At 33.3% G+C, this 57,671-nt stretch carries 50 protein-coding genes and 1 pseudogene (1 of these 51 running past the window's edge); 9 read left to right on the top strand and 42 right to left on the bottom strand.

Translation table 11 applies throughout. The annotated features are described in order from the left end of the window. Window positions 1–292: 292 nt before the first annotated feature. The 5 genes from J5Y03_RS13200 to J5Y03_RS13220 all read right to left on the bottom strand — a co-directional run bounded on the left by J5Y03_RS13200 (window position 293) and on the right by J5Y03_RS13220 (window position 2,374). Window positions 293–451, bottom strand: coding sequence for a hypothetical protein (locus J5Y03_RS13200; protein WP_209406442.1), 159 nt, complete (start codon window positions 449–451; stop codon window positions 293–295). A 152-nt stretch (window positions 452–603) separates the two neighbouring features. After that, entirely contained in the window at window positions 604–897 is a 294-nt protein-coding gene (locus tag J5Y03_RS13205) for a 3-isopropylmalate dehydrogenase (RefSeq protein ID WP_209406444.1), read from the bottom strand. A gap of 210 nt (window positions 898–1,107) precedes the next feature. Continuing rightward, window positions 1,108–1,440, bottom strand: coding sequence for a hypothetical protein (locus tag J5Y03_RS13210; RefSeq protein ID WP_209406446.1), 333 nt, complete (start codon window positions 1,438–1,440; stop codon window positions 1,108–1,110). Between the two features lie 58 nt (window positions 1,441–1,498). Next, window positions 1,499–1,939, bottom strand: a complete 441-nt coding sequence (locus tag J5Y03_RS13215) for a DMP19 family protein (protein WP_209406449.1) — start codon at window positions 1,937–1,939, stop codon at window positions 1,499–1,501. A 186-nt stretch (window positions 1,940–2,125) separates the two neighbouring features. Next, window positions 2,126–2,374, bottom strand: coding sequence for a hypothetical protein (locus tag J5Y03_RS13220; protein ID WP_209406451.1), 249 nt, complete (start codon window positions 2,372–2,374; stop codon window positions 2,126–2,128). 554 nt (window positions 2,375–2,928) lie between these two features. On the opposite strand from J5Y03_RS13220, the gene J5Y03_RS13225 reads away from it, so the two are divergent. The 3 genes from J5Y03_RS13225 to J5Y03_RS13235 all read left to right on the top strand — a co-directional run bounded on the left by J5Y03_RS13225 (window position 2,929) and on the right by J5Y03_RS13235 (window position 5,856). Further along, window positions 2,929–3,759, top strand: coding sequence for an alpha/beta hydrolase (locus J5Y03_RS13225; RefSeq protein ID WP_209406453.1), 831 nt, complete (start codon window positions 2,929–2,931; stop codon window positions 3,757–3,759). Window positions 3,760–3,914: 155 nt separating this feature from the next. After that, a complete protein-coding gene (locus tag J5Y03_RS13230; protein WP_209406455.1) occupies window positions 3,915–5,102 on the top strand; it encodes an ATP-grasp domain-containing protein in 1,188 nt (395 codons plus the stop codon). A gap of 16 nt (window positions 5,103–5,118) precedes the next feature. Continuing rightward, window positions 5,119–5,856, top strand: coding sequence for an esterase family protein (locus J5Y03_RS13235; RefSeq protein ID WP_209406457.1), 738 nt, complete (start codon window positions 5,119–5,121; stop codon window positions 5,854–5,856). Between the two features lie 555 nt (window positions 5,857–6,411). Here J5Y03_RS13235 and J5Y03_RS13240 read toward each other — a convergent pair. Together J5Y03_RS13240 and J5Y03_RS13245 are read right to left on the bottom strand one after the other, a co-directional pair. After that, window positions 6,412–7,011, bottom strand: a complete 600-nt coding sequence (locus tag J5Y03_RS13240; protein WP_209406459.1) for a histidine phosphatase family protein — start codon at window positions 7,009–7,011, stop codon at window positions 6,412–6,414. Between the two features lie 261 nt (window positions 7,012–7,272). Continuing rightward, the gene (locus tag J5Y03_RS13245; RefSeq protein WP_209406461.1) at window positions 7,273–8,124 is read right to left on the bottom strand and encodes an aldo/keto reductase; all 852 of its coding nucleotides are present in this window, start codon (window positions 8,122–8,124) and stop codon (window positions 7,273–7,275) included. Window positions 8,125–8,370: 246 nt separating this feature from the next. On the opposite strand from J5Y03_RS13245, the gene J5Y03_RS13250 reads away from it, so the two are divergent. Then, a complete protein-coding gene (locus J5Y03_RS13250; protein ID WP_209406463.1) occupies window positions 8,371–9,273 on the top strand; it encodes an AraC family transcriptional regulator in 903 nt (300 codons plus the stop codon). Between the two features lie 235 nt (window positions 9,274–9,508). Here J5Y03_RS13250 and J5Y03_RS13255 read toward each other — a convergent pair whose 3' ends face one another. Beyond that, window positions 9,509–11,296, bottom strand: a complete 1,788-nt coding sequence (locus tag J5Y03_RS13255; RefSeq protein WP_209406465.1) for an ABC transporter ATP-binding protein — start codon at window positions 11,294–11,296, stop codon at window positions 9,509–9,511. Next, a complete protein-coding gene (locus J5Y03_RS13260) occupies window positions 11,296–13,032 on the bottom strand; it encodes an ABC transporter ATP-binding protein (protein WP_209406467.1) in 1,737 nt (578 codons plus the stop codon). Before J5Y03_RS13260 ends, J5Y03_RS13255 begins: the two co-directional genes overlap by 1 nt. Before the next feature lie 490 nt (window positions 13,033–13,522). Between J5Y03_RS13260 and J5Y03_RS13265 the strand changes: the two genes are divergently transcribed. Continuing rightward, complete coding sequence (locus J5Y03_RS13265; protein WP_209406469.1) at window positions 13,523–14,194, top strand: TIGR00266 family protein; 672 nt, start codon at window positions 13,523–13,525, stop codon at window positions 14,192–14,194. Window positions 14,195–14,615: 421 nt separating this feature from the next. Here the strand turns inward: J5Y03_RS13265 and J5Y03_RS13270 are convergent, their stop codons facing one another. From J5Y03_RS13270 to J5Y03_RS13290, 5 genes are all read right to left on the bottom strand, one after another. Next, complete coding sequence (locus tag J5Y03_RS13270; protein WP_209406471.1) at window positions 14,616–17,642, bottom strand: efflux RND transporter permease subunit; 3,027 nt, start codon at window positions 17,640–17,642, stop codon at window positions 14,616–14,618. Between the two features lie 426 nt (window positions 17,643–18,068). Beyond that, the gene (locus J5Y03_RS13275) at window positions 18,069–19,106 is read right to left on the bottom strand and encodes a M42 family metallopeptidase (RefSeq protein WP_209406473.1); all 1,038 of its coding nucleotides are present in this window, start codon (window positions 19,104–19,106) and stop codon (window positions 18,069–18,071) included. Between the two features lie 353 nt (window positions 19,107–19,459). Next, on the bottom strand, window positions 19,460–20,395 hold the full coding sequence (locus J5Y03_RS13280; protein WP_209406475.1) for a DMT family transporter: 936 nt from the start codon (window positions 20,393–20,395) through the stop codon (window positions 19,460–19,462). Between the two features lie 138 nt (window positions 20,396–20,533). Further along, window positions 20,534–21,718, bottom strand: coding sequence for an aminotransferase (locus tag J5Y03_RS13285; RefSeq protein ID WP_209406477.1), 1,185 nt, complete (start codon window positions 21,716–21,718; stop codon window positions 20,534–20,536). Continuing rightward, window positions 21,715–22,209 carry an Lrp/AsnC family transcriptional regulator gene (locus J5Y03_RS13290; protein ID WP_209406479.1) on the bottom strand — a complete coding sequence of 165 codons (495 nt, stop codon included), beginning with the start codon at window positions 22,207–22,209 and terminating at the stop codon, window positions 21,715–21,717. The genes J5Y03_RS13285 and J5Y03_RS13290 overlap by 4 nt, the downstream gene beginning before the upstream one ends. Before the next feature lie 544 nt (window positions 22,210–22,753). Here J5Y03_RS13290 and J5Y03_RS13295 point away from each other — a divergent pair. From J5Y03_RS13295 to J5Y03_RS13305, 3 genes are read left to right on the top strand one after another with little or no spacing between them, the layout of a single operon-like run. After that, window positions 22,754–23,224 carry a hypothetical protein gene (locus tag J5Y03_RS13295; protein ID WP_209406481.1) on the top strand — a complete coding sequence of 157 codons (471 nt, stop codon included), beginning with the start codon at window positions 22,754–22,756 and terminating at the stop codon, window positions 23,222–23,224. A 19-nt stretch (window positions 23,225–23,243) separates the two neighbouring features. Next, a complete protein-coding gene (locus J5Y03_RS13300; protein ID WP_209406483.1) occupies window positions 23,244–23,435 on the top strand; it encodes a hypothetical protein in 192 nt (63 codons plus the stop codon). Between the two features lie 2 nt (window positions 23,436–23,437). Beyond that, window positions 23,438–23,632 carry a YwbE family protein gene (locus J5Y03_RS13305; protein ID WP_209406486.1) on the top strand — a complete coding sequence of 65 codons (195 nt, stop codon included), beginning with the start codon at window positions 23,438–23,440 and terminating at the stop codon, window positions 23,630–23,632. A 47-nt stretch (window positions 23,633–23,679) separates the two neighbouring features. Here J5Y03_RS13305 and J5Y03_RS13310 read toward each other — a convergent pair whose 3' ends face one another. Further along, window positions 23,680–23,829, bottom strand: a complete 150-nt coding sequence (locus J5Y03_RS13310; protein WP_209406488.1) for an imidazoleglycerol-phosphate dehydratase — start codon at window positions 23,827–23,829, stop codon at window positions 23,680–23,682. Window positions 23,830–23,944: 115 nt separating this feature from the next. Between J5Y03_RS13310 and J5Y03_RS20015 the strand changes: the two genes are divergently transcribed. Further along, window positions 23,945–24,070 carry a hypothetical protein gene (locus tag J5Y03_RS20015; protein WP_280850221.1) on the top strand — a complete coding sequence of 42 codons (126 nt, stop codon included), beginning with the start codon at window positions 23,945–23,947 and terminating at the stop codon, window positions 24,068–24,070. 49 nt (window positions 24,071–24,119) lie between these two features. Here J5Y03_RS20015 and hisC read toward each other — a convergent pair whose 3' ends face one another. From hisC to J5Y03_RS13445, 27 genes and pseudogenes are all read right to left on the bottom strand, one after another. After that, a complete protein-coding gene (gene hisC, locus J5Y03_RS13315; protein ID WP_209406490.1) occupies window positions 24,120–25,202 on the bottom strand; it encodes a histidinol-phosphate transaminase in 1,083 nt (360 codons plus the stop codon). A gap of 157 nt (window positions 25,203–25,359) precedes the next feature. Then, window positions 25,360–25,809 (bottom strand): DUF2306 domain-containing protein, encoded by a 450-nt coding sequence (locus J5Y03_RS13320; RefSeq protein ID WP_209406492.1) that lies wholly within the window; start codon window positions 25,807–25,809, stop codon window positions 25,360–25,362. A 460-nt stretch (window positions 25,810–26,269) separates the two neighbouring features. After that, window positions 26,270–28,198: a DNA mismatch repair endonuclease MutL gene (gene mutL / locus J5Y03_RS13325; protein WP_209406494.1), complete on the bottom strand. Its 1,929-nt coding sequence runs from the start codon at window positions 28,196–28,198 to the stop codon at window positions 26,270–26,272. A gap of 360 nt (window positions 28,199–28,558) precedes the next feature. Further along, complete coding sequence (gene mutS / locus J5Y03_RS13330) at window positions 28,559–31,231, bottom strand: DNA mismatch repair protein MutS (protein ID WP_209406496.1); 2,673 nt, start codon at window positions 31,229–31,231, stop codon at window positions 28,559–28,561. Window positions 31,232–31,368: 137 nt separating this feature from the next. After that, the gene (gene cotE / locus J5Y03_RS13335; protein ID WP_209406499.1) at window positions 31,369–31,905 is read right to left on the bottom strand and encodes an outer spore coat protein CotE; all 537 of its coding nucleotides are present in this window, start codon (window positions 31,903–31,905) and stop codon (window positions 31,369–31,371) included. 418 nt (window positions 31,906–32,323) lie between these two features. Further along, window positions 32,324–32,767: a RicAFT regulatory complex protein RicA family protein gene (locus J5Y03_RS13340; RefSeq protein WP_209406501.1), complete on the bottom strand. Its 444-nt coding sequence runs from the start codon at window positions 32,765–32,767 to the stop codon at window positions 32,324–32,326. Then, the gene (gene miaB / locus J5Y03_RS13345; protein ID WP_209406503.1) at window positions 32,768–34,297 is read right to left on the bottom strand and encodes a tRNA (N6-isopentenyl adenosine(37)-C2)-methylthiotransferase MiaB; all 1,530 of its coding nucleotides are present in this window, start codon (window positions 34,295–34,297) and stop codon (window positions 32,768–32,770) included. A gap of 105 nt (window positions 34,298–34,402) precedes the next feature. Further along, a pseudogene (locus tag J5Y03_RS13350) lies at window positions 34,403–34,864 on the bottom strand (aminotransferase class I/II-fold pyridoxal phosphate-dependent enzyme); the annotation flags it as partial. 590 nt (window positions 34,865–35,454) lie between these two features. Continuing rightward, complete coding sequence (locus J5Y03_RS13355; protein ID WP_209406505.1) at window positions 35,455–35,889, bottom strand: hypothetical protein; 435 nt, start codon at window positions 35,887–35,889, stop codon at window positions 35,455–35,457. A gap of 342 nt (window positions 35,890–36,231) precedes the next feature. Then, complete coding sequence (locus J5Y03_RS13360) at window positions 36,232–37,098, bottom strand: 2-oxoacid:ferredoxin oxidoreductase subunit beta (protein WP_209406508.1); 867 nt, start codon at window positions 37,096–37,098, stop codon at window positions 36,232–36,234. Then, on the bottom strand, window positions 37,085–38,842 hold the full coding sequence (locus J5Y03_RS13365) for a 2-oxoacid:acceptor oxidoreductase subunit alpha (protein WP_209406510.1): 1,758 nt from the start codon (window positions 38,840–38,842) through the stop codon (window positions 37,085–37,087). The genes J5Y03_RS13360 and J5Y03_RS13365 overlap by 14 nt, the downstream gene beginning before the upstream one ends. A gap of 215 nt (window positions 38,843–39,057) precedes the next feature. Continuing rightward, entirely contained in the window at window positions 39,058–39,984 is a 927-nt protein-coding gene (locus J5Y03_RS13370) for a dipeptidase (protein WP_209406512.1), read from the bottom strand. A 288-nt stretch (window positions 39,985–40,272) separates the two neighbouring features. Continuing rightward, window positions 40,273–40,533, bottom strand: a complete 261-nt coding sequence (gene spoVS / locus J5Y03_RS13375; RefSeq protein WP_044893696.1) for a stage V sporulation protein SpoVS — start codon at window positions 40,531–40,533, stop codon at window positions 40,273–40,275. A gap of 124 nt (window positions 40,534–40,657) precedes the next feature. Continuing rightward, a complete protein-coding gene (locus J5Y03_RS13380) occupies window positions 40,658–41,455 on the bottom strand; it encodes a TIGR00282 family metallophosphoesterase (RefSeq protein WP_209406513.1) in 798 nt (265 codons plus the stop codon). A 185-nt stretch (window positions 41,456–41,640) separates the two neighbouring features. Beyond that, on the bottom strand, window positions 41,641–43,206 hold the full coding sequence (rny, locus tag J5Y03_RS13385) for a ribonuclease Y (protein WP_209406514.1): 1,566 nt from the start codon (window positions 43,204–43,206) through the stop codon (window positions 41,641–41,643). 693 nt (window positions 43,207–43,899) lie between these two features. Then, window positions 43,900–44,940 carry a recombinase RecA gene (gene recA, locus J5Y03_RS13390; RefSeq protein ID WP_209406515.1) on the bottom strand — a complete coding sequence of 347 codons (1,041 nt, stop codon included), beginning with the start codon at window positions 44,938–44,940 and terminating at the stop codon, window positions 43,900–43,902. 255 nt (window positions 44,941–45,195) lie between these two features. Continuing rightward, window positions 45,196–46,446, bottom strand: a complete 1,251-nt coding sequence (locus J5Y03_RS13395) for a competence/damage-inducible protein A (protein WP_209406516.1) — start codon at window positions 46,444–46,446, stop codon at window positions 45,196–45,198. A 22-nt stretch (window positions 46,447–46,468) separates the two neighbouring features. Next, the gene (gene pgsA, locus J5Y03_RS13400; protein ID WP_209406517.1) at window positions 46,469–47,047 is read right to left on the bottom strand and encodes a CDP-diacylglycerol--glycerol-3-phosphate 3-phosphatidyltransferase; all 579 of its coding nucleotides are present in this window, start codon (window positions 47,045–47,047) and stop codon (window positions 46,469–46,471) included. A gap of 81 nt (window positions 47,048–47,128) precedes the next feature. Further along, window positions 47,129–48,037 (bottom strand): helix-turn-helix domain-containing protein, encoded by a 909-nt coding sequence (locus tag J5Y03_RS13405; RefSeq protein ID WP_209406518.1) that lies wholly within the window; start codon window positions 48,035–48,037, stop codon window positions 47,129–47,131. A gap of 21 nt (window positions 48,038–48,058) precedes the next feature. After that, a complete protein-coding gene (locus J5Y03_RS13410) occupies window positions 48,059–48,847 on the bottom strand; it encodes a DUF3388 domain-containing protein (RefSeq protein ID WP_209406519.1) in 789 nt (262 codons plus the stop codon). A 116-nt stretch (window positions 48,848–48,963) separates the two neighbouring features. After that, window positions 48,964–49,695, bottom strand: coding sequence for an elongation factor P 5-aminopentanone reductase (ymfI, locus tag J5Y03_RS13415; RefSeq protein ID WP_209406520.1), 732 nt, complete (start codon window positions 49,693–49,695; stop codon window positions 48,964–48,966). 248 nt (window positions 49,696–49,943) lie between these two features. Then, on the bottom strand, window positions 49,944–51,227 hold the full coding sequence (gene yfmH / locus J5Y03_RS13420; protein ID WP_209406521.1) for an EF-P 5-aminopentanol modification-associated protein YfmH: 1,284 nt from the start codon (window positions 51,225–51,227) through the stop codon (window positions 49,944–49,946). Beyond that, window positions 51,224–52,504 (bottom strand): EF-P 5-aminopentanol modification-associated protein YfmF, encoded by a 1,281-nt coding sequence (gene yfmF / locus J5Y03_RS13425; protein WP_209406522.1) that lies wholly within the window; start codon window positions 52,502–52,504, stop codon window positions 51,224–51,226. The genes yfmH and yfmF overlap by 4 nt, the downstream gene beginning before the upstream one ends. 509 nt (window positions 52,505–53,013) lie before the next feature. Then, window positions 53,014–53,973, bottom strand: a complete 960-nt coding sequence (locus tag J5Y03_RS13430; RefSeq protein ID WP_209406523.1) for an ABC transporter permease — start codon at window positions 53,971–53,973, stop codon at window positions 53,014–53,016. 4 nt (window positions 53,974–53,977) lie between these two features. Beyond that, a complete protein-coding gene (locus J5Y03_RS13435) occupies window positions 53,978–55,063 on the bottom strand; it encodes an ABC transporter permease (protein WP_209406524.1) in 1,086 nt (361 codons plus the stop codon). Continuing rightward, the gene (locus J5Y03_RS13440; protein ID WP_209406525.1) at window positions 55,060–56,583 is read right to left on the bottom strand and encodes an ABC transporter ATP-binding protein; all 1,524 of its coding nucleotides are present in this window, start codon (window positions 56,581–56,583) and stop codon (window positions 55,060–55,062) included. Before J5Y03_RS13440 ends, J5Y03_RS13435 begins: the two co-directional genes overlap by 4 nt. A gap of 250 nt (window positions 56,584–56,833) precedes the next feature. Continuing rightward, on the bottom strand, window positions 56,834–57,671 hold the 3' portion of the coding sequence (locus tag J5Y03_RS13445) for a BMP family lipoprotein (protein WP_209406608.1). It continues 272 nt past the right edge of the window; only the last 838 of its 1,110 coding nucleotides appear in the window; its start codon lies beyond the right edge, outside the window — the gene reads right to left on this strand; its stop codon occupies window positions 56,834–56,836.

Below are 57,671 nucleotides of genomic sequence, written 5' to 3' on the forward strand. Positions count from 1 at the left end.
CATCAACCACTAATATATTTTTTTACTGTTAGACGCTTTTAAAAAATAAAATAAAGACGTCTTCTTCAGCTATGCACTTTTTCAGATGAATACCGTAAGGTTTTTTCATGGTAGTTGAATAAGGAGGGATTCAAAACTATAAAGTTATGACACTATTGAAGTAAAAAAATAAGCCGATCTATAATCGACTTACGTTTTTATTAAAGCCCCGTTAGTTCAACAAGAAACTATTTTCTCTCTTTTCACGCTTCTCGCTTTATTAACTTATATCAATTATTGTGAATATGTAGTGTTACTGTCTCTTTTCAACAAATAACAAAATTAGTGTTGCCAATGGACCGAATACCAGAGAAAGTAAAAACCAATTTAACCCCGTTCTATTCTTCCCTTGTGCAAGTGCAGCATTTATTAATGCTAATGTACCCCAACCTACGAAATATTGGTTATCCATCATCTGCCCCCCTATTCACCTAACTTATCTGATAAAACTAAAAAAGTCGCAATGGTGATTTATGATCTACTTCGACTAACGCATGCGTTAGTTAAATTAGATAGTATCTTAAAACTCTGAAATAAATTTTATCTCTAGTTAACCCTTCTTATTTAGCCCTTTTTGAAAAATTTTATAATACTTACTACTATGGCGATCAGAAATACAATAATACTATTAATTAATAAAGAGGGCCCAACAAGATTTAATCCGAAAAAGAATCCAAAACCATCATTAAGAATTTTCATAGCAATGAATCCTTCAACAATCGCTAAAACTCCTGCAGAAATAAGTATGATAAATGCAGAGAAGTATATGTTTTTAGTTATTCGGTAGTAAAAAAATGCAATTAAATTTACTAATACTATTGAAAATATCAGTAATAGCATAAGAAGTTGTTTAGTCATGGACCCTCCTTGTGAACATAATTTTTATAACATAAGTCCTAATTGATAAATATTAAATAATAAAGATGATTAATCCTTTTTTATGCAATAAATTAATTTCATCCTTGTTCAACTAAACTGCCAATATGTTGAATAAAAAAAGCGATCTTCTATTGAAGAATCGCATGCGTTAGTTGTATAAGGAATTGATAATACAATAATAAAATTTTTTTATTCTATTACTTCAGGATTATTTGCTGAAAAATCCACTAAATTAGGAAATTCAATCGACTCAAATTTGAAATAAATCTGAGAACTATCCCAATCTTCCCATCCATATGCCTCATGTTGTGGAATAATTGACACGAAATATCTTAGATTACTATTAATTATGATCTTTTTAAGTTGGTGAGATATTCCTTCATACTGGCTCTTATCAATAATGTATTTTTTGTACCGTACTGAATTAAATAACTTTTCTCTCCATATTTTAGATACACTAACACTATACACTAAATCAATTAAATGATTCTTATGTAATTTCTTTCTATGTCTCTTTTTCATAAATGAACCTCTATTAACTAGTAATATAAAATTGATACTCTTCAACTATCGCATGCGTTTAGTTCAATAAACGTTTTACCACTTCGTCTAATTTCGTTTCAAGTTCATCTTCAATGTCTTCTTCAAATTTTTCATTCAACTCGTTTAAAAACTCATCAAATTCCTCTGACTGTTCGTCCATGTTAGCAAAAACATCACTAATTTCATCGGGATCTCTGAGAAGAATTCCTTTAGGTAATAGTTCATTAACTTGATTTAGCATCTCAATAGCATTATTTGCTTCTAATTTTTTTAAATCATCAAGTGTATCATTCATATTTTCAAACCATTTATCTATATAAAAACTTCCTATTCCTCCACTATTAATTGCATCAATAAAACCTCTAACGTTGTACCATAGTCTTTCGTCAGAGCTTAAATTAATATAGCCCTCTTTTTCTAATTTTTCGAATAGTTCTTTCCATCTTTGTTCCCAATCTTCAAATTCCAATCTTCCCATAATAAGTCCCCTTTGATTATAAATTTCTTAAATTCCAAAATATTCTATTTAAAAAAATTATATTCAATGAAAATTATATAAACTCCTTCTTCTATAACCTGTTTTTTTACTAATAAAAAAAGAGTCCTATAAGTGACTCATGAACTCCAACTATTGCATGCCTTAGTTGCATAATTTCTTTCTTTTTTACCTTTCACCAATCCCCATTGCCAACAATAAAAAGAAGAAGAAAACAAATGAAGCAATATTTAATGCACTTCTAAGAATGATATTTGACCATTTTTTCGATAGGAAGGCAAAAATAACTCCTGTTATTGTTAAGACACTAAAAACTAAAAGAAAGATGCCTGGATATTTATTATTTTCATTAATAAAAAAAGATAAAACTATACAGATTCCAACCATCATTAAAGAAAGCCAATCATATTTATTCACTAAAACTCTTCCATCCTAAAGTAATATAAATGCATAGACACTACCTCTCGATGCAATTTTTTTCAGAATTTAACTCATTTATTTATTCTATGTATTATTAAAGGAATCCTTTCCTTATTCAACTAAATTGCCATTATGTTGAAGAAGGAATCTAATTTATTTACGTTGAATTAATTACAAATTGCATTTACAGACCGAGGTGGTAACTGGTGAGTAAGAACAAATATGTAGGCACTTGGTCAGAATCAAAGTTTATTGAGATTGACTTAGAGTTAAATAAAGAAATTTTGTTGAATTATTGTTGGGTGTAGTAAATAGCAGTAACAAATTTTTACATCAACAAATTTGTAATTGGTGTGATAAATATAATATGAAATGTATGGATGATTATAATTTTTATAACAGCGAGGTATATAAAGTTATTGAAGATATATCTACCCAGCGAGATCTATATTTATCAAACATTTATTCATTAGAAGAACTTCAGTAGTTGGATTTTCCTAAAGTAGAACTTCCAATATTTAAGGTAATATCAAAGGAGCGAGGAAGGATAAATGAATCAATCCTATTTTTATTTAAAACTAGAAACACATCAATTAAATATGTCTTATAAAAATGAAAAACGTCGCGTGCGTGTTTTATTGCCGAAAAATTATGATAAAGATGAGGCTAAAAATTATCCAGTTGTCTATATGCATGATGGACAAAATGTTTTCTACAGTAGTGAAGCCTATAGCGGGTATTCATGGAAAGTTATTTCGGCAATTAAACTAAACCCCGATTTACCGAAGATGATTGTTGTTGGGATAGATAACGCTGAACAAGATCGAATTAACGAATATACGCCTTGGAAAATTACTGAAAGTCCACTTCCTGAAGAAATTGAACTAGGGGGAAGAGGTGTGGAGTTTGCTAAGTTTGTCATGACAGTCGTGAAGCCGTTTATCGATAAGCATTACCGAACTAAATCGGATAAATATCATACAGCGATGATTGGCAGTTCACTTGGAGGAAATATTTCGGCATTTATGGGTATTGAATATAAAAATCAAATTGGTGGTTTAGGCATTTTCTCTTTAGCCAATTGGATTACAAATAAAGCATTTGACAGTTATATTGTTAGTGAAGAGTTGGATCCTGAACAACGCGTGTACATTCAAGTTGGGACTCAGGAAGGCGATGATGCCGATCGACAATTGATGTACGGTAATATGAAGCAGGCATATATCAATTGCTCGCTTAAGTATTATAAACAACTTATAAAAGGCTCTGTTCCAATTGATAGCATTCTTTTAAATATTTTTGCGGATGAAGAACATGATGAAAAAGCTTGGGCAAAACACCTGCCAGAATGTTTACGTTTCTTAAGTGAGAAGTGGTCTTGAATGAACTGCATAATTATATTTGACTGAATTAGATTATGGGATAAATCTATCACTTTTTTTGAATATTTTTGGAATCTAAGAATAATTTTAAATTGAAACAATTATACCTTTATTGTGAAAATATTGAATTTCCATATTGTGAAAGGAGCTTTTTTATGAATTATATTTTGATATCACCTTATTATCCAGTTAATTTTCAGTCATTTGCTCATCGTTTAAAAGACGCAGGTGTCAATGTTTTTGGAATTGGCGAAGAGTTATATGATCAATTAGGTTCCGAATTACAAAACGCTTTAACAGAATATTATCGTGTGAATAATTTAGAAGATGTAGATGAAGTGAAACGTGCTGTTGCATTTTTATTTTATAAACATGGTCCAATTGAGCGCATTGAATCCAATAACGAATACTGGTTAGAACTTGATGCACAGTTGCGTGAGCAATTTAACGTGTACGGCAATAAAACGAATGACTTGAAAAAAGTTAAATATAAATCTGAAATGAAGAAGTTGTTTAAAAAAGCAAATGTGCCTGTTGTAGATGGAAGAATCGTTAAAACTAGAAAGGAGTTATCTAAAGCCATTGATGAATTAGGACTGCCAGTTATCGCTAAACCGGATAATGGAGTTGGATCAGCTGCAACCTTTAAATTAAGTTCAGAAGAGGCTGTACGTCATTTTGAAGAAGAATGGGGAGAAGCACAAGTGTACTTCTTAGAACCATATGTCGAAGGAGGCGTGCTTTGTACATTTGATGGTTTAGTGGATCAGAATGGGAACATTGTTTTCCAAACAAGCTTTACATATAATGTGCCAACTTTGGAACTCGTTAAGGATCAGTTGGATTTAGCTTATGTGATTCAAAAAGAAATTGATCCAAAGCTCGAAACTTATGGAAAGGCGATTGTGAAAGCTTTTGGCATGAAAGAACGCTTTTTCCATATTGAGTTTTTTAAATTAGAAGATGGGGATTATGTTGCACTTGAATATAATAACCGCTTGGCTGGCGGCTACACGATTGATATGTACAATTTCGCGTACTCCATTGATTTATTTGCTCAGTATGCTTCTCTTGTGACAGGAGGAGAATTTAAGGAGTCCGATGCAGAAAACCAGTTTTGTGTCGGTGTAACACAGCGTGATGCGTATGAGTATAAACATGATGCGAATGCTATTTATGAACGATTTGGCGACCGTGTGAAGTTTGAACAGCGCATACCAGATGCGTTTGCGGAACTCCAAGGAAATCAATTTTATGCGATTAATGCAGATTCGCATGAAGAAGTCGATGACATTATCCGTTTCGTACATGAACGAAAAAATTGCAGCATTGTAAACGTATAGGGATTGGAGATTTTTTATGCATATAGAACATTTAAACCATTGGAGTGGCGAATTAGGACGAGAAATGCTGTTGAACAGATATGGACACAGTGGCATGCCAATCTTAGTTTTTCCATCATCCGGAGGGACGCATTGTGAATACTATGACTTTGGAATGATTGATGTGTGTCATGACTTTATTGAATCCGGAAAAGTTCAGTTTTTTACATTGGCTAGTATAGATAGCGAAAGTTGGATGCACGACTCAAAACCGGTGCATGACCGTGCATTAGCTCATGAAGCATATGACCGTTATGTGATTTCAGAAGCTATTCCATTTATTAAACATAAAACAGGTTGGTTTGATCCAATGATGACAACCGGGTGTAGTATGGGGGCATATCATGCGTTGAACTTTTTATTGAGACATCCGGATGTCTTCCAAACAACAGTTGCACTTAGCGGTGTTTACGATGTGCGTTTCTTTTTTGGGGATTACGGAAATGATCCTCTTGTATACGAAAATTCACCGAGTGATTACATATGGAATCAAAATGACGGCTGGTTTATTGATCGATATCGTTCGGCAGATATCATTATTTGTACCGGGCTGGGTGATTGGGAACAGGATGGGCTGCCTTCATACTTTACATTAAAAGAAGCCTTTGAAGAAAAACAAATTCCAGCATGGTTTGATGAGTGGGGCGAAGATGTTTCGCATGATTGGGTTTGGTGGCGATGCCAAATGCCGTATTATTTAGGGAAATTACTTTAATAAAATGTCAAAAAAACATCAGTACGGTTGAGCCGCTGGTGTTTTTTTGCAGGGGATTATTTGATTTTTAGGTAATAAATAATTGATGCCGTATTAAGAGTAGCAATAAACATCACTCATAGAAATATATTGCCCTTATTAATTCTCAATTATGATTGGGGATCTTTATAACCAGACAATACATACTCTGAAACGGTGATGGTTAGAACATATCAATCGACTTATCGTATCGATAATAAGATAAAGTTTATAAGTTTGCTATTCGAACGCATGCGTTATTTTAATAAGATAATCAATTATTTCCTATTTAAATTATGAGAAATAATTTATTCTAAGCTCCTACAAAAGCACCAGCAAAATGAGAAATCCTCTAAGTATGATTTAAAACATATGATCACTAAAGAAACAAATACAAACGAAAAACTTAGTAAAATGTTTGTTAATATATTTATCACCAATTAAAAAAGAGCCGACCGATCGACTCCATAGAACTGATATTCTCTTAACTCTCCCTTGAACTTTTCAGTCTTATTCGTCCATTCTTGAAACTTGATTTTAAGAAACCACTGTAAACCCACCACTTAAATTACTAAGATTATGATTAATGATTTCAATTAGTTTAAATTCTTTGTTCTCGTATTCAAATTTTAATATACAACAATTTCCAATTCTTTCTTGTTGGGTTATCGGACTAGTATGTTCCCAATACCTCATGAAATTTCTACAAGCTGCTCCATGTGATACTGCTAAAACGACTTCATTATCTTCTTCCATTATTATTTGACAAGTAGTAGCAATTCTTTGTTGCAGTTCAATTTGATTTTCACCTCCAAACTTAACAAAGAAATCATTATAAGGCAGAGGTGGATTTAAGTCTTCACTTTCACCCTCAAACGTTCCAAAATTCCACTCCTTTAAACCTTTTAATCTGGTATATGGAATAACAGTGACAATTTCTAACGTGTCACTTGCTCTTTCGGATGTAGAACAATAGGCATGGTCAAAAATAATATTGTTATCTTTAAAATATTTTGCTGCAATCTCTGCTTGTTTTATTCCTAATTCTGTAAGTGGTGAATAAGACCAACCTTGAACTTTCCTTCTTTTATTAAATAAAGTTTGTCCATGTCTCATTAGATATAAAGTTTTTTTCATTTCCCCCCCCTTATTGAATCCAAAAAGATCATATAAATACTTTTTATATGCACCTCTCCAACAAAATGAAAACTACATTTTCTTCAAAATCTCTTAATTTTTTGCCTATTTAATTACTTACCAATATATTTATTGCGAAGAAACCTAAAAATGTCATTTTCCTACAGCCTTATCCTTAAAGTATTAATAAAAAAAGCCGATGTTTCTCTGTGGAAATCGGCTAATTCTTATCACTCATCTCGGAAGAGAGTGCTAGTGTGTTTAAATATCAAGTTTTCGGTTACCAATCCATTTCACCATTTCAGGATCCCTGTGAGAAAAGAACAAGCTTTCCTTTGTATCTAATGCAGCAATTTTATCCAAATCTTCTTGGCTTAATTCAAAGTCAAATATGTTGAAGTTTTCGCTAATTCTTTCCTTACGCACTGACTTTGGAATTACAACAACTCCTCTTTGTGTCAACCATCGTAAGATAACCTGCGCTACTGATTTATTGTGATTTTCAGCAATTGCAGCTAAAACTTCATTTTTAAATATGTTATTTTTTCCTTCAGCGAATGGTCCCCATGACTCTATTTGAACATTGTTTTCTTTCATAAGGTTATGACTTTCATTTTGCTGACAGAAAGGATGCGTTTCAACTTGGTTTACAGCTGGCACAACATCATTATGAATAATAAAATCAGTCAGACGGTCTGGATAAAAGTTACTAACTCCAATCGCCCTAATTTTACCTTCACGGTACAATTCCTCCATGGCGCGCCAAGAACCAAATACATCACCAAATGGTTGATGGATTAAATATAAATCTAGATAATCCAGTTGCAATCTTTCAAGCGATTTTTCAAATGCTTGCTTTGTTCGTTCATATCCTGTATCTTGAACCCAAAGTTTTGTGGTAATAAATAATTCTTCTCTTGGTACACCACTGCGCTTTATTGCTCTGCCTACTGCTTCTTCATTTAAATAGGAAGCAGCAGTATCAATCAGTCGGTATCCTGCCAAAAGTGCATCGTAGACAACTTGTTCACATTCACTTTCATCTTGAATTTGAAAAACACCAAAACCTAAAATAGGCATCTCTACACCATTGTTTAAAACGACTTTTTGCATATAAATCCCTCCAGTTCTACACCTTTTCTGTATTACATTTTATCCAAGAAATAATATGTTTAAATTTTTTAAGATTAATATTTGTTCAACGATTACATTATTTCGTATTCTTATTATGCAATAAACGAAAAAGCTACCGTTATCAAATTCTTATCAAATTATTGCCTAATTCTCTCAAGTCACTTATATTCATGAAAAATGTATATTAAAATAGACTACAAATGATTTAGAATCTAGGAGGTTTTTATGTCTTATCAAATATATAAATTCCAAGCTGAACTCATTCAACTAATAGAGAGTCACACGGGCATAGATGGGTCTCATACGACTGCTATTCCTTCTTTATTTTTCTCTCGTTATTCTAATGTTACAGGACCAAATTATGGAGTTTACAAGCCTTCCTTATGCATTATCGTTCAAGGTAAGAAGGAGGTTATGTTAGCAAAAGAGCATTATGTGTACAGTCCAACCAATTACCTAATTGCCTCTGTTAACTTGCCAATTACTGGAATAGTAAAAGAAGCCTCTTTTGAAAATCCATATTTAGCACTCAAACTCGAATTTACACCTAATCAAATACTAGAAGTATTAAAAGATTCAGATATTTCTTCTCATCAAAAAGAAAATGCTAAAAGAGGCATGTATGTAAGTCAAATAGAATTGTCTTTATTAGACGCGGTAAATAGATTAGTACGCTTACTTGAGAGCCCTAAAGATATACCAGTCCTTGCACCTCTCATAATTAAGGAAATTATTTATAGAATTTTACAAGGGCAGCAGGGAGTAACTCTCGGGCAACTGGCTATAGAAGGAAGTTCCACTAATCAAATCAGTGACGTTGTCGATCATATAATGAATCACTATAACCAGCCTTTTCGAATTGAAGACCTTGCAGAAATTGCAAATATGAGCGTTTCTTCACTTCATAGACACTTTAAAGAAGTAACAGCAATGAGCCCTATTCAATTCCAAAAACAACTTAGGCTACAGGAAGCTCGTCGTATATTACTAGCTGAATCAACAGATGCCATTGAAGCAGCATTTCGTGTTGGTTACGAGAGTGTATCTCAATTCAGCCGTGAATATTCTCGTTTATTTGGTTTACCACCGAAAGAAGATATTAACCGCTTTAAAGCAACATATTTATAAATAGTGCATTACTCCGATTATGGAATAATGCACTTCTTTTTTTGTATTTTACTCATAGTTTTATTAGGACATAAACTTTAGTTTTTGAATATTTTCACTTTAACTATCCTGCCATTATGTTGAATAAGAAAATCAACAATATGCTCTAACAGAGCCAAAAAAATAAAAAGGTATGAGTCCGGTTCATCACCGAATTCATACCTAATAAACTATTAAATTCATCTATTTTTATTGATTAAGCTCCATCATTCATAAATCCATATTGAGCCATATAAAGCTTATAATATCTTCCTCGACGTTTAATCAACTCGTCATGTGATCCACTCTCTTTCACAACTCCATCACCAATTACCATAATCTTATCGCAATCACGAATCGTAGAAAGTCGATGCGCTATTACGAAAGACGTTCTTCCTTCTAGTAACTTTTCGATTCCATCCTGAACAAGTCGTTCTGTTTGCGTGTCAATGTTTGATGTCGCTTCATCTAAGATTAATATTCGGGGATTTGCCAGTAATGCCCTTGCGAAAGAGATTAATTGTCTTTGACCTAAAGACAATCTTGATCCCCTTTCATTTACATCCGTATCATAACCTTTTTCCATTTTCATGATAAATTCATGTGCATTAACTGCTTTTGCAGCTGCAATGACTTCTTCATCCGTTGCATCAAGCTTTCCATAACGAATATTTTCTTTTATTGATGTTGAAAAAAGGAATGTATCCTGAAGCATAATTCCCATTTGTCTTCTTAATGATTCAAGATCAACATTTTTTATATTTTTTCCGTCAACTAGAATTTCTCCGCTCGTCGGATCGTAAAAACGACTTAAAAGTGAGACAATCGTAGTTTTTCCGGCTCCTGTAGCCCCTACTAAAGCAATTTTTTCGCCAGGATTAATTGTAAAATTAATATTATTTAATACCTTTGTATGTTCATCATATGCAAATGTCACATCTTTAAATGTAACTTCTCCATTAATTTTACCGATCTCTGGAGCATTTTCTGCACTAATAATTTCCGGATCAATTTCCATAATATCAAAGATACGATCTGCTGCTGAAAAGTTTGAAATTAACGTATTATAGAAGTTTGAAAGGTTCATAATCGGTCTCCAGAACATTCCGATATACAATGAAAATGCTACTAGTGTTCCTACCTGGATATCCCCAGACTCCACTAGTGAGTAGCCTACATAAAACACAACGACAGTTCCAATACCCCATGATAATTCTACTAATGGCCAGAAAAAGTCGTTTAATTTAACTGCCTTCATAAAAGAACCCATTAATTCTGAAACAAAATTTTTAAAACTCTTTTCAGTATCATCCTCTTTTGCAAATGCTTGAACAACCTTTATTCCTGAAAAATCTTCATGTGTAAATCCATTTAAGTTAGAACGTTTCTTACGATAATCATCCCAGCGTTTTCTGGCACGAGTTTCAATATATAACATTGCGATTGCTAGTAATGGCAAAATGAGAATTGAAGCAAAAGCTAATTTTACATTTAACACAAACATCACAATTGCCACACAAACTAAGCTTAATAATTCTGGAATTAGGTTTTGAATACTCTGGTTAAATAAATTTTGCAGAGCATTTACATCCCCCATAACCCTTGCTAAAATTTTTCCAACTGGTCGATTATCAAAAAATGTAAATGATAACTTTTGAATATGAACATATAATTCGTGACGGATATTGACTAAAATATTATTTGTAACCGAACTGATCATTGTCCATCTAATTTTAGAAGCCCACATTGCAAATAAATTCAAGACAACTAGAATAATTCCTATATACACTAATCCATTTACATCTTTATTTTGAATATAATTATCGATCGCAATTTTTAATAAGTAAGGATTTGCTATTCCACAAATCATGACAAAGAGCATTAACATAATGACGATAAACGTTTTAAATTTGTAGGGATTTAAATAGGCCAATAGTCTTCCAACTATTTCTGTTTTACTTCTGTTTAGTTGATCCTCGTCATTTTTAATTGTATTCTTCGCCATTAAATCACCCCACTTTCAACAGTCTCAAAATCTTTAAATTGTTCTTGATACACATCAAAATATTTGCCTTTAAGCTGAAGTAGTTGCTGGTGAGTACCTTGTTCTACAATTTCACCATCTTCAACATACAAAATCATATCAGCATTTTTAACAGCAGAAATACGATGAGCAATGATAAACATTGTGCTATCTGAAAAACGATTGTTTAGATTTTTTAATAGTTCATACTCTGTTTCCATATCAAGAGCAGAGGTTGCATCATCTAATATTAGAATTGGCGCTTTTCGTAAAAGTGCTCTTGCAATTGAAATCCTTTGCTTTTGACCACCAGATAAGCCAATTCCACGCTCACCTATTTCTGTTTTGAATCCATCTTCTAAATTCTCGATAAAATCTAAGCAGCAAGCAATTCGGCATGCTTCTCTAACCTCATCCATTGTTGCCTCTGTATTTCCAAACTTAATATTATTTTCAATCGTGTCTGAAAATAAGAATGTATCTTGTGATACGAGGGACATATTTTGTCTAAGCTTTTTAAGATGAAAATCTTTTACATTTACTCCATCAACCTTTACTTCTCCCTCTTTCACATCATAATAACGACCAATCATGTGTAATAAAGAAGATTTACCCGCTCCAGTCGTCCCCATTAATGCTACCTTACTGCCGCTCGGAATAGTAAGATTAATATTCCTTAGAACAACCTCATCATTATACGAAAATGTCACATTCTTATACTCTATATCTCCTTCGATACCATCTGGAGAATATGCATCACTTTTTGAAAAGATTTCAGTTTTACGATCTAAGATGTCAAAAATCTTTTTAGACGAAGCTTGATTTCTAGATAATAGATCAGTTAACCAACCTAAATTTCTCATTGGCCAAATTAGATTCCAAATGTACCCACTGAACGCAACTAAAGTTCCTAATGATATTTCATTTTTTAAGACAAAGTAGCCACCCACAATAATCATTGCCACAAGTGAAATATTTGTTAACAATTCAATCTGTGGAAAGTACGTACGTATTGTTTTAGCTTGAGCCATATTTAGATCATAATAAGCACGGTTCATTTTTAAAAATTTTAACGTTTCATGCTTTTCTCTTGCAAAAGCTTTTACTAACCTGACACCTGCGATATTCTGCTGTGCTGCAGAATTTATTTCAGCCGTTTGATCACTTATATTTCCGTATCCTTTACCTAATTGTCTATTCATTCGAACTGCCATAAATCCGATCGGAATCATAATTGCTAAGCAAATTGAAGCTAATTTCCAGTCTAAGAAGAAAAGAATAATCGTACTTACGACGAAATAGATGATGTTTTCTACGAATAAACGTAATCCAAATCCAATCGTTTGCCATATATTCTCAATGTCTTCACCGATCCGAGACATTAATTCTCCCGTATTCATTCCATCAAAATATTTAAATTCAAATTTTTGAATGTGATGAAAAAGTTCATTTTTCAAATCTTGATGCACCTTCGCACCAATGTAGTCATAAAGATACTCTTTTACGTATCCAAGAACTGCTTTTAATAGTGTAATTCCTAAAATTCCAATAATAATTGGAACAATAATAGAGCTATTTCCATTTTTAATTCCATCATCAACAATAAGCTTCTGTAAATAAGGAATTAGGTGATCTACTCCAATTACAATTAACATTGAAATTGAGCCGATTAATAACATTGACTTATGTTTAAAAACATACTTTAAAATTCGTACCATTTATTTACCCCCTTGTTCAAACATATTCCTGATCTCTATACATGCTGTTCACGTGTAAAAATTGATAATTTTGACAACAAAAAAAGACCATGGTATGCCATGCCCTCTTAAATGAACACAAAAAGGCCATGGATACAATAACCCATGGCCTGTCGTCTACAATCATTCTAAAAATGAAAAATTAACGTGGACAATCCTGCATAGAGATAGGGTTATCGTTCATTATTCGATTGTTTGTAGTTTTGATTCCAATCATGTTAATTAACATCGTTCCTACCTCCTTTTATTTGATACTGTAATCATATTACAAATCTTAATAAAATGTCAAACTATTTTTAATATTATTTTCATTTTAATTATTTTGATTATTTGAAGATAATAATATAAAATATGATTTTTTAACTTTATTTAATCTTTGAAGTTTAAAAGGTTTTTTTATGTTTTTGTAGAAATAGCTTTTTAACAGCGAATAACATTAGGAGGATTTTTGATGGACTACCAAATTAAAGGAACAACTATGCAATCACTTCACATTACACTTAATCAAAATGAAAGTATTTACAGTGAAACAGGTGCCCTTCTATATATGACACCAGCCATTGAAATGGAAACTAACTTCTCAGGTGGACTTGGGGGGATGTTCAAACGTGCAATTACTGGTAATAGTCTAGCATTAAACAATTTTAAGGCTACTCATGGAACAGGAGAAGTCTCCTTCAGCACACGAATGCCTGGTCATATCTTACCGATTCAATTAGATGACGATATATTCGTCCAACGTCATAGTTTTCTTTGTGCAGAAAACAGCGTTAATCTAACAGTTGTTGGTAACCTTGGCATGACTGGTTTTTTTGGTGGAAATGGTTTGATTTATAATAAACTCACTGGTCATGGTACTGCCTTTATTTCAGTTGATGGAGAAGCAATCGAGACTACACTAAGACCAAACGAAACATACCTTGTTCACCCAGGTCATTTAGCAGCTTATGATTCCAATGTAGACTTCGAACTCCATCGATTAAAAGGATTTAAAAATATGGTATTTGGTGGAGACGGAATATTTCTTGCTAAATTAACAGGGCCAGGAAAAATTTGGTTACATACGCTTAGTCTTCACGGTTTAGCAGAAGTACTCATTCCGTTTGTTGATAGAGGTAAGTAATAATCTATCATTTAGCAGTTCCTCAATTACCATATTTACTTAGTTTTACAAAAAGTACCCTTTAGGTAGACTTTATTAAGCTCTACACTAAAAGGGTACTTTTTTAATAATCTCTTGAACTATTTTTCTTTTGTTCACAACACATAAAGTTCAACTAATAAAAGCCCTACTCTAACTAAAGATATATAACTTAGAGTACATTTGTTTTGAACTACAAAAGGAAAATCTAACCCCGTCCAGCGAGTTGCTATGCAATGTAGCTTAATACCATTTCTTTTTCGTAGTTGGTGAAACAGTTATTCATCAAATGGTTGTATTCATTCTAAATTGCTTTTATATTCCTTTTTTAAAAAGAAATAATGGAAATCATTTTCGTCGACAAATAGCAAAACCAGCCCTATTAAAGAGCTGGTTCAAAAAATTATACTGTAGCTGATTTATTTGAATCTTTTTTCATACGTTGTTTTTTCGATTTTCTAAAGTAGAACAATTCATATACGACTGGAATAACAATTAATGTTAATAAAGTTGATACAGTAAGTCCACCCACAACAACAACAGCTAAACTTTGAGATACAAGACTTCCTGTTTCTGCTTTTTTAAATAATAGAGGAAGCATCGCACAGATTGTAGCAACAGCTGTCATAAGAATTGGTCTAATACGTGTAACTGCAGCATCTATGATCGCATCTCTTAAAATCATATTTTCTTCTTTTTGTTTTACTCGATCTAACAATACAATCGCATTTGTCACAACAATACCAATTAGCATTAATGCCCCTAAAAGTGCAGTCGGTTCAACAGCGATTCCAGTGATGATTAATGCTAGCACTGCTCCAATTGCAGCTAATGGTAATGAACATAAAATTGCAATCGGTGCACGGAATGATTTAAATGTAATGATCATGATTAGGAATACTAATCCAATTGACACAAGCATGATCATATATAAATCTGAAAAATCCTGAGTTTGCTGAGCAAGTGCTCCACCAACATATACTTTCACACCATCATCAAGCTTCATACCTTTATCTTTTTTGTCTCCAAAAATGATTTTGTTGATATTGCTACTAATATCTGACAGTTTGTCAGCCTTAACATCTGCTGTAACCCTTAAATAAGTGTCTCCATCTTTATGGAAAACATTTGATGATTTTTGTTCTTCACTTAAAGTTGCCACTGCTGACACTGGAACCATTCCTGTTTTTGTCATTAATGGTATTTTCTTAATGTCATCTGGTGTCTTAGGTGTTAATAACGGTTCAAGATAGACAGTAGTTTGTTGATTCTCAATTGTAACTGTACCTAGAGGCATTCGATTTAACAATCCATACAATTGTTGAGAGATTTGCTCAGTATTTCCTTTTGACGGATCAACATTTAATGAATAAACTGTCTTTTTATCTTCTTCGTTTGTTGTTACTTTTTCAACACCTTTAATATCTTTAATCTTATCCTTAATTGCACTTGCTGTATTTTCCAAATCATTTACGTTATTTCCAACAACATCAATTGAAATTTGAGTTCCTCCACCACCCATCATGGATGATGCAGAGGCACTCATTTCTGCGTCAGGATAGTTTTGCTTTTGACTGTTAATTTTTTTAATGACTTTATCAGAAAGTTTTTTATCCTTTAATGTAATAAGAATTTTTGATTCTGTCGGAGAACTAGCATTTCCATATTTCACGGCATCTTCATTTACTCCTAGCTGAGTAAATACACCTTTAATTCCATTTTGTTTTAAAATAAAGCTTTCTAATTCTAATGTTTTTTCTTTTACTGTTTCAACTGGCGTATCACTTGGATAAGTTAATGTTGCCTGTATAAAATCTGAAGATGAATTATCTGTAGCACCTTTTGGCATTGCAAAATATGTACCAATAGATCCTACAAATAATACTAATGCTACTAATATAACAACCCATTTATGATTTAGTGACCATGTGAGCATCTTTTTATATCGAACTGAAGGTTTATGTTTAGCTAACTTTGCATTTTTTAGGAAGAATGCACTTAGTAATGGTACAACTGTTAATGCTACAAATAATGACGCTAACAATGAATAAGTAACCGTCAATGCAAAAGGTAACATGAAATCTCTCAGCCCTGCGCTAACAATACCAATTGGTAAAAACACTGCAACTGTTGTCAATGTTGAAGCTGTAATTGCTGAAGCCACTTCTTTAACGGCTTCAATAATTAGCTGTATCGAAAACTTTTCATTCTGCATTTTTCTAAAAACATTTTCAATAACAACGATACTATCATCAACTAAACGCCCTACGGCTACAGCTACCCCGCCTAAAGTTAAAATGTTTAATGTAATTCCTGATTCGGAAAGTAAAAACAATGTTAAGCATAAAGATAATGGGATTGATACAATTGTAATAAGCGTTGAACGGATGTTTCGGAGGAATAACATGATTACAATTGTAGCAAATAAAGCACCTAATAAGACTTCTTTCATCATGGATTGAACAGATGACTTAACCATATCAGCAGTTGCAATTGGGACGTCAACATGACTATTTTTATATTTTTTATTCAATTCTTTAGCAGTATCTCTGACATCTTTCGTAATCGTTACTGCATTTGAACTACTGTCTTTTGTAACAATTAATAGTAATCCATCTTTCCCGTTAATTCTATTTACATTATTTTCAGGTTTTTTAACTTCTACATTTGCAATATCACTTAATTTAACAGTATCACTAACTGAAAGATTTTTTAACTTGTCGATATTATCAATATTACCAACAACTTTAATATTACTTGTTTTATTATTAATAGTTTCTTCACCAACAGCAATTGATGAATTTTGACCACGAAGAATACCCATAACATTTTCTAAAGATACTTTCTTTTGAGCCATTTTTGTATTATCAATTTTTACAGAGACAAATGCTTTTTCTAAACCATATGTTTGTACATTTGCTACCCCTTTAACATCTTTAATAGCTGGAATAATTTTTTTGTTTGCTAGATCAAGATTACTCGGCGTTACACCTTCATCAAAAGTTACTGATACATCAGCAATAGGGATCATAGAAGTATTAAGTTGAATAATAGTTGGTTTGCTTACATTCTGAGGGAGATTGATATTATTTAAAGATTCCTGAACTTCTTGTTTTGCTTCCTTCATGTCTGTACCAGATGCAAAGTATACATCAACCTTTGTTAAACCAGTACTCGTAGTTGAATAAATATGGTCTTTCTTTTTCACACCTGCTACTGCATTCTCTATTGGAGATGTTACTTGATCCTCCATTGTTTTCGAGTCAGTGCCTTGCCCCATTACAATAACTGAAACGACTGGATTATCAGCAGATGGTAAGAATTCCATTGGAAGTTTGTTATAGCTTACAAGTCCAATTACAAGAATTAGGACAGATAAAAACGTTATAGCTGCCTTATTACTAAATGCCCATTTTGTAAACCAAGACATAAATTTTTTCTCCTTTCATGGTAAAAATATCCTTTTATGCACAATGTGAATACTAACATTTCCACAATAAAAAGAAAACACTTTTTATTTAAATTTTTCGTAATTTACAAAACATTTACCGGCCTATTTCGACAAATTTGAAAACTTTAAGAAATTTATTGTTCAATCTTTCTTTTAAATAATGTAAAAGTGAATTGCACATTTTGTAGAATTTCTTTCTTGTTATATATTTGACATGCAACTAAAAAAACCAACAATTTTATCTCTAATAAAATTGTTGGTTTTTTATGATTGATATTTTTATTAAGGCTTATTTCGTATACATTGTTGCTATTTTGAATGCGTTAGTTGATTACAACTTTTGTCTTTCAAGTTACAAATCTCAAAAGCAACAATCTTTTAGAAAAGAGCCTTTTTTAAAACGAATTAAGCTGTTACGTATAAATACAATAATTTCATTGTATTTTCTAAACCTTGGTAATGTGTTCTTTCCATTCCATGAGAAGCGTGTACGCCCGGTCCGATTAATGCACCTCTAATATTATGACCACCTCTTAAGGCAGCACCTGTATCCGATCCATACATAGGATATATATCAACTGCATAATTTAGCTCGTTATTTTTTGCTAATTCAACTAAGCGAGTTACCATATTGTAATCATATGGACCACCAGAATCCTTTGCACAAATTGATACATCGTATTCTGTACAACTTAGGTCATCACCAATACAGCCCATATCGACAGAAAGTAATTCTGTAATATCTTCCGGTATGTAGGAAGATCCATGTCCTACTTCTTCATATGTAGAAATAAATAGCTTTGTCGTATATTTTGGTGTTATATTTTCTCTTTTAAATAACTCTAATAAACCAATTAAACAAGCTACGCTAGCTTTATCATCTATAAATCTAGATTTGATAAATCCGCTTTCAGTAATTATCGTTTTTGGATCAAAAAATACAAAATCACCAGCGCAAATACCTAATTTTTCTACGTCTTCTTTTGATTTTACTACTTCATCGATACGAATCTCCATGTTTTCTGGATCGCGTTTTTTTGTTTTACTATCTTCAAACACATGGATTGCAGGACTTGTTGATAAAAATGTACCAGTATATAATCTTCCATCTCTTGTTCTTATATAGCAATATTCTGCATCTAAAGTAGGAACGATTGGACCACCGATAACTGTAAATTTCAATGTTCCTTTGCTTGTTATTGAACGAACCATTGCACCTAAAGTATCAACATGCGCAGATAATCCAATTACTTCCTCATTGCTATGACCAGGTATTGTGATAACTCCGCACCCTTTTCTAGTTGTTTCAAACTCATAACCAAATTGAGAAGCATATGAACTGATTTTTTCCATAATGTCAAAACAAAAGCCACTTGGACTATGAAATTCAAGTAATTCTTTAGCTGTTTTTAATACAAATTCTTTGTTAATTGAACTATTCATTTTTCCACCTACATTCATTTTTTATCTTGGCTGTTTTCTAAACTTTGTTGCTAAAAAAGAAGATGATAAGTTAATCTCCACTCCAGGATGCTCGCTTTCCGTGGCGCGGGCGGTGAGCCTCCTCGTCGCTATCGCTCCTGCGGGGTCTCACCTGTCCCGCTGCTCCCACAGGAGTCTCGCACCTTCTGTTCCCAATAACTTTTGTATCAAAAAACAACAATCTCTAGAAAAGAGCCTAAATTAATAAGTATTTTTTTGTTTTTATAATATTCCATCTATTATTATATCAAAGAATCATCCTTGAAATAGTAATATTATTACAAACTTTTATTAAGTAGCATTATGAATAAACCTTAGTCAATTTTCGTAATTAGCGTTTCAGTATTACTTTTCGTCTCTTTTTTATTTTGTTTACTATTTTTTGAAAATAAGATCACTGCGATTCCCGTATAACTAAGAATGATTCCTATTATTTGTAATAAACTTGGATGAAATTTGTTAAAAATGATATCAAGAATAATTGCGACAGCTGGATCTAAAAAAGTTAAAGCTGCGATTGTTTTAGTTGATAAATGACGAATACTTCCAAAAAATAGCATGTATACAAATCCTGTATGAACAAATCCAATTATCATTAATGCGATCCAATTTGAACTTTGTAAATGATGAAAGGAAGAAAAATTGACAAATGGAAGTAAGAGCAATGCGCCAACACTTGTTTGAATCATCGTAACAGAATAAGCGCTTAACTTTTGTATCCCTTTACCAATAATCATCAGCATTGCATAAAAACAGGCGGCTAAGAAAGCCCATATTAAGCCAGAAGAGAGAATTTCTTGGAAAGATCCATTTGTTCCAACCCCAGAAACTAGCATTGTTCCTGAAAAACAAAGTAAGATACAAAAAAGAGAGAGTAGATTAACTTTTTCTTTATAAATAATACTTCCGACAATAAAGACAATAACTGGTGCTAAATAGTAAATCGAAATAGCAATTGTAATATGCATCATTTCAAAAGATTTAAATAAACTTACCCAATTTAGCATTAGAAATAAACCGCAGCATATGACTTTTATGATTTCTGGTTTATTCCATTTTTCAGTTTTAAAGGTTCCGGATAATACCCACAAAGTACCTAATAGAATAGCAGCTGCTGTACAACGAATAAAAACAAGCTCAATTGCTTTTACTCCGGTTTTTGCAGACAAGAAACCAACTGATCCAAAAATCGCCATAGCAAGCACCATTCCTAAAGTTGCTTTTTTCCCTTTTGAGTCCACATTTTTCATCTATAGATTTCCCCCTTTCAAATAAAGTTTTTCTATATTCACTTTCCTCTTTATAAAAACAGTTTCAATGAAATAGCCTAAATATGGAAAAGAAGCTCTTTGGTCCTGAAATATCTTACCAAAGAGCTAGAAAATAGCTTATATATTACCAACAGGTTCAACCACTGGAATTGTTTGTATAAATCGTTGAATACGTTTTGATGCTTCAATTAATTTTTCTAAAGAAGTTGCATATGAACAGCGAATATACCCTTCTCCACATTCACCGAACACGTTACCTGGAACAACTGCAACACGTTCTTTAATTAATAATTCCTGTGCAAATTCTTCAGAGGTAAGTCCAGTGTTTTCGATTGATGGGAATACATAAAACGCTCCACCCGGCATATGACAAGGTAACCCAATTTCTTGGAACGATTTTACTAGGAAATTACGACGTTGCATATAGCTACGTCTCATCGCTTGCACATCAGCTTCTCCATTACGCAGTGCTTCTACCGCAGCATGTTGAGACATCGTTGGTGCACACATAATTGCATATTGGTGAACCTTCAGCATATGCGAAATAATTTCAGTCGGTGCCGCTACAATCCCTAAACGCCATCCTGTCATAGCAAAAGTTTTTGAAAATCCAGAAATTAGAATCGTATGATCACGCATTCCTTCAATATTTGCAAAACTAGTATATTCTTCATCGTATACAAGCTCTGCATAAATCTCATCTGAGATAACGAGTAAATTATGTTTCTTAACTAGGTCAGCAAGCTGCTCTAACAACTCTTTTTCTAATAATGTTCCCGTTGGATTATTAGGATTACATAAAAGAATAGCCTTTGTTTTTGATGTGATCGTATTTGCAAGAGCTTCAATATTTAGTTTAAATTCATCTTTACCTGAAGTTGAAAAATGAACCGGAATCCCACCTGCTAACGAAACTAGAGGAGCATATGCCACAAAACATGGGTCTATGACAATAACTTCGTCTCCTGGATTTAGAATCGTACGTAAGGCAATATCAATTCCTTGACTTGCACCAACAGTAATAATGATTTCTTCTTCATGATATGTAACTTGAAACTTTCGATTTAAGTAACGACTTACTTCTTCACGCAATTCTAGTAAACCCGCATTTGATGTATAAGCTGTATGACCAGTTTCTAATGAATAAATACTAGCTTCACGAACATTCCAAGGCGTTACAAAGTCAGGCTCTCCAACTCCTAATGAAATAACATTATCCATGCTTGAAGCTAAATCAAAGAACTTACGAATCCCTGATGGCTGAATTGCTGTAACAGTATTTGATAATAAAAACTTACTCATAATGTTACCACCATTCGTTTATCGTCTTCTTTTTGGTCATACATAATACTGTCATGTTTATATCTTTTTAAAATGAAGTGCGTCGTCGTTGATAAAATTGAATCTAGTGTTGATAGTTTTTGAGAAACAAAGGATGCTATTGAAGTCATCGTTTTCCCTTCGACTACAACTGATAAATCATATGTACCAGACATTAAGTAAACAGACTTCACTTCTGGATAACGATATATTTTCTCAGCAATCTCATCAAATCCTACACCTCTTTTTGGTGTAACTTTGACATCGATCATTGCTGTAACAGTTTCTTGAATTGGAACCTTACCCCAGTCAATCAACGTGATATATTGTAATATCACTCGATCATTTTCGAATTTATTTAACATTCCGACAATTTCTTCTTCAGACACATCGATCATTTTTGCCAAAACATCATTTGCTAAACGACCATTTTGTTCAATACATTGCAATAATTGTATTTCTTTCTCATTCATTTGCCTTACCCCTTCAAGTTAGTAAATTATCTGTTGTCACTTCCTATTGTATCAAGAAGTAGAGATTGAACTCAAACCTTTTTCGAAATTAAATGAATTTTTTAATATAGTATTAATTAATAGAATTCAAGACAAGAAAAAATAGTACAATCGTGGCTATATTAGAATGCGTTAGTTGATTACAACTCCAGGTTGCTCCCTTTCCGTGGGGCGTGAGCTGAGCCTCCTCGTCGCATTCGCTCCTGCGGGGTCTCAGCCTTCCCGCTATTCCCACAGGAGTCTCGCACCTTCCGTTGTAATCAACTTCTGTCTTTAAAGTTCAAATCTTAAAAGCAACAATCTTTCAGAAAAGTGCCTTTTTAAAAATCAAATTAGACATATATTCGATTCATTTCAATCTATTTCCATCCTAAATCAGTACAAATTATGTATTACATAGATATTATTATTCTTTTCAATGTTTCCAAGTACTTCATTAACGATTTTGATTCATCAAATTCTATGATATACTAAACAGACTAAATTTTATCATAACGGAGGCAATATGCTTACATACGAAGAAAAAATTGCAATTATTGAAACGTTTCCTGAGTTAACGAGAAAAGATGTATCACTTGGTCGAACTAATTACCAGTTTGAGGAAAGTGTAACTGATAAAAAAAATGTGGTGTATCATTTACATCCAAATGGAAACGGATTTGTTTATGCTGAACATGTAAAAGGTATTCGTACAAACGACAAAGGTATGATTAACATTCGTGACTTTTCAGCTGATGAATTAAAAGAACTTATTGAAAAATCGATCCAATCCCTTTCAACTAAAGTAGTTGAAGAAAACACATCAGAAGAAATTGATGAAGAAACATGGGTAAATAAAGATGGACAAACATTGATACTTATCTTTGAGGATGATATGTGGAATATTTATGCCGGTATCAGTCTAGACGGGACTTTTAATTCATATGGTGAAGCCGCTGAATATTTAGATGAAGAAGGATTTTCTTTCAAAGAATAATAAACAATAAAAGGAGAAAATGATGAGTAATTCAGAAAATCAACCAACAACTAAAAAGGTAAGTTTACAAGATTTAATGCGTCAAAAGCTTGAAGCTAAAAAACAAGGTCAAGGTACTTCAAAAAACAGCATGAATGCTGTAAAAGACACAACAAAAAAGAGCCAATTAAATAAAAAGCCAAATAACCAACGTAAACGTATGGGTGTTTAATTGTGAATGGTCAAATCCGTTCAAATATCGTCCCTGGTAAACAAGTAAATATTGTACTTAAACAAGATCAGCGTACAGGGAAGCTAACTCATGGGATTGTCAAAGATATCCTGACAAAATCCCCTTCCCATCCACATGGAATTAAAGTTCGACTTGAAGACGGACAAGTTGGTCGTGTTAAAGAAGTTATTAGCTAAAAAAAGAGGTTATTCCATTTGTCATATTGGAATAACCTCTTTTTTATCTACTTATTATGATGTATAACCTTAGATTTACTTCCTTTTTTAGAACGATAATCAGTTCCCTTGTTATTATCACCACTTGCTGGTTTTGCACCACCAAGAGATGGAGAATTTTGATTACTGCTTCCACGACTTCCATTACGATTCGTCATACGTACACCTCCTATTCACAAATAGGATGCCTAAGATTTGGATGGTTATTCGTATCCTCTTTTCTACCTACATAATGAATGTTCCCCTTTTAATGGAACCTAAGAAGAGAATAATGTGTGTGCAATGATGTTAGATTGGGATGATGCTGGTATCCATTACAGTTTAGCATTCTACTCTAAGCAATCTGGAAAGAAGATTAGCAAAAATGCCTTATTTAGTACTGCAAAATCATTTGAATAAAGATTAATAAAAGAGATTGGCAATTTGCCAATCCCTTCTTAAGTGAAATTTAATTTTGGATAATTTTATGATTTAATACTTCTTTTAAGTGGTAAATTAGTTCTTCATTCTCTTCTTTTGAACCAATTGTAATTCGAATCCCCTGTGGGAATGCTCTAATAATGTAGCCTTTGGATTGTAGTTTTTCAAAAACTTCCCCACTATTTTCAACTTCCATAAAAATAAAATTTGTTTGTGAAGGAAAATATGGAATGTCTTGTTCTTTACAAAACTTGATATATTGTTCTAAACCTTTCGTATTTTCGATTACACAATGCTCGATAAACTGTTGGTCATCTAATGCTACCATTGCAACTACTTGTGCAATCATAGATGTATTAAATGGTAATCGAACAATATTTAATTCTGCCATTAATTCGGCATTTCCAATTCCATATCCAATTCGGAATGAAGCAAGACCGTATGCCTTTGAAAACGTGCGTAAAATGATGACATTCTTGTATTTCTGAAGTAATTTGATTGTATTTGGAAAATCAGTAGCAGTTGCATATTCAACATAAGCTTCATCTACAACAACATAAGTTGACTCAGGTACAGCACGAATAAAGTTTTCTAATTCCACTTCGTTAACATATGTACCAGTCGGGTTATTTGGATTACAAATCCAAACAATTTTTGTTTGATCATCTATTTGTTCTAACATTTTAGTTAGATTATGAACTCCCTCCACTAAAGGTACACTACGTACTTCAGCACCTTCAACTACGGCATGATGGGCATATTGTGGAAATGTAGGAGTAGCACATACAATATTATTTTCTGATTTTAATAAGCCACGAGTTATGATTTGAATCACTTCGTCAGCACCACTACCAAACAGCAGTTCCTCTGGAGTAACATTTAAAAAGGCAGCAACTTTTTTACTTAATGCTTCAGATGCTCCATCAGGGTATATTGCAAATTGATCAGCAACTGTTTTTATTGCTTCAAAAACTTTTGAAGAACAACCGAAAGGATTTTCATTTGAAGCTAACTTAACTACTTTATCAAGCCCGTATTCTCTTTTAACTATTTCACTCGGCTTTCCAGGTTTATACGCTTGTAAAGTTAATATTTGTGGTTTTACATGCATCCTTAATCTCTCCCTTTTCTAAATTTATTTTTATTGATTCAATTGGTTAAAAGCCAAATGTTATTAGAAAGGTCTATTATCTATTGGATCTATGTTGTACAAATTATAAATGATTTCTACTTAAGAAAACCTTCTAAGTCTATGTAAAAATACAATTTCATCGATTGTATTTTCTCCCAACCTTAATAATAATCGGTGTTCCAATAATTGTTGGTAAAAACCATACTAATAAGATCGGTAAATTGTTTATTAACGGAATGCTTTTGGCATTTACAACAAGTGTTGCAGTCACGATTCCAATATATGAACCTAACATTCCACCGATATGACTACCTAACCAGTTTTTCCATCTTTTCTTGGCAGCTATATACCCAAGAAGGGCCAATGAATATGAAAAAATAGCTATATAAAAAAGATAAGCACTTTCATTCCAATGTAATATCGACATGACAACCGCTGTTATGAATACTAAAAAATATGATCCATGATAAATTTCACCATAAAAAGAATGCTTACCCCTTCTTTTTTTCGAAAACCCAGCTAGTAATCCTGTAATTAAACAAATAATGCCAGTGATAATATGTAATACTAAAAATAATTTAAACAAGTTTTTTCACCTCTAAAATACTTTTGTGACATTCTACAATCTTATTTGATAGATTAAGAAACACAACTTGCTGATTAAAACATTTTATCGAGTTCATAAAATACCTCTTCATTAAATAATATCAGAAATTTCTATAAATTGAAGATTTTTTTTATTTTCAACTACTTTCGTTCAATAAGAAAAGGCCCATTTTTAATGATTGGTTTTAAAAGAATTTGATACAATAAAATATTAATAACAAAGTTGATTGGAACGGAAGGTGCGAGACTCCTGTGGGAGCAACGGGACAGATGAGAGCCCCCGCAGGAGCGATAGTGACGAGGAGGCTCAGCGCCCGACCCACGGAAAGCGAAGTATCCCTACGTCCCAATCAACAACGCTCTTTGTAAATAGCAACAAAGCTTACAAAAACAGCCAAAAGAAAAAAGCGTAAAATCAATAAATGATTTTACGCTTTTTATCACATCACCCGCTTAAACATTTTCTCTAACTCATACGAAGAAAAATGAATTACGATTGGTCTACCGTGCGGACAAGTATATGGGTTAGTTGTTTTTCTTAACGTTTCTAATAAATTAAAGATTTCATCATTCGTAATATAATGATTTGCTTTTATGGATGCTTTACAGCTCATCATAATTGCTTTTTCTTCACGAATCTTTTTAATGTCAATTGTCCCTTTTTTCAAAAGGTCTTGGATCATTTCATCAATCAATGCTTCTTCTTCTCCATTCGGAAACCATTGAGGATGTTCACGAATAATAAAACTATTACTTCCAAAAGGTTCAATAAATAACCCTACTCTTCTAAGTTCATCCGTGTATTGTTCTAATAAAATTGCTTGTTCAGGAGACACATCAAATGTAATTGGAATTAATAATGTCTGCAACTCAGTCGAGACTTCGCTTATCTTATCTTTAAAATACTCATAATAAATTCTTTCTTGTGCTGCATGTTGATCAACAAGATATAACCCTTTTTCATTTTGAGCAATAATGTATGTTCCATGCATTTGCCCAATTGGATATAGAGGTGGTAATTCATTTAGAGAAACTTCTTCTATTTGTTCAATCTTTTCAACAGAAATTGGCTCTTGAGAGATTAAACTACTAAAGTCTTCTTCTGTTTCCTCATTAGGTTCCTCTACTTTATTATTACTATTAAAATATGCTTCCTCAAAAGGTAAGGATTGAGTTGATCGATCCGTTCGATAATCAACTTTATTCGTTTCCTTTAAAACTTCAGATGATTCCCCCGTCTCTTTAGAAACAGTAGACTGAAGTGAAAATGGCATTTTCGATTCAACATTCACTTCATTTTGCAATGTATGTTCAAATGAAAAAGAAGGTTGTTCACTTTGAAGCTTTACTTTTGGTGTCGGTCTTGTAATTTCTGGAATTAACGATTGCTTTTGAAAGGCTTTTTTAACTGCCCCACTTATTAATTGATATAGCTCATCTTCTTTACTAAATCGTACCTCTTGCTTTGATGGATGCACATTCACATCAACAAGTTGCGGGTCCATCGTAATGAAAATGGCTACAATTGGAAAACGACCAATCGGAAGTAATGTATGATAGCCTTCTAAAACAGCTTTATTTACTCCATAATGCTTTACATAGCGACCATTTACATAAACGGATAAGTAGTTTCTAGACGCTCTTGTATATTCAGGCATCGATAAAAATCCTTCAACGTGAAAGTCTAATGATTCAGCTTCAATATGAAGCATATTTTTTGCGATTTGAAGTCCATATAATGATGCAAGAATTTGGCGCGTTTCTCCATTACCATTTGTCCGAAAAATTGGCTTCTGATTATGTTTTAGCTCAACAGCAATTTGAGGATTTGCTAAAGCTAATCGATAGACAACATCTGTTACATTACTAAGCTCTGTTTGAACTGTGCGCATGTACTTTAGCCTAGCTGGAGTATTAAAAAATAAATTAGCTACTTCTATTGTTGTACCTTGCTGCTTCGCAATTTCTTGTTGAGCTTTTAGGATTCCTCCTTTTAAAGAGGTTTCATTTCCCGCTCCTTCTCCGTTACTTGTTTTAACGGTAACATGACTAACAGACGCAATACTCGGAAGTGCTTCACCTCGGAATCCTAGTGTTCGAATACGGAATAAGTCTTTTTCATCTTTAATTTTACTTGTTGCATGACGTTCAAATGCTAGTAAACTATCTTCCTTTGTCATACCTTCTCCGTTATCAGCAATTACGATTCGTGTTAATCCTCCATCTTCAATTTCAATTGATATTCTAGTACTTCCAGCATCAATCGAATTTTCCATTAATTCTTTCACAACTGAAGCAGGTCGTTCTACAACTTCCCCAGCAGCAATTTGGTTCGATAATACTTCATCAAGTTTACGAATTTTCCCCATACTTTTTCCTCCTTTCTCTTTTAATCAAAGGGGTATTTAAATAGCTTCCTTAATATTTGTTTGTCTCATAAACTTATCTAAAAAACAACGTATAAAAGGCTGTTTTCGTATACATTTTGCTATTTCAGTATGTGTAAGTTGATTTCCACTCCAGGATGCTCGCTTTCCTAGGGGCGTGAGCTGAGCCTCCTCGTCGCTATCGCTCCTGTGGGGTCTCAGCCTTCCCGCATCTCCCACAGGAGTCGAGCAACCTTCCGTTCCAATCAACGTCTGTCTTTTAAATTACAAAACTAAAAAGCAACAATCATTAAAAAAAGTACCATTAAAAATAATAATGACTAGTTAAAAAAATTTACTCTTTTAGTTTTTAACTTTTTTGTGTAATGAATATAAAGTGTTTAATGCTTCCATAGGTGTCATCTCTAGAATATTTAATTCCTTTAGTTCTTCAATAACAGGATTCTCTTTTACAATTTCGATTACCTTTTGTTCTGATTGATCGAAGAAACTAAGTTGTTCCTCTGGTTCCTTTGAAGCTTTTGTTTCGTTTTCAATAATAATTGGTTCATCTTTATATGTTGTGACTTTACTTTCAATAACAACTTCTTTATTTTCCTCGATAGCATGTCCACTAGTTTTATCTTTTTGTCCATTATTATTAGCTTCAAGTTCATCTAACAGTTCTTTTGCTCGTTCGATAACAGACTCTGGTAATTCAGCTAATTGTGCAACGTGAATTCCGTAACTTTTATCTGCTGCACCTTCGTAGATTTTATGAAGGAATAAGACTTTACCATCTTGTTCTTTCGCTGCTACATGGACATTTTTTAGATTTTGTAATTGGTCAGCTAACACTGTTAATTCATGATAATGTGTTGAAAATAATGTCTTTGCTCCTATTTCGTTATGAATGTATTCAATCATTGCTTGGGCTAAAGCCATTCCATCATATGTTGAAGTCCCGCGGCCAATTTCATCGAATAAAATTAGACTTCTTTCGGTAGCATTTGTAATGGCATATTTTGCCTCAAGCATTTCAACCATAAATGTACTTTGCCCTGAGATTAAATCATCCGCTGCACCGATTCTCGTAAAAATTTGGTCAAATATAGGTAATGTTGCAGTTTCTGCAGGAACGAAGCACCCAATTTGAGCCATGATGCTAATCAATGCAACTTGTCTCATATACGTACTTTTACCAGCCATATTTGGACCTGTTATTAAATATTGGTGAGTATTTTCATCCAGAATTGTATCGTTCGGAATGTATTCTTGACCATTTAATACTTTCTCAACAACAGGATGACGACCTTCAGTTACATCATAAACTCTCTTTTCTGTAAACTGTGGTCGTTTATAATTGTTTTTTTCACTTACTGACGCAAAACTTTGCAGAACATCTATTTTACTAATTATTTGAGCTAGCTTTTGCAATCTTGCTAAATGTAATTTAACTTGTTCTCGTATTGAAATGAATAATTCATATTCTAAGCCGATCATTTTTTCTTCTGCCTCAAGAATTAACGTTTCTTTTTCTTTTAATTCTTCAGTAATAAATCGCTCTGCATTTGCTAACGTTTGTTTTCGTTCATATCTTCCATCCGGTAATTGTGATAAATTCGATCTTGTTACTTCTATAAAATAACCAAAAATACGATTATAGCCAATTTTTAATGACTTAATACCGGTAATCTCTCGTTCTCTTTGCTCTAATTCCATCATCCATTTTTTCCCGTTTTTACTAACAAAACGATATTCATCTAATGTATGATGGTAACCATCTTTAATGATGTTTCCTTCTTTAACAGATAAAGGTGCTTCTTCATTGATTGATTCCTCTAATAGCTTCACAATATCCTCACAAGGGTCTATATTGCTTACTAATTCATGAATAATCGGATGATCAATTGAAGAAATTGCTAGTTGTACAGCTGGTATATTATTCAATGAACGTTGTAATTGTAATAAATCTCGTGCATTTACATTTCCAAAAGAAACCTTTCCTGCTAAACGTTCTAAATCATATACACCTTTAAGATTTTCCTTTAAGTCTTCTCGAACGAAATAGTTTTCCATTAAAAGCTCAACAACTGTTAGTCTGGATTCTATTTCATCTTTATTCATTAATGGACGTTGAATCCATTTTTTTAATAGTCTACCACCCATTGCCGTTTTCGTTTCATCAAGTAACCAACTTAACGTACCTTGTCTGCCTTTACTTCGCTGAGCTTCAATTAATTCAAGGTTTCGCATTGTATACATATCCATATTTAAATACTCGTTCAGATTAATTACGGATATTGGTTGAAGATGAGTTAATGATCTCTTCTGTGTTTTAGATAAATAGTTTAATAATCGTCCTACAGAATAGATAAGCAAGCTCGAAGAAACTGGTTTTACCACATTGTCAAATTCTTCAGCTACTACACTATTATCTTCTACAGAAAATGTGATTGAAAAGTTTTTTTGGAAAGCCTCTATTACACCAGTAGAAAATTCTGAACTCACGACAATTTCTTTTGTTCCAGTTGAAATAAGTTTCAGCATTGCATCATCTGTTTTCCCGTTGAAAAGTAATGCGTTGCCTTCTCCAGTAGTTAAGTCAATCCAAGTTAAACCATATTGTTTTTCATTTAATTCTGTAATAGAAGCGATATAACTATTTTGTTTATCTTGAATTGTTTTACCTTCCATTTGCGTACCAGGTGTAATTAATTGAACTACTTCACGTTTTACAACACCTTTTGCTTGCGCGGGATCTTCTGTTTGTTCGCATATTGCTACCTTGTATCCACGCTCAACTAATTGCTCTATATAATTACTAGCCGAATGATAAGGGACCCCGCACATCGGAATCTTTTCATCAGTCCCTCCAGCTCGTCCAGTTAATGTTATTTCAAGTTCTTGTGAAGCTTTTATCGCATCATCAAAAAACAACTCATAAAAGTCTCCTAATCGAAAGAACATAAATGCATCTTGATAGTTTTTTTTAATTTGTAAATATTGCTGTATCATAGGCGTATAAGTAGCCATATTATCCACTCCAATTAAAACATACTGCTAACATTATAACATATTTCGACGCTTCCCTTTGATTTGTTAGAGACTTTAATCTGCTCTAAATGTTGAAAAAAATAAAAAACTAGAGAGTTTTACCTCCCTAGCCTATACTACTCTTCTTCACCTTCAATAATAAAATCTGGATTTAAATCTTCAAAATCATCGTCTATAAAATCAGAATCATCATCCCATGCTCCATCTGGTGCAATTGCAACGACTACTTTTGTTTCTCCAACGATTTCACATAATATTTCTTTTTCAACTGTAACAATAAATTTATTACCGTTCGGGGAGATAACAGCATCAATACAGTTTGGATGTTTTAATGCTTTTGCAATGACTTCACAATCTTCTTCAGAATACTGTTCATCTCTAAACTTTAATCTTACTAAGTCATCGTATCTAACTGATTCTTGAACTACTTCTGTTTTTGTATTGTCATGATGTGAGAACCAAATATTTATGTCGTATTTTCCCGAAACTTCTACTCCTTCTTTTACTTTTCTCGCATCATATACATGATTGATAACCCAGCAGCCTAATATACTTGAAGGTGAAAAGCTAGGAATAATTGTATTTGTACTTTTGCTGTGTTTTCTACCTTTACCGACGACTGCTTTTGTAATTATCTCTCTAAATTCAGACATAGGTGTGACCCTCCTCGTTCAACTTTCATTTCATTCTATGCGTGACATTAGCTGAATGTGTTTATGACATGTAAATCGTTTTATTCAATTAAAATACATGTGATGATAAATTGTATGACGAGAGCCTAGTAAACTTGACACATATTATTAATTTTTTATATTTTTACTAAATATTTTTTTTAGTCAAAGTTTATTAAGTGATATGAGGCATCCTTGCTAAAACATCGTTCTTTATTTTTGCTCTTTTAGCCTTCATTGTTAATATTTACGAATTTCTCTCCCTTTCTGTGTGCATACAAAGCAATAAGGGTTTTATATTAATATGTAAGTTAGGAAAACAAAAGAACTTCTAGTCATCAAAATATGATTTTAACTACAAAAAAATCACGTCTAATAATATAGACGCGATTTTTTTATCTTATTTCGTTTCACAACCAGTAGAGCATCCAGTATTTGTTGCAAGTTGTGCACCTGTTTCTCCACTTAGTAAATCTCCACCAGTTGATTTTATAATTTCATCCGTTACACCATTTGAAATGGTATGTGCAATTAGTTGTAAGAGATCATTTACTTCTACTTGAGAAGCCTGAAATTCTTGTACAACTGGAATTGCTTCAAGTTTTTCATTTAATTCTGCAAGCTCTTTTTCTACTTTTTTAAGAGCCTCAGTTTTACCCCAATGTTCTAAATTAACAGCTTGTTTCTGTAAAGATTTAATTTCTTCAATATACCCCTTAACAGTTGCACTTTCATTGATTTGTGCTTCTGCTCTTTTGAAGAAATCTACTTCTTCCGTTTCAGCCATCATTTTAGCAATTTCTTTTGCCTTCTCTACAATTTGTTCTTTCGTGAATTTCCCCATTTATTTCACCTCAGCAGTTTCCTCAATCAGCTCTCCATCAAGAGACCATGTTTTTGATTGGACAATTTTTACTTTAACGATTTGACCAACTAATGACTTTGGTCCTCTAAAGTTTACAAGTTTACTATGTGGTGTATATCCTGCTAGTACGTCTGGGTTTTTCTTACTTTCACCTTCAACAAGTACTTCCACAATTTGCCCTTCAAAACGTTTATTGAACTTATTAGAATATTCATTCACACGTTCATTTAAGCGTTGCAGACGAGCTTTTTTAACTTCCTCTGGAACATTATCCTCCATTTTCGCTGCAGGTGTTCCTTCACGAGGAGAGTAAATAAATGTAAAGGCTAAGTCAAATCCTACTTCTTCATATAATGTCATTGTTTCTTCAAACTGTTCATCAGTTTCATTTGGGAAACCTACAATTATATCGGTTGTAAACGAAACATTTGGAATAGCTGTTTTAATTTTTTTCACAAGCTCTAAATAACGTTCACGATCATACTTACGAGACATTAATTTTAAAATTTCCGAGCTTCCAGATTGTACTGGTAAGTGAATATGTGGCATTAAGTTGCCACCTTTAGCTAATACTTCAATTAAATGATCATCGAAGTCGCGTGGATGACTTGTTGTAAAACGTACACGAGGGATACCAATTTTACGAATTTCATCCATTAAGTTACCTAAACCATACTCGCGATCTTCAAAATCACGTCCGTATGCATTTACGTTTTGACCTAATAATGTTACTTCTTTATATCCTAAACGTGCTAATTCACGTACTTCATCAATAATATCTTCCGGCCTGCGGCTACGCTCTTTCCCACGAGTGTAAGGAACGATACAGTACGTACAGAATTTATCGCATCCATACATGATGTTTACCCAAGCTTTAATTTCACCACGACGTACTTTAGGAAGGTTTTCAATTACATCCCCTTCTTTTGACCATACTTCAACAACCATTTCTTTGCTAAACATTGCTTCTCTAACAATGAAAGGTAAACGATGAATATTGTGTGTACCAAATACCATATCAATGAACGAATGTTTTTGTAAGATACGATTAACAACCGCTTCTTCCTGAGACATACAGCCACAAATACCAATCAATAGATTTGGATTTTTTTGTTTTAATGGTTTTAAGTGTCCAATTTCACCAAACACTCTATTTTCTGCGTTTTCACGAATAGCACAAGTGTTTAATAAAATAATGTCTGCATCTTCAACGTCAGTTGCTACATCATATCCCATAGCTGTCAAAATACCAGCCATTACTTCTGTATCATGCTCATTCATTTGACAGCCAAACGTACGGATAAGGAATTTTTTACCAACACCTGATTCTTTCATGTCTTCTGGGATCTCAAAGCCACGGTCATAAGTTACTTCTTCTTTACCACGACGTTTTGCATCCTTTAATGAAGGTGCTTGGTATACTTTTTCAAAATATTTACTATAATCTTTATCGTTTGATTTATTATCAGAATTTATTTTAGTACTTTGTAGTCGTTGTTGTTCGTTCATTCGACTATCTCCCTTCATCACAACGGTCTTGCATCAATTAAGTATATAACTTTCTTATACTTTTCTCAATATCGTTGCATGAAGTAGTCGAGTTTACTAGAAAACTTATGAAATTACATCTAATTCTTTCCCTACTTTTCCGAAAGCATTTAGCGCTTCTTGAAGTTCTTCTTTCGTGTGCTGTGCTGTTACAATCGTTCTTACGCGACCTAAATCTTTTGCAAAGGTTGGGAATATAATCCCTTGTGCAAACACATCATTTTGTAATAGCTTATCTGTAAATTCATGTGTTTTCTTTGGTTCACCTATAATAATTGGCGGAACAGGCGTTTCACTTTTCCCTGTGTTGAAACCAAATTTATTTAAGCCGTCTTTAAAGAATTTTGCATTATCCCAAATACGATCAATTAGTTCCTCTTCTTCTAATAATACGTTAATTGCTTCATCACATGCCATTTTTACAGCAGGTGGATGAGATGTACTAAATAAGAAAGGTCTTCTTTTATGATTTAAGTAATCAATTAATGTTTGAATTGAAGCTACATATCCATCTAATACACCAATCGCTTTACTTAAAGCCCCATCATAAAACCGCTTTCATTATTCCTTTCAAGCGTCACACTATCTCCTATGAAAACATAGATCGTAATCTTTCGATCTATTTCTACTAGATTACACATTCATTCTAACACTACATAAAAATACAGTAAACAATTTTCGACTTTAGTACTAGAAATCCATTTTAAATTTTCTTTTAATAATCTTGAGAAATAAAATTAGAAGTATTATTTTCTATTCTCATTTTTATGCAAGGCTTATTTCATATACTTTGTTGCTATTTTAGAATGCGTTAGTTGATTACAACTCCAGGTTGCTCGCTTTCAGCGTGGCGTGAGCTAGCCTCCTCGTCGCTATCGCTCCTGCGGGGTCTCAACCTTCCCGCTTTTCCCACAGGAGTCTCGCACCTTCCGCCCGAATCAACTACTGTCTTGAATTCTCAAAAGCAACAATACCTGTTTTCTAACTTCCTTTAAAATTGATTGTGCTATCTAGTTTTGGTTACTATATTCATGGAGAACGATATTTTTGTTTAACTAAAGTAAAAATCTTCCTCTTATTAAAAGGCATCCTGGTTTGGATGCCTTTTTGTTGGTTATTTATCTTTCCATCCCTTTTGAATGAACTTGGATTATTTTACTTTTGCTCATAAACTCAACTGTTTTCCCATCAACAGTATACTTAGTTACTGTATATTTAATCTTTGCTGAATCATATTCAGGATGGTGCAGTAGATATGAATAACCGTTTTGTCTCATAAGAAATGCTCCATCGTTAATTTCTTTATGTAACCATGCAGTTTTTGGTTTATCATAATTCGTAGAAAGTTTCTCTTGTTTCGTTTCAAGTTGGTCAATTTCTTGTTCAGTTAAAGTTTTAGTAACAGTTGACACTTTTTTAGTCTTTTGAACAAGAAATTTGTTAAGTGAACTTCGAATTGGATTGATGTATGCAGCTATAGCCAAAACAATAATAACTATTGCTAAAATCAAACTTGTTTTAAGTCTTTTTTTTCTTTCAAATCCTACTTCCATCACCTTCGCTACCCCTTATTTCATTATATTTATTTAAACCTTTATTCTACATTTCATGCGTTATTTCCTTTTATGGGGAAGCGCTAAAAAATAAGTTGGTTAATTAAGCCTTCTACCTAATATTGGAATAAAACAGAACATTGATTTGAGGTTAACATTTTAAAGGACTTGATCAGGGATTCATTAGAAAATATATACTCAATCTTTGATGTAATAGTGGGTTGTTCTGATGCAGCTACTATATCAATTACAGATATTTCTTCATTTATTGGTGAATCCAAAACAAAAAAAGCCAAAAGAAAAAGCCTTCTCTGTAATAGAGAGGCTTTTTCCAAGTAAGAATTACATAAATTCAGCTACTAATTTATCAAATTGAGCTTGATCTAATTGAAGATCAGCTTCAACAAGAGGTTTTTCACTATAACCAGAAATTAATTCTTGGTAAGATTTTTGCTCTTTATTTTGATAAATTAAACCTGTAACTAAACCTTTGTTTTCCATTAATGTTTGCATTGCTTTTGATTTGTTATAAGGGTCGTACGCTTCAACATCTGAAAGCTTAACAAGGTTATCCTTGAACCAGTCATATGTGTTTACTTTATTGTAAGTTACACATGGGCTAAATACATTGATTAATGAAAAGCCTTTGTGGTTGATCCCTTGTTCAATTAAAGATGTTAATTCTTTAAGGTCACTAGAGAAGCTTTGTGCTACAAATGTTGCTCCAGCTGTTAACGCCATTTCCATAATAGAAAGAGATGACTCTACAGAACCTTGTGGAGTACTTTTTGTTTTAAATCCAACATCACTACGAGGAGATGTTTGACCTTTTGTTAAACCGTAAATTTGGTTGTCCATAACGATATATGTAATATCGATATTACGACGAATTGCATGGATTGTATGACCCATACCGATTGCAAAACCATCACCGTCACCACCAGAAGCGATTACAGTTAAATCACGGTTAGCCATTTTTACACCTTGCGCGATTGGTAATGAACGTCCATGAATACCATGTAAACCATAAGAATTAATATATCCAGAAATACGACCAGAACATCCGATACCTGAAATTACTGCAAGGTTGTCAGGTTCTAATCCAACATTTGCAGCTGCACGCTGAATAGCCGCTTGTACTGAAAAGTCTCCACATCCAGGACACCAGTTTGGTTTTACACTATTACGAAATTCCTTAAATGTTGCCATTTAAAACAACCCCTTCCTTGCAAGTGTTGTAAATTTCTTTAGGTAAGAAAGGATTTCCATCATATTTTAATAGACTAGAAATTTTCTCTGCATGACCACAGTTCATTTTAATAATACTTGTTAATTGACCTGTAGCGTTATTCTCAACAACAATTACACGTTTTGCTTTTTTAAGCTCAGGTAAAAGTTCTTCAGTTGGGAATGGGTGAATTAAACGAACGTGTGCATGGTTTACTTTCATTCCTTCTTGCTCTAAGCGAACCATTGCTTCTTCAATCGCACCACGAGTTGAGTTAAAACCAACTAATAATACGTCTGCTTCTTCATGTTTAGAATTTACTAATACTGAGTTAGGGAAACGTAGGTTATTTAACTTACGCATACGTTTATCCATTTGGTTTTTACGATTAATTGGTGACTCAGAAGGTTTACCAGTTTCATCATGTTCAACACCAGTTACGTGGTGGATTCCACCTTTCATACCAGGTACAACACGTGGAGAAACTCCATCTTCAGTCACTTCATAACGTTTGAAGTAATCTTTGTTTTCTGAAACAGGTAATTCTCTATTGTAATCATACTTACCACGACGGATTTGTACTTTTTCAAATTGTAATGGTTCAACTGTTTGCTTACCTAATGAAAGTTGTAAGTCAGTTAATAAGATTACTGGTACTTGGAATTCTTCAGCTACGTTAAACGCTTCCACCATATCGTAGAAAGCTTCTTCTACTGTACTTGGAGCAATTACAACTTTTGGAATTTCACCATGTGTACCATAAATCATAGCCATTAAATCTGATTGTTCTTGTTTTGTTGGAAGACCTGTACTTGGACCACCACGTTGAGTGTCTACAATTACAAGTGGAGTTTCTGTTATACCAGATAATCCGATTGCTTCCATCATTAATGATAGACCAGGGCCTGCTGAAGCCGTTAATGTACGAACTCCACCATAGTTAGCACCGATTGCCATTGTACATGCAGCAATTTCATCCTCTGTTTGAATTACCGCACCACCATGTTTAGGTAATTTTTGGATTAAATATTCCATGATTTCTGATGCAGGCGTAATTGGATACGCTGCCATAAAACGAGAACCACCAGCTAGTGCACCCATAGCGATTGCATCGTTACCAATCATGAACATACGTTTTTGTCCGTCAGCACCCGCTAATTGCATTTTATTTACATTCACGCCAAGCATTTCTCTCATTTGCTCTGCTCCGCGTGCAATAGCTTCTACGTTTTTCTCAACAATTTGTTGACCTTTTTTACCAAAAATTTCATTAACTACTTCTCTAAATACCTCAATTGAAAGACCTAAGATTGCACTTGAAGCACCTACTGCAACCATGTTTTTCATTAATGATGTACCAAGTTCAGTTGCTAAATCTGTAAATGGAATAGAGTAAAGAGTTACATCCGTTGATTCAGGAATCGTTGGATTAAATTTAGCATCAGCGATTACAATACCGCCCTTGCGTAATTCATAAAAGTTAACATCAATAGTCTCTTGGTCAAATGCTACTAAAATATCTAAGTCATCTGAAATAGCTCGTACTTCAGTAGTACTTACACGAATTTTATTGTTCGTGTGTCCACCCTTAATACGTGAAGAGAAGTGACGGTAACCGTATAAATAATAACCTAAACGGTTTAACGCAATCGCAAAAATTTCTCCAGTACTTTCAATACCTTCACCTTGTTGTCCTCCAACTTTCCATGAAAGTTGATCAATCATTTCCTACACCCCTTTGAATGCCTTCATTCGTAGTAAATTTGATAGTGCAAATCATTCATTTTATTGTCATTTGAATGAAAGCGTCATAAGACATATCTAAAGATATGAGTTAATTCGTTTTCATTCTAGACCTATTACAAAAAAAAATCAATGTTTTTAGATGAATTCGTTCATATAATTTTCATATTTTATATTATTCAGAACAAGTTTTCAGTTTATTTAAATTCAATATACCTTGAATAATTGTTATATAGAAATCCATTTACTTGTTCTTCTGAATAATATTGTAATAGTTTTTCTGTTAAAATGTTCATTTTACTACAATCTTCAAGCCCCTCAGGTAATATATCTATACCATCAAAATCTGTACCTATTCCTATACATTTCTCACCACCAAGACTACACATATAATCAATATGACTTAAAACATCTTTAATCGTTGCTTTTCCCTTATTTACTAAAAATACAGGATAAAAATTAATACCTACTACTGCATTTCTTTTAAATAAGGCAATAAGTTGTTCGTCAGATAAATTTCTTGAATGATTACATAATTGTTTGACATTCGAATGTGTTGCTGTAGGAAACTTTGATTCTTCTAATGCTTGCCAAAAGGAATTTTCACTACAATGTGATAAATCACACCACATTTTATTTTCGTTTAAATACTGTATTACATTTCTGCCAAAAGTCGTTATTCCGCCATTGCGTTCTTCTAAAATACCGTCAGCAGCCTCATTTGCATAATTCCATGTTAATCCAACACTCCGAACTCCAAGACGATGAAGGATTTTTAAACGGTTTATATCTCCAGAGAGTGCATCACAGCCTTCCAACGTTAGAATTGCTCCGATTTCATTTGTTTTTAAACTTGTTTCATCTTGCTTTGTTAATATGGTTTTAATTTGATTTTCTTTTGTTGCTATTTTCTCATAAAATAATGTAACACTTTGAAGTGCTGCATCATATTTAATAGCTTTATGTATTTTTTCAGGTATATAAATGGCAAAGCACTGTATCTTCCCAGAACCTGCACGTAGTTTTTGTAAGGATACTTGTAACTTTTGATCGTTTTGAAAAGATATTGTTGGGTCTTCTAGTAATTTTGCTAATACATCACAATGGGCATCAAATATTTTCAAATTGAACACTTCCTTTTCAGAGTTATTATATTTTATGGCTGTTTTCTTATATTTTTTGCTATTTAATAAGATTAGTTGATTGCAACCAAGGGATTCTCACTTACCATTAAGCAAGTGTTAAACCTCCGTACTGTAATCGCTCCTACAAGGTCTTACCTTTTCCCTTGTTTCCCTATTTCCCTGTCTCGTGGAAGTCTCGCACCTTCCGCCCGAATCAACTTCTATCTTTAAAAATATTGACAAATAAAAAAACAACCTGGTTGCGAATGCAAACAGGTTGTCACTTGATTAACGAGGTTCAACGATTAACTTAATTGCTGTACGCTCTTCCCCATCAATTTGAATATCTGTAAAAGCAGGGATACAAATTAAATCTACTCCACTAGGAGCAACAAACCCCCTTGCAATTGCAACTGCCTTAACGGCTTGGTTTAATGCCCCAGCACCGATTGCTTGAATCTCTGCTGAGCCACGCTCTCTTAATACACCTGCAAGTGCTCCTGCTACAGAATTTGGATTTGATTTTGCTGAAACTTTTAAGATTTCCATTTCCTAGTTCCTCCTTGTTACTAAATAAGCTAATATTGTGTACTATAAAAACTATTCTCTCTAACAAGGAGTTATTCCTTCAAATTATTAAAAAATTTTTTAAAAATTTTTATAATTCTTTTAATTACATTAAAATCTCTTGATGATCATCATTTATTTGGATTCTTTTTATCGATTTAGCATGTCCACTTGTCTTATCTAACTCAATGATGACACCACTTAGTTGTCCTCTACCTTCATCAACTTCAAAGCGAACTGGTAGATTTGTTAAAAATCTAGTTAAGACTGCCTCTTTTGTTACACCTAATATTCCATCATAGGGCCCCGTCATTCCCACATCAGTAATGAATGCAGTTCCTTCGGGTAAAATCCGTTCATCCGCAGTTTGAACATGCGTGTGAGTTCCTACAACTGCTGTAACTCTTCCGTCTAGATACCATCCCATTGCAATTTTTTCACTAGTTGTCTCGGCATGAAAATCTACAAAGATAATTTTTGTTCTTTTCTTTGCTTCTTCTATTAACTCATCTGCTTTTCTAAACGGACAGTCAATTGCAGGTAAAAATGTACGCCCCTGCAAATTAATAACTGCTACTTCTACATCATTAAACGTTACATAAGCAATACCTTTTCCAGGTGTTCCTTCTGGATAGTTTGCAGGTCTAATTAAATATTTTGCTTCATCAATAAATTCAAATATTTCTCGTTTATCCCATGCATGGTTACCAAGTGTAATAGCTTGCGCTCCAAGTTCTAAAAATTGACGATAAATTGTTTGAGTAATTCCTTTACCATGTGCCGAATTTTCTCCATTGATAATAGTAATGGATGGATTATATTTTTTCTTTAGTGTTGATAAATGGGTTTTTACCATTTCTCTCCCATTAGAACCTACTACATCTCCAATAAATAATATTCTCATTGTTGTTACTCCTTTTCTAGTAGGAAGCTTTCTAGAAGTTTAAACCACTTATACTATTTGCAACCTATTTACTACCTTTTATTTTACCAAAAAAAATAAAGTGGTAGTCACCACTTTATTTCATTATTTATCAAATACATATTTAAGAATAAATACTGAAAAGATTATAACTAGAACTCATTAAATTATTTAGCGTACTCTACAGCACGTGTTTCACGTATAACCGTTACTTTTATATGCCCAGGATAATCTAACTCATCTTCAATTCGTTTTCGAATATCGCGAGCTAAGCGATGAGCTTGTAAGTCGTCAATTGTATCTGGTTTAACCATAATACGTACTTCACGACCTGCTTGAATCGCAAATGATTTTTCAACACCCTCGTATGACTCTGAAATTTCTTCAAGTTTTTCTAAACGTCGAATATAGTTTTCTAGTGTCTCACTTCTTGCACCAGGTCTAGCAGCTGACAATGCGTCTGCAGCAGCAACTAAAACGGCGATAATTGAAGTTGGTTCAGTGTCTCCGTGATGTGAAGCAATACTGTTAATTACAACTGGATGTTCCTTGTATTTTGTTGCAAGTTCAACACCAATTTCAACGTGGCTTCCTTCAACTTCATGATCTATTGCTTTACCAATGTCATGTAAAAGACCAGCACGTTTTGCAAGTTTTGCATCTTCACCTAGTTCAGCTGCCATTAATCCAGCTAAATTAGCTACTTCAATAGAATGCTTAAGAACATTTTGACCATAACTTGTTCTAAATCTTAGACGTCCTAAAATTTTGATTAAATCCGGATGCAAGCCATGAACTCCAACTTCGAAAGTAGTTTGTTCACCAACTTCTCTTATGTATTCATCAACTTCACGTCTAGATTTTTCAACCATTTCTTCAATTCGTGCAGGATGAATTCGTCCATCTTGAACTAATTTATCAAGAGCCATTCTTGCTGTTTCTCTTCGAATTGGATCAAAACCAGATAGAATTACTGCTTCAGGAGTATCGTCAATAATTAAATCGATTCCTGTTAACGTTTCTAACGTACGGATATTACGTCCCTCACGTCCAATAATTCTTCCTTTCATTTCATCATTTGGAAGATTTACAACTGATACTGTTGTTTCAGCAACATGGTCTGCAGCACAACGTTGAATTGCAATCGATAAAATATCTTTTGCTTTCTTATCGGCTTCTTCTTTTGCTCGTGTTTCTATTTCTTTTACTAGTAATGCGGTTTCATGGGTAAGCTCATTTTCGACTTTTGATAGAATTAATTGTCTAGCTTCTTCACGATTCAAACCTGAAATACGTTCAAGTTCTTCTTGTTGTGAAGCTATTAATCCTTTCATTTTGCTTTCCATCTCTTCAATCTGCTGTTGTTTTAAAACAAGAGAATCCTCTTTCCTTTCAAGAGCTAATTCACGTTTAGCTATTCCTTCATCTTTACGATCAAGGTTCTCTTCTTTTTGCATTAAACGATTTTCTTGTTTTTGTAATTCATTACGTCTTTCACGAATTTCGTTTTCTGCATTTGAACGAAGTTTATAAATATCGTCCTTTGCTTCTAGCAAAGCTTCTTTTTTGATCGTTTCTGATTGTCTTTTCGCTTCTTCAATTATTTGGTTTGCAGCATTAGTTGCTCCATTAATCTTAGCTTCTGCAATGGACTTTCGAACAAAGAATCCAACAACGTAACCGACTACGAATGTGGCAAGCAAAGCGAAGATGATTGTGATAATATTTCCCATGATTTCACCTCCTCTTGCTATTTAGTTAGTTTCATTTTCTGTCGGCTGATATATTGTCTAAAAATTCTTTCAACAAACAGCTCAATAATGTCTTAGTTTCATTTTTATTCAGTAATATTTTAAAAATATATACATATAAATATTAAATCTCTTACCATATGATGTCAAGTATTGTAATGGCTTACTTCGTTGATTTATCAATATTTATTACATTTTCACTATAAGAAATACAAGATTCGACATATTCACCTAAATCTTTTTCACTTTAACAGATTTAGTTAGATTTGTTGCTTTTAAGAATGCGTTAGTTGATTTCCACTCCAGGATGCTCGCTTTCCTTGGGGCGTGAGCTGAGCCTCCTCGTCGCATACGCTCCTGTGGAGTCGATCACCCTTCCGTTCCAATCAACTTCTGTCTTTTAAATTACATAACCTAAATGCAACAATCTTTAAAAAAAGAGCCTTTTGAAAAGAACCTTGTATATATGAAAGACTCTTTTAAACCACTTTTTTGATATATACCAAAATACGCTCACTTTTTTCGGAAGATCTACCAAGCCTCGGTAGTTCTTTTTTCTGCATGAATGCCTTCTATCTCTTTAATCAAACTATCAAAAAAATTATTAAAATAGAAAAGACCCATTTAAAACAAAAAAGTGAGTCTTAAAAATAAGAACTCACTTTTTTAATCAAATTATTCATCTAATAACGAGAATTCTTCATCATCTGATTCAGTAATCGTCACTGCGTTATCTAATCCATAATGAACTCGTATTGCTTCTTTAATTATTTCTCGAATATCAGTATTTTCCTTCAAGAATTGTTTTGAATTTTCGCGCCCTTGACCTAAGCGCTCTTCATTGTATGAATACCAAGCACCACTTTTTTGAACGATATCAAGATCTGAACCAATATCAAGAATTTCTCCTTCTTTTGAAATCCCTTCACCGTACATAATATCAACTTCAGCTTGTCTAAAAGGAGGCGCTACTTTATTTTTAACAACTTTTATTTTTGTTTTGTTACCAACAATATCATTACCTTGCTTTAATTGCTCTGCACGACGTACTTCTAAACGAATTGTTGAATAGAATTTTAATGCACGTCCACCTGGTGTAGTTTCAGGGTTTCCAAACATTACGCCAACTTTTTCACGAATTTGGTTAATAAAAATTGCGATTGTTTTAGATTTATTAATCGCACCAGATAGTTTACGTAGTGCTTGTGACATTAGACGAGCTTGTAAGCCCACGTGAGCGTCACCCATGTCACCTTCAATCTCAGCCTTTGGAACCAATGCTGCTACTGAGTCGATAACTAAAATATCAATTGCACCACTTCTCACTAATGCTTCAGCAATTTCAAGTGCCTGTTCACCAGTATCAGGTTGTGAAAGTAATAGTTCATCAATGTTTACACCTAATTTTTGAGCATAGACAGGATCTAGTGCGTGCTCTGCATCAATAAATGCTGCCTGTCCACCGTTTGCTTGTACTTCAGCAATTGCATGTAATGCGACTGTTGTTTTACCAGAACTCTCAGGACCATATACTTCCATAATACGTCCTCTAGGATACCCACCTACACCAAGGGCAACATCTAATGCTAATGATCCACTTGAAATCGTAGAAATTTGGCGATCTGTTTGTTCACCAAGTTTCATAATTGATCCTTTACCAAATTGCTTTTCTATTTGCTTCAATGCCATTTCTAATGCAGCTTGACGATCACTCATTTATTTCTCCTCCTTAATACTTTCATTTCTCTTAAATCTATCTTAACTGTTTTTTTTCTTTTTGCCAAGAAAAAAATAGAACATCTATTCGATTTTTTGGCGAAATAAAATTAATTTTTAAAGAATAGAAACATTCGTTTCTTATTTTTAAGTTTAAAAATTGAATTTTAACTCATAATAAACTGCCAAAATAGCAAAAAACTCGGTCCATAACCGAGCTTTTTATATAACTATTCTACTGTTTTCATTCTAAAATTATAAGTCTTGACATTCTTTTAGTAGTTTTACAAGTAAATTTGTAGCATGTTTTACTGAAGATAAACGAATTTGTTCTCTTGTTCCACTCAACTGTAATTCTTTCACAATTGCTTCTTGCTCTCCAATCTTAATACCAATAAACACCTTTCCTACTGGTACTTGTTCTGAAGCCTCCGGTCCCGCTTCTCCTGTAAAGCTAACTCCAATTGAAGAATTACATAGTTTTTGTACATTTTCAGCAAGCGCTTTTGCACATTCAAAGCTGACTGCACCTTTGGTATCTAACAGTTCATTTGAAACACCTAGTATATTTGCTTTAATCTCATTTTGATAACAAACAATACTCCCCTTAAAGATTGAAGAAACACCTGGAATATCAGTAATACGCTTACTAAATAGTCCACCAGTTAGACTTTCTGCCGCTGCAATAGTCATATTTTTTTCATTCAATAGTTTAACGAGTACCGTAAATAAATTGTCACCGTTTGTACTATAAATATATTGTCCAACTCGTTCATTAATTTTCATTTCAGTTTCATGTATTAGTTGATTCGCTTCTTCTTTATCCTTAGCACTAGCTGTTAAACGAAGCATTACTTCTCCTTCACTTGCAAGAGGAGCAATTGTTGGATTTGATTGATTTTCAAGTAAATCTAAAACTTTTGTTTCAAGAATTGATTCGCCAATTCCAAAAAACTTCAATTCCTTTGAAACGATCGTTGTTTGATCTGATCCACTTAACAGATATGGTAAAACTAACTGTTCGAACATTGGTATCATTTCTTTTGGCGGACCTGGTAATAGAATAAATTGTTTATCATTATAAGATACACACATTCCAGGTGCCATTCCATTATGATTTTCAAAAACAATACTATCCTCAATTACAAGGGCTTGTTTTTTATTATTTTCAGTCATTTCTCGGTTAACTCTTTTGAAGTAAGCCTCAATTGAATCTAATGATTTTTGATGCATAATTAAAGACTTCCCAAGGAATTCGGCAACAACTTCCTTTGTTAAATCGTCTTTAGTTGGCCCAAGACCTCCAGTTAATATAATAAGATCACAACGACTTGAAGCGACTTCGAGTGTGTTTCGTAATCTGAGTGAATTATCTCCTACAACAGTCTGAAAATGATGAGATATTCCAATTGTTGAAAGTTGTTTTGCAATAAATTGTGCATTAGTATTGACAATTTGTCCAAGAAGCAACTCTGACCCAACAGCAATAATTTCTGCTCTCTTCAACCTAATCCCCTCCAGAAATTCATTACATAGATTTTAACAGAATCTCTCTATTTTTATAGAAATAATCCCATCCGGAATAAACTGTAAAAAACAATGCAACCCAAAGCGCTACATCTGCAATTGAAAAAGGTAAGAAGTTTAACGGAAAGTCATGAAGTAAATAAGCTGAAATCGCAACGATTTGTGCCCACATCTTAATTTTACCTAACATAGCTGCCGCATGAACTTCACCACTGCCCGCAAGAATCATTCGAAGACCAGTTACAGCAAACTCTCTACTAATTATGACGATTGTGATCCAAGCTGGAACATACTTTAAATCTGTCAAAATAATTAATGCTGATGAAACTAACAATTTATCGGCTAATGGATCCAAAAATTTACCAAAGTTTGTAACAAGATTATATTTACGCGCATAGTGACCATCGATAAAGTCTGTAATTGATGCAATTATAAAAATAATAGCACCAATAATATGCGCAACAGGTATGCTCTCTCCAATTAATGTTAGATTACCCCATCCAAAATCAACTAACATAACAATGATGAACAAAGGTATTAAACATACCCTTGAAACTGTAATTTTGTTAGGTAAATTCATATAAAAAACCTCCAACACTCTCTAGAAAATGATTACTTTTATCACTAAACAAGAAAAGTCATCATAAAGATGACTATTCAATTATTTTACATTTTTAATTGTAATATATTGATGAGCTAATTTTGAAGATAACTGTAACACTTCATCATTAACTTTTATTTCAACATTTTGTGTAGCACCAACATTTAATATCACTTCATTTTCATTTGTGAAATCAAAAGACTGAGTTTGTCCATCATTTACATTACTAGCGAAAAAGCTTTTACCAAGTTCATTCTTGATTCCAAGATAACTAGCTCCACCTTTTGCAGTAATATCAACTTTTAATGCTTGATTCTTACTCACTTCAATCGTTGTTCTCTTTCTAGTTGAAGAAGCAACTGTTAAAACCTGTTGTGAAGGTGTTGTTGGTGCTGGTTGAACATTTTGTTGTGTCTGAGCACCAGTAGTTTGTTGATTATTTTTTTGCCCGGTATTTTTTGCCTGTTGATCTAGTGGATTGTTTTTTGGCTTCTCTATTACTGGATTAGAGCTTTGTGATGGATTATTTTTAACACTCTTACCACTATTATTAGGAATAATCACCCAAAGAAGAGCGATAATCCCAATAACTAATACACCTATTAAAATTCTAGGTAAATAATCCATCATTGGAGATGATTTTACATTTATCGGTTCTCTAGTTTTAGTAGAACGACTTGGTATTTCTTCTTTAATTGGTTTAATTGGTTCGCTTTCTTCTTTTTCAACGATTTCTTGGCTAACCGCTGTGTTATTTGATTCAACAATCTCCGAAGTATCTACTCCAACAGCTTCAGCATATTGGCGTATAAAAGCTTTAACATAGAATTGCCCAGGAAGAATTCGGTAATTTCCTTCTTCAATTGCTTCTAAATAACGCTTTTGAATTTTCGTTAATTCTTGGATATCATCAATTGATAATCCTTTTGCTACTCTTGCCTCACGTAAGACTTTTCCAATTTCCGTCACTTTAAAACACCCCAGCCTAAGTTAAAAATCGAACTGTTTAAATGGATTATTATTCAAATCCATTTGATCGTTCATTTCATATTTTATTATTTCATTATCATCGTTTCTCAGCTCAATTATGTAATCAAAATCGTCTATTTTATATTCTGTCTGCCTGACAAATATATCTGGATGTTCAATTACTTTTACAGAAGGTAATGCCATAATTTCTCGAACTAATTGCCAATGTTGTTCATTCGCTTTTCGATGAGAAAGTATTCCGTCTATAATAAACACATTGTCACTGCTATACTCATCTTTAATCAATTGGTTTCTTAACGTTTGTTTAATAAGTGTTGAAGAAACAAAAAGCCACTTTTTATTTGCACAAACACTTGAAGCAACAATCGATTCTGTTTTCCCAACACGAGGCATCCCTCTAATACCAATTAATTTATGACCAGGCTGTTTAAATAACTCTGCCATAAAATCAACTAATATTCCTAATTCATCTCGTACAAATCGAAATGTCTTTTTATCATCTTCATCTCGTTGAATATATCTTCCATGTCTTACCGCTAATAAATCGCGTAAAGTTGGTTTTCTAAATTTTACTACTGTTATATTATCCATTGTCTGTAAAATTGATGCAAGTCTATTAGCTTGGTCATCACGTTCACAACCTAATAGCATACCGCGTTTCATTGTATCTACGCCATTAATTGTCATTATATTAATCCCAAGCATCCCAATGAGAGAGGAAATATCTCCTAAAAGGCCTGGTCTATTTTTTTGTATCTCATATTCAAAGTACCATTCATTTAATTGCATGCAAGTCCCTCCAATAAACGGTTACTTTTTTACCTAGTTACTATAATATACGATTTTTCCATCTGAGAAAAGGTAAAATATGAGTAATATCAAACTTTCTACCCTTTTTTTCCGAATTATGATGTATGCCATCCTCCATTTACACCTAAAATTTGCCCTGTTATATATGATGAATGGTCTGATAGAAGAAACGAGACTGTATTTGCAACTTCATTTGGAGTGCCTAATCTTCCAATTGGAATATCATCTGACAAAGCTTTTCGATCCTCGTCACTAAAATAATCCAACATTTTCGTTTCAATCGCTCCAGGAGCAACTGCGTTTACTCGAATATTGCTTGGTGCAACTTCCTTTGCTAATGCCATCACATATGCATTTTGAGCACCTTTTGTCGTTGAATACAATACTTCACAAGATGCACCGATTTGCCCCCATATCGACGAAATAACGACAATATTTCCTTCTTTTCTTCTCACCATTTCTGGAAGGTAATAATTATTCAATTGAATTAAACTTTTAATATGTAATTGTGTCATTTGATCTATTTGTTCAATTGTTAAATCAGTCACTAAACCAACTGTCGATTGGCCAGAAACATATACAACTGAGTTTATGTTAGCATCGATTTGAGATACTAAATCAGTCACACCATTTTGAAGAGATAAATCCGCTTGAACAATTTGGCACTTTCTCTTTGTATCGTTTTCGATTTTTGTTTGTAATTTCCGGGTTGCCTCTTTATTCTTATGATAGTGTAAAATTACATGATAGCCATCCTTAGAAATCTTTTCAGCAATTGCAGCACCAATTTCTCCACTAGCTCCTATAATCAGGGCATATTTTTCCATTTGTTACACTCCCCTTAATAAAGGCTCTGTAAAATAGATTGTTGATATTCAATAAAATCCACTTGCTATTCGCAGACGAACCACCGGGCCTCCTCGCTCGCACTCAGCTTCAGGGTCTCGGCTATCTCGTTTTCCGGTGGAGTCTCGAGGGATTTCATCTCAAAACTCATTTCTATTAATAATAAACAATAAACTTTAACATAGCCTTAATAAAAAGACATCCTAACAAGATAGGATGCCTACAACTTTTAATGAGGAAGTACTAAACATTCACTAAAATATTCCTCATCCACTAATTTATTAATTGTCGTTTGAATATCCTCTACAGAAATCAATTCTAACACATTTACAATGTCAAATAAATTCATATCTAAAAATGCATATCGTGTAAATTGATTTGCTATATATTCTGGAGAATTTAAAGAACGTAGGAAACCTCCAATTTTTTTCTTAATGACTCTTTCTAAAATCTCTTGTTGAAACTTGATCGTTTTCGCTTCAATTAAGATTTCCTTTATTTTTGAAGTGAGCTTTTCAGGTTCTCTAGAATCCCCACCAATTACAGCAAACGCAAACCCATTCTCAGCAGAATAATCATACGAAAACGTATCATCAATTAACCCACTTTGATACATATCTTGATAATAATCAGACCCTTTCCCAAATAAGTAGTCTAGAAGGACTGAAACCGTTAATTCATGCTTTAATAAGTCCTGACCATTTTTAGGAGCATCAAAGTCTTTAATACCTACTAATACCTTTGACGACTGAACATTCATATGAAGAACTTTTTTCTTTTCAGCTACATTCTTTGTTTCTTCAGGATAGAAGCGTTCGATCTTATTCGCTTCTTTAAATGTTTTCTTTTCTTGATTCTCTCTAATTAATTGCATCGTTTTTTCTACATCAACTGGACCTACAACAAAGAATAGCATATTACTTGGATGGTAAAATGTTTCGTAACATGTATATAAAAGTTCTTTTGTAATAGGTGCAATCGATTCAACTGTTCCAGCAATATCTGTTCTTACTGGATGTTTTCCGTACATTGAACCAATAATCCCAAAGTATTGTCTCCAATCTGGATTATCATCATACATTTTTATCTCTTGGCCAATAATCCCTTTTTCTTTCTCAACACTTTTATCTGAAAAATAAGGGTCTTGGACAAAGTCTAATAGTGTTAATAAATTTTGTTCTACATTATTTGTCGCAGAAAAAAGGTATGCTGTTCGAGTGAAGCTCGTAAAAGCATTTGAAGACGCACCTTGCTTACTAAACACTTGAAAAACATCACCATCTTCTTTTTCAAAAAGCTTATGCTCAAGAAAATGAGCAATTCCATCAGGAACAACTAATTTCTCATCCTTGCCGATTGGAACAAATTCAGAATCAATTGATCCATATTTTGTTGTAAATGTTGCATATGTTTTGTTGTAACCTTTTTTAGGGAGAATGTATACTTTTAATCCATTACTAAGTTCTTCAAAATAAAGAGTTTCATTTAGCTGTTCAAAATTAGTTTGTTTCATTTTACTCCCTCCTCACCTTTTAAGAAATAAGTTGTATGCAATGCTATTTTCTTTGAAACTTCAATGATTTCATCACGAGTAACTTTTTCAATTTCAGTAATCCATTGTTCTATTGGACGATTATTTCCTCCAGAGTGATCATTAAACAGTGTCTCAATAATCCCGTAAGCTGTATCCATACCCTCTAATAGACTATTTTTTATCGATAATTTCGTTTGATCTATTTCATCATCAGTAAAATTCCCTTTACGCATTTCTTCTAACTGTTCAGTAATAATGGTAGTTGCCTTCTCATAATTTTCACTCGCAATACCAGACATAACCATTAATAACCCTTTATGACTTTCAAAACGTGAAGCTGCGTAGTATGCTAAGCTATTTTTTTCACGCACATTAATAAATAATTTTGAATGAGAAAAACCTCCAAATAATCCATTAAAAACCTGCAGAGCAAAGTAGTCAGCATCTTTATTCGAAATTCCAGTAGTATATCCAATATGTAACTTTGCTTGATTTAATTTTTGTTCCTCAATCACTTCATTCGGTGAGGAAACTGCTACTGCTTTTTTTGTGTCAACTCGAAAATCGCTTGAGGTATTAGTAACAAAATTTGATTGAATTAAATCTTTACATTGTTCTTCAGAAACATCACCAACAATATATAAGTCAATCATGTCTTCTTTCAAAGCTTTTTGATAATATTCATATAAATTTTCTGAGGAAATATTATTTATTTCGTTCAATATCCCATTTGGAAGAAGCTCATATGATTCTCCTTTAAACATTTCTTCGATCAGCCTTTGATTGGCATATTTTAACTTATCATCGTTTAAGGCTTTAATCCGCTCTGCTTGAACTCGTTTTTGAGTATCAACATTTCGAGTAGAGAATACTCCGTTCTCTAAATAAGGCTTCTGCCAAATCTCAGCTAATAAACTTAAACCTTCATCTAATAAAGTGCTTTGATTCGTTAAATACTTTTCATTTGCAATATCAATGATAAACGACATGACATGGTAATCACCTTTTTTTGCGACATCAACAAAAAAAGTTGCTCCATACAATTCCTCTAATTTTCTCCGAACATCACCATTTGTTGGATAGGTTGACGTACCACTTTGTAAAACATATGGTAAAAGCCCTCTATAGGTTACCGTTTCTTTATTTAAAGGACCTCTAACCTTTAATGTAATTGTATTTGTCTTAAATTTTTCAGTAGGAATGACATGAACATTTATTCCATTACACGTAAAATTCTTATAATCAAGTAATTTCACTGTTTTACCTCCATATTAAACTGACTTTATTTAATAGTATTTCCATTATTTACATTGTATCTCTAATTTTTTCAAAAAGAAATCTAACTGCCTTCTAGTTTACCCTAAAACGATAACAACTTACTGAAGTTGATAAAATACGAATAAATTTTGGCTATTTTCGTGCACATTGTTGCTATTTTAAAATGCCTTAGTTGATTACAACTCCAGGTTGATCGCTTTCCGTGGGGCGTGAGCTGAGCCTCCTCGTCACTTTCGCTCCTGAGGGGTCTCAGCCTTCCCGCTATTCCCACAGGAGTCTCGCACCTTCCGCCCGAATCAACTTCTGCCTTAAAGTTACAAAGCCCAAAAGCAACAATCTTATAAAAAAGCTCCTGCTAATAATAGCAGCACTACGGGGCATGAAAATATCCAATTTCGCTTTATTTTCAAGTATCCTTATTAATTACTTTAATAGTGCTTATATAAAAAAAGAAGCTTCCACTATAAATGGAAGCTCCGCACATAATTTAACGTTTACCTTTTTCATAAGGCACACCAACTGATTTTGGTGCTTGAGATGATTTTGAAAAAATAACTAATGCGATTAAAGTAACCACATAAGGGAAAATTTTTAAAACAAGTTGTGGAATAGCTGCAAAACTCGGAACAACTTGAGCCACATTTGTAATTGTTGTAGCAACTCCAAAGAATAATGATGCTGCAAGTATGCCAAGTGGTTTCCACTGTCCAAAAATAAGTGCAGCAATTGCTAAGAAACCTAATCCTGCAACACTACCAGAAAATTCTCCAGAATAAGTAACTAAAATAATCGCTCCGCCTAATCCAGAAAATGCACCAGATATCATTACGCCAATATAACGAATACGGTATACATTGATACCAGCTGCATCAGCTGCTTGTGGATATTCACCACATGCACGAAGACGTAATCCAAATCTTGTTTTATAAAGTACAAATATACTAATTACTAAAATTGATAGTACTAGCCATGTTGTCGAATACGCATTTTTAAAGAATAAACTACCGATAAGCGGAATATGGCTCAGATTTAGACCTAGAATATCTACATCCCCACGACTCATGCCAGTAATACGAATATTACCAGATCCTGTAATATTTCTTGCTAAGAAAACTGTTAATGCACCTGCAATCATATTGATGGCAATACCACTAATAACTTGGTCAGCATTTAAATTAATACTAGCGAATGCATGCAGTAAAGAGAATAGTGCTCCAGCAAGCATTGCAATTAGAAGACCAACCCATATCACCCATGATGCATTTGGATAAGATTGTTGTAATTTAGAAATCGATAGCGCCGAGGCAAAGCCTCCTACAACCATCAATCCTTCTAAACCGATATTAACAACACCACTTCGTTCAGAAAATAAACCACCTAATGCTACGATTAATAAAGGAATTGTATATGCAATTGCATACGGGAAAATTTGTATAATTAAATCCATCGCGTTATTCCACCTTCTCTCCAACATTGACATTGCTGTTTAAAATTTCTTTTTTATACTTCCTTGATGTTGTAAGTTTATTAATAACTTTACGTATTAATAGACTAGTAGCCGAGAAATAAATAATAATCGCAATGATAACATCAGAAATTTCTGGCGGAATACTTGTCATCGCACTCATAAAACCTTTTCCTGTGGATAACATTCCAAAGAAAATCGCTGAAAAGAAAACACCTATTGGCGTATTCATACCTAATAAAGCAACTGCAATTCCATCAAATCCTTGTGTTGGTAATACACCAATTTGAATCAAGGAAGAATTTCCTGCATATTGAACAACTCCGGCAAGACCAGCAAGGCCGCCTGATATCATCATTGATAAAATAACATTTCGATTTACAGAAATACCTGCATATTCCGCTGCACTACGATTATGTCCTACTGCTTTTAATTCATATCCTAATACAGTTCTTTTAATAATAAACGAAATGACAATTACCATTATTATTGCTATCACTATACCAAAATTGATAAATGATCCAGAAAATAAATCAGATAAAAAAGGAATTTTCAATGTTGCAGAATCTGCTAACATACGAGACTCTGTTTCTGTATCTCCTTTAAAATGGTTTTTAACTAAGTAGTATACCATCCAATAAGCAATCCAGTTCATCATGATCGTAGAAACAACCTCATGAACATTGAACTTTGCTTTTAATAAGCCAGGAATAAATGCCCAAATTGCACCAGCAACCATAGCAACAACTACCATAAACGGTACTAATAATAATGAAGGAAGGTGTACTGTTAAGCCGATAGCTAATGCACAAAAACCACCTATTAGCATTTGTCCTGCTGCACCAATATTAAATAAGCCTGTTCTAAAAGCGAATGCAACAGAAAGTCCTGTAAGAATTAATGGTGTAGCTGTGGCTAATGTATTCCCTATTCTTTCAGTATCTTTTAGTCCACCTTGAAATAAGTAAGTAAATCCTTCTACTGGATCATTCCCAGTAGCCATAATCAGTATTGCTCCAGCAATTAATCCTAATAAAACGGCAATTAAAGAAATTATTCCTCCCTTTTTCATGCCCCTTCACCTCTCTTTATACCTGCCATCATTAAACCTAGTTCATCTTCATTCGTGTCTTTTGCATTTACAATGTCAATAATCTCACCAGCATTTACAATTGCAATTCGGTCAGAAAGGTTTAATACTTCATCAAGCTCTAATGAAATAAGTAAAACGGCTTTTCCACTATCTCTTTGTTCAACTAGTCTCTTATGAATGTATTCGATTGATCCTACATCTAAACCACGTGTAGGCTGACAAGCAATTAATAATTCCGGGTTGTTTTCAATCTCACGTCCAATGATTGCTTTTTGCTGATTTCCACCGGACATTGATTCTACAACTGTTTTAGCTCCTTCACCCGAACGGACATCAAATTCTTCAATAATCTTTTTAGCGTGCTTTGCAATCGCATCTTTATCTAATAAACCAAATTTTGAAAATGGTTTTTGATTATAAACTTCTAAAACACAATTTTCTTCAATTGTGTACTCTAAGACTAATCCTCTTTTTTGTCTGTCCTCAGGAATATGTGCAATACCACTTCTAATTCGGTCACGAATACTATGTTTACAAATGTCCATTCCTTTTAATAAGATACTGCCTTCTTCAATACTTCTAAGTCCAGTAATTGCCTCAACAAGTTCGGATTGTCCGTTACCTTCTACCCCTGCAATACCGACGATTTCACCAGCACGAACTTGTAGAGAAGCATTTTTTAATCCTAAAACTTTTTTATTGTTTTTAACACTTAAATTGCTAACTTCAAGTACCACTTCACCAGGATTACTTTCGGTTTTTTCAACTTTAAAGTTAACTTGGCGACCTACCATCATTGACGCCATCTCTGCTTCTGAAGTATTCTTTACGTCGACTGTGCCAATGTATTTACCGCGACGAATAACTGTACAACGATCTGCAACAGCTTTAATTTCTTTTAATTTATGGGTAATGATGATAATTGATTTACCTTCATTAATTAAATTCTTAATAATTTTCATTAATTCTTGAATTTCTTGAGGTGTTAGAACAGCTGTTGGCTCATCTAGAATCACTACTTCTGCATTACGATATAGGGTTTTCAGAATCTCTACCCTTTGTTGCATACCAACAGAAATATCTTCAATTTTTGCATATGGATCTACGTTTAATCCATATGTTTTTGATAACTCTTCAATTTTCTTAGCCGCAGATTTCACATCAACAACGAAACCTTTTTTTGGTTCTAATCCCAAAATAATATTTTCAGTTACTGTGAAATTAGAAACTAATTTAAAATGTTGATGTACCATCCCAATCCCTAACGAGTTGGCAACATTTGGATTTCCTATTGTAACTTCATTACCTCGTACTTTTATTGAACCTTTTTCAGGTGTATACATACCAAATAGGACTGACATTAAGGTTGATTTTCCTGCTCCATTTTCCCCTAATAAAGCATGAACTTCACCTTTTTTTAAGCGTAGTGTAATATCGTCATTCGCAATTATGCCTGGAAACTCTTTTGTAATATTTAACATTTCCACTACATATTCCATAATTTTCCCCCTTATATGACTAAATCAAAAATTTCTCCTCTATCGTTTTAATTGATTTAGATTTTTTCAGCTTGATAAAATATTAATTTCTAGGGATGGGTTTAAAACAACCGCTATTCATGCCCTAATCATCAATAAACTCGTAAAAAAGAGCTTATGGTTGATTAATGCATGAAGATAAAAAGATAATGTGAAGAAGCATAAAATAATATGCTTCTTCAGAAATAAGTACATTTTATAAGGATAAAGATTACTTAATTAAATTTCCTCTTACGTTGCTAACTTTGATTTCACCTGATTTAATTTTGTTGAAAACATCATCAATTTTGCTAGTGATATCACTATCTAAGTTTGGATTTTCTTTAGGAAGACCAACACCGTCATTTTTAGCATCATAAATTAAAGTTTGTCCACCTGGGAATTTTCCATCTTTCTCATCTTTAATCATATCAGCAGCTGATTTTGCCACACCTTTTGTAGCAGAAGTTAAGATCGTTGATTTGTTGCCATCATATTTTCCTTCGTCATATTGGTCAACGTCAACACCAATAATCCATGCTTCTTTACCAGCTTTTGCACGTGCTTTTGATTCGTTAATTGCTCCAACACCAACACCGCCAGCAGCACAGAAAATTGCTCTTACACCATGGTCGTACATTGAAGCCGCAATTTGTTGACCAGCTGCAACATCCTTAAATGTACCTTGATATATTACATTTTCTTTTTTAATTGAAATTTTAGTTCCGTAGTTATCATTTGCATATTTTACACCTTGTTGGAATCCCCAGTTGTATTTTTGAACTGGTGGAATTTCCATTCCTCCAATAAATCCAACATCACCTGTTTTTAATTTCAATGCTGTCGCAACACCTGCTAAGTAACCAGCTTCTTGCTCTGCATAGAAAATTGATACAGTATTCTTTTTCACATTAGGTGTAAAGTCCTTATCATCCTTATGAGGAGCTCCATCAATAATTACAAACTTATCATTTGGGTATTTATCTTGCGCTTTATAAATAGCAGTTTCAAATTTAAATCCAGGTGTAACAATAAATTTATAATCAGCATCGTTTAAGTTACCGATTTCT

Origin of the sequence: Gottfriedia endophytica (genome assembly GCF_017814275.1) — a bacterium.
Lineage (GTDB): Bacteria > Bacillota > Bacilli > Bacillales > Bacillaceae_G > Gottfriedia > Gottfriedia endophytica.

Coding starts and splice junctions, on each gene's coding strand:
- J5Y03_RS13200 (WP_209406442.1), bottom strand. CDS start 451: ATGGATAACCAATATTTCGTAGGTTGGGGTACATTAGCATTAATAAAT.
- J5Y03_RS13205 (WP_209406444.1), bottom strand. CDS start 897: ATGACTAAACAACTTCTTATGCTATTACTGATATTTTCAATAGTATTA.
- J5Y03_RS13210 (WP_209406446.1), bottom strand. CDS start 1,440: ATGAAAAAGAGACATAGAAAGAAATTACATAAGAATCATTTAATTGAT.
- J5Y03_RS13215 (WP_209406449.1), bottom strand. CDS start 1,939: ATGGGAAGATTGGAATTTGAAGATTGGGAACAAAGATGGAAAGAACTA.
- J5Y03_RS13225 (WP_209406453.1), top strand. CDS start 2,929: ATGAATCAATCCTATTTTTATTTAAAACTAGAAACACATCAATTAAAT.
- J5Y03_RS13230 (WP_209406455.1), top strand. CDS start 3,915: ATGAATTATATTTTGATATCACCTTATTATCCAGTTAATTTTCAGTCA.
- J5Y03_RS13235 (WP_209406457.1), top strand. CDS start 5,119: ATGCATATAGAACATTTAAACCATTGGAGTGGCGAATTAGGACGAGAA.
- J5Y03_RS13240 (WP_209406459.1), bottom strand. CDS start 7,011: ATGAAAAAAACTTTATATCTAATGAGACATGGACAAACTTTATTTAAT.
- J5Y03_RS13245 (WP_209406461.1), bottom strand. CDS start 8,124: ATGCAAAAAGTCGTTTTAAACAATGGTGTAGAGATGCCTATTTTAGGT.
- J5Y03_RS13250 (WP_209406463.1), top strand. CDS start 8,371: ATGTCTTATCAAATATATAAATTCCAAGCTGAACTCATTCAACTAATA.
- J5Y03_RS13255 (WP_209406465.1), bottom strand. CDS start 11,296: ATGGCGAAGAATACAATTAAAAATGACGAGGATCAACTAAACAGAAGT.
- J5Y03_RS13260 (WP_209406467.1), bottom strand. CDS start 13,032: ATGGTACGAATTTTAAAGTATGTTTTTAAACATAAGTCAATGTTATTA.
- J5Y03_RS13265 (WP_209406469.1), top strand. CDS start 13,523: ATGGACTACCAAATTAAAGGAACAACTATGCAATCACTTCACATTACA.
- J5Y03_RS13270 (WP_209406471.1), bottom strand. CDS start 17,642: ATGTCTTGGTTTACAAAATGGGCATTTAGTAATAAGGCAGCTATAACG.
- J5Y03_RS13275 (WP_209406473.1), bottom strand. CDS start 19,106: ATGAATAGTTCAATTAACAAAGAATTTGTATTAAAAACAGCTAAAGAA.
- J5Y03_RS13280 (WP_209406475.1), bottom strand. CDS start 20,395: ATGAAAAATGTGGACTCAAAAGGGAAAAAAGCAACTTTAGGAATGGTG.
- J5Y03_RS13285 (WP_209406477.1), bottom strand. CDS start 21,718: ATGAGTAAGTTTTTATTATCAAATACTGTTACAGCAATTCAGCCATCA.
- J5Y03_RS13290 (WP_209406479.1), bottom strand. CDS start 22,209: ATGAATGAGAAAGAAATACAATTATTGCAATGTATTGAACAAAATGGT.
- J5Y03_RS13295 (WP_209406481.1), top strand. CDS start 22,754: ATGCTTACATACGAAGAAAAAATTGCAATTATTGAAACGTTTCCTGAG.
- J5Y03_RS13300 (WP_209406483.1), top strand. CDS start 23,244: ATGATGAGTAATTCAGAAAATCAACCAACAACTAAAAAGGTAAGTTTA.
- J5Y03_RS13310 (WP_209406488.1), bottom strand. CDS start 23,829: ATGACGAATCGTAATGGAAGTCGTGGAAGCAGTAATCAAAATTCTCCA.
- hisC (WP_209406490.1), bottom strand. CDS start 25,202: ATGCATGTAAAACCACAAATATTAACTTTACAAGCGTATAAACCTGGA.
- mutL (WP_209406494.1), bottom strand. CDS start 28,198: ATGGGGAAAATTCGTAAACTTGATGAAGTATTATCGAACCAAATTGCT.
- mutS (WP_209406496.1), bottom strand. CDS start 31,231: ATGGCTACTTATACGCCTATGATACAGCAATATTTACAAATTAAAAAA.
- cotE (WP_209406499.1), bottom strand. CDS start 31,905: ATGTCTGAATTTAGAGAGATAATTACAAAAGCAGTCGTCGGTAAAGGT.
- J5Y03_RS13340 (WP_209406501.1), bottom strand. CDS start 32,767: ATGGGGAAATTCACGAAAGAACAAATTGTAGAGAAGGCAAAAGAAATT.
- miaB (WP_209406503.1), bottom strand. CDS start 34,297: ATGAACGAACAACAACGACTACAAAGTACTAAAATAAATTCTGATAAT.
- J5Y03_RS13355 (WP_209406505.1), bottom strand. CDS start 35,889: ATGGAAGTAGGATTTGAAAGAAAAAAAAGACTTAAAACAAGTTTGATT.
- J5Y03_RS13360 (WP_209406508.1), bottom strand. CDS start 37,098: ATGGCAACATTTAAGGAATTTCGTAATAGTGTAAAACCAAACTGGTGT.
- J5Y03_RS13365 (WP_209406510.1), bottom strand. CDS start 38,842: ATGATTGATCAACTTTCATGGAAAGTTGGAGGACAACAAGGTGAAGGT.
- spoVS (WP_044893696.1), bottom strand. CDS start 40,533: ATGGAAATCTTAAAAGTTTCAGCAAAATCAAATCCAAATTCTGTAGCA.
- J5Y03_RS13380 (WP_209406513.1), bottom strand. CDS start 41,455: ATGAGAATATTATTTATTGGAGATGTAGTAGGTTCTAATGGGAGAGAA.
- rny (WP_209406514.1), bottom strand. CDS start 43,206: ATGGGAAATATTATCACAATCATCTTCGCTTTGCTTGCCACATTCGTA.
- recA (WP_209406515.1), bottom strand. CDS start 44,940: ATGAGTGATCGTCAAGCTGCATTAGAAATGGCATTGAAGCAAATAGAA.
- pgsA (WP_209406517.1), bottom strand. CDS start 47,047: ATGAATTTACCTAACAAAATTACAGTTTCAAGGGTATGTTTAATACCT.
- J5Y03_RS13410 (WP_209406519.1), bottom strand. CDS start 48,847: ATGCAATTAAATGAATGGTACTTTGAATATGAGATACAAAAAAATAGA.
- ymfI (WP_209406520.1), bottom strand. CDS start 49,695: ATGGAAAAATATGCCCTGATTATAGGAGCTAGTGGAGAAATTGGTGCT.
- yfmH (WP_209406521.1), bottom strand. CDS start 51,227: ATGAAACAAACTAATTTTGAACAGCTAAATGAAACTCTTTATTTTGAA.
- J5Y03_RS13430 (WP_209406523.1), bottom strand. CDS start 53,973: ATGGATTTAATTATACAAATTTTCCCGTATGCAATTGCATATACAATT.
- J5Y03_RS13435 (WP_209406524.1), bottom strand. CDS start 55,063: ATGAAAAAGGGAGGAATAATTTCTTTAATTGCCGTTTTATTAGGATTA.
- J5Y03_RS13440 (WP_209406525.1), bottom strand. CDS start 56,583: ATGGAATATGTAGTGGAAATGTTAAATATTACAAAAGAGTTTCCAGGC.